Origin of the sequence: Caldimonas taiwanensis NBRC 104434 (assembly GCF_001592165.1) — a bacterium.
In the GTDB taxonomy this organism is placed as follows: Bacteria; Pseudomonadota; Gammaproteobacteria; order Burkholderiales; family Burkholderiaceae_C; genus Caldimonas; species Caldimonas manganoxidans.
In genome coordinates, this window is the sequence record NZ_BCWK01000007.1 from 56382 (window position 1) to 114052 (window position 57671).

At 67.9% G+C, this 57671-nt stretch carries 47 protein-coding genes (2 of these 47 cut by a window edge); 32 read left to right on the top strand and 15 right to left on the bottom strand.

What is annotated here, in order from left to right; genetic code table 11:
* The 9 genes from CTA01S_RS07935 to gshB all read left to right on the top strand — a co-directional run.
* Nucleotides 1-4981: the 3' portion of a cupredoxin domain-containing protein gene (locus CTA01S_RS07935; protein WP_157451327.1), read on the top strand. The gene continues 2159 nt to the left of window position 1, outside the view; 4981 of the gene's 7140 nt are visible here — the last part of the coding sequence; its start codon lies off the left edge, out of view; its stop codon occupies nt 4979-4981.
* Nucleotides 4982-4989: 8 nt separating this feature from the next.
* The gene (locus tag CTA01S_RS07940) at nt 4990-6903 is read left to right on the top strand and encodes a YncE family protein (RefSeq protein ID WP_157451328.1); all 1914 of its coding nucleotides are present in this window, start codon (nt 4990-4992) and stop codon (nt 6901-6903) included.
* A gap of 13 nt (nt 6904-6916) precedes the next feature.
* Entirely contained in the window at nt 6917-7507 is a 591-nt protein-coding gene (locus tag CTA01S_RS07945; RefSeq protein ID WP_062194233.1) for an SCO family protein, read from the top strand.
* A gap of 2 nt (nt 7508-7509) precedes the next feature.
* Nucleotides 7510-8127, top strand: a complete 618-nt coding sequence (locus CTA01S_RS07950) for an SCO family protein (protein ID WP_062194238.1) — start codon at nt 7510-7512, stop codon at nt 8125-8127.
* Entirely contained in the window at nt 8124-9545 is a 1422-nt protein-coding gene (locus CTA01S_RS07955; protein WP_062194241.1) for a serine/threonine-protein kinase, read from the top strand. The genes CTA01S_RS07950 and CTA01S_RS07955 overlap by 4 nt, the downstream gene beginning before the upstream one ends.
* A gap of 88 nt (nt 9546-9633) precedes the next feature.
* Entirely contained in the window at nt 9634-10929 is a 1296-nt protein-coding gene (gene gshA / locus CTA01S_RS07960; protein ID WP_019561837.1) for a glutamate--cysteine ligase, read from the top strand.
* A gap of 106 nt (nt 10930-11035) precedes the next feature.
* Nucleotides 11036-12919, top strand: coding sequence for a potassium transporter Kup (locus CTA01S_RS07965; protein WP_019561836.1), 1884 nt, complete (start codon nt 11036-11038; stop codon nt 12917-12919).
* A gap of 67 nt (nt 12920-12986) precedes the next feature.
* Nucleotides 12987-14171: a benzoate/H(+) symporter BenE family transporter gene (locus CTA01S_RS07970; RefSeq protein WP_062194243.1), complete on the top strand. Its 1185-nt coding sequence runs from the start codon at nt 12987-12989 to the stop codon at nt 14169-14171.
* A gap of 8 nt (nt 14172-14179) precedes the next feature.
* The gene (gene gshB / locus CTA01S_RS07975) at nt 14180-15139 is read left to right on the top strand and encodes a glutathione synthase (protein ID WP_062194246.1); all 960 of its coding nucleotides are present in this window, start codon (nt 14180-14182) and stop codon (nt 15137-15139) included.
* Nucleotides 15140-15152: 13 nt separating this feature from the next.
* Here gshB and CTA01S_RS07980 read toward each other — a convergent pair whose 3' ends face one another.
* Complete coding sequence (locus CTA01S_RS07980) at nt 15153-16277, bottom strand: S1C family serine protease (RefSeq protein ID WP_062194251.1); 1125 nt, start codon at nt 16275-16277, stop codon at nt 15153-15155.
* A gap of 68 nt (nt 16278-16345) precedes the next feature.
* On the opposite strand from CTA01S_RS07980, the gene CTA01S_RS07985 reads away from it, so the two are divergent.
* Complete coding sequence (locus CTA01S_RS07985) at nt 16346-18223, top strand: ABC-F family ATP-binding cassette domain-containing protein (protein WP_062194255.1); 1878 nt, start codon at nt 16346-16348, stop codon at nt 18221-18223.
* Between the two features lie 13 nt (nt 18224-18236).
* Here the strand turns inward: CTA01S_RS07985 and CTA01S_RS07990 are convergent, their stop codons facing one another.
* A complete protein-coding gene (locus CTA01S_RS07990; protein ID WP_062194496.1) occupies nt 18237-19001 on the bottom strand; it encodes a helix-turn-helix domain-containing protein in 765 nt (254 codons plus the stop codon).
* Nucleotides 19002-19164: 163 nt separating this feature from the next.
* The gene (locus CTA01S_RS07995; RefSeq protein WP_062194259.1) at nt 19165-20589 is read right to left on the bottom strand and encodes an aminotransferase-like domain-containing protein; all 1425 of its coding nucleotides are present in this window, start codon (nt 20587-20589) and stop codon (nt 19165-19167) included.
* A gap of 107 nt (nt 20590-20696) precedes the next feature.
* On the opposite strand from CTA01S_RS07995, the gene CTA01S_RS08000 reads away from it, so the two are divergent.
* From CTA01S_RS08000 to CTA01S_RS08080, 17 genes are all read left to right on the top strand, one after another.
* A complete protein-coding gene (locus CTA01S_RS08000; protein WP_062194262.1) occupies nt 20697-21311 on the top strand; it encodes a LysE family translocator in 615 nt (204 codons plus the stop codon).
* A 142-nt stretch (nt 21312-21453) separates the two neighbouring features.
* A complete protein-coding gene (locus CTA01S_RS08005; RefSeq protein ID WP_062194265.1) occupies nt 21454-22659 on the top strand; it encodes an aminotransferase-like domain-containing protein in 1206 nt (401 codons plus the stop codon).
* A gap of 10 nt (nt 22660-22669) precedes the next feature.
* The gene (locus CTA01S_RS08010; protein WP_019562022.1) at nt 22670-23506 is read left to right on the top strand and encodes a PhzF family phenazine biosynthesis protein; all 837 of its coding nucleotides are present in this window, start codon (nt 22670-22672) and stop codon (nt 23504-23506) included.
* Between the two features lie 143 nt (nt 23507-23649).
* Entirely contained in the window at nt 23650-24786 is a 1137-nt protein-coding gene (locus CTA01S_RS08015; RefSeq protein ID WP_062194270.1) for an acyltransferase family protein, read from the top strand.
* 80 nt (nt 24787-24866) lie between these two features.
* Nucleotides 24867-25376, top strand: coding sequence for a GNAT family N-acetyltransferase (locus CTA01S_RS08020; RefSeq protein ID WP_062194500.1), 510 nt, complete (start codon nt 24867-24869; stop codon nt 25374-25376).
* Between the two features lie 29 nt (nt 25377-25405).
* Complete coding sequence (locus tag CTA01S_RS08025; protein WP_019562019.1) at nt 25406-26212, top strand: HpcH/HpaI aldolase family protein; 807 nt, start codon at nt 25406-25408, stop codon at nt 26210-26212.
* A 68-nt stretch (nt 26213-26280) separates the two neighbouring features.
* On the top strand, nt 26281-27150 hold the full coding sequence (locus CTA01S_RS08030) for an aldose 1-epimerase (protein WP_062194275.1): 870 nt from the start codon (nt 26281-26283) through the stop codon (nt 27148-27150).
* Nucleotides 27147-28058 carry an SMP-30/gluconolactonase/LRE family protein gene (locus CTA01S_RS08035; protein WP_019562017.1) on the top strand — a complete coding sequence of 304 codons (912 nt, stop codon included), beginning with the start codon at nt 27147-27149 and terminating at the stop codon, nt 28056-28058. Before CTA01S_RS08030 ends, CTA01S_RS08035 begins: the two co-directional genes overlap by 4 nt.
* A 153-nt stretch (nt 28059-28211) precedes the next feature.
* The gene (locus CTA01S_RS08040) at nt 28212-28772 is read left to right on the top strand and encodes an ATP synthase subunit I (protein ID WP_062194279.1); all 561 of its coding nucleotides are present in this window, start codon (nt 28212-28214) and stop codon (nt 28770-28772) included.
* A 12-nt stretch (nt 28773-28784) separates the two neighbouring features.
* On the top strand, nt 28785-29648 hold the full coding sequence (gene atpB, locus CTA01S_RS08045; protein WP_062194282.1) for a F0F1 ATP synthase subunit A: 864 nt from the start codon (nt 28785-28787) through the stop codon (nt 29646-29648).
* Between the two features lie 86 nt (nt 29649-29734).
* On the top strand, nt 29735-29980 hold the full coding sequence (atpE, locus tag CTA01S_RS08050) for a F0F1 ATP synthase subunit C (protein WP_019562014.1): 246 nt from the start codon (nt 29735-29737) through the stop codon (nt 29978-29980).
* Between the two features lie 72 nt (nt 29981-30052).
* Nucleotides 30053-30523, top strand: coding sequence for a F0F1 ATP synthase subunit B (locus tag CTA01S_RS08055; RefSeq protein WP_062194285.1), 471 nt, complete (start codon nt 30053-30055; stop codon nt 30521-30523).
* A 2-nt stretch (nt 30524-30525) separates the two neighbouring features.
* The gene (locus tag CTA01S_RS08060) at nt 30526-31059 is read left to right on the top strand and encodes a F0F1 ATP synthase subunit delta (protein ID WP_062194503.1); all 534 of its coding nucleotides are present in this window, start codon (nt 30526-30528) and stop codon (nt 31057-31059) included.
* Between the two features lie 87 nt (nt 31060-31146).
* Nucleotides 31147-32700: a F0F1 ATP synthase subunit alpha gene (gene atpA, locus CTA01S_RS08065; RefSeq protein WP_062194288.1), complete on the top strand. Its 1554-nt coding sequence runs from the start codon at nt 31147-31149 to the stop codon at nt 32698-32700.
* Nucleotides 32701-32722: 22 nt separating this feature from the next.
* Nucleotides 32723-33592 carry a F0F1 ATP synthase subunit gamma gene (atpG, locus tag CTA01S_RS08070; protein ID WP_062194291.1) on the top strand — a complete coding sequence of 290 codons (870 nt, stop codon included), beginning with the start codon at nt 32723-32725 and terminating at the stop codon, nt 33590-33592.
* A gap of 49 nt (nt 33593-33641) precedes the next feature.
* Entirely contained in the window at nt 33642-35042 is a 1401-nt protein-coding gene (gene atpD, locus CTA01S_RS08075; RefSeq protein ID WP_019562009.1) for a F0F1 ATP synthase subunit beta, read from the top strand.
* A gap of 132 nt (nt 35043-35174) precedes the next feature.
* Nucleotides 35175-35591, top strand: coding sequence for a F0F1 ATP synthase subunit epsilon (locus CTA01S_RS08080; protein ID WP_019562008.1), 417 nt, complete (start codon nt 35175-35177; stop codon nt 35589-35591).
* A gap of 54 nt (nt 35592-35645) precedes the next feature.
* On the opposite strand, the gene CTA01S_RS08085 is transcribed toward CTA01S_RS08080, so the two are convergent.
* The 3 genes from CTA01S_RS08085 to CTA01S_RS08095 are packed head-to-tail and all read right to left on the bottom strand — an operon-like array spanning nt 35646 to nt 37678.
* Nucleotides 35646-36158: a TPM domain-containing protein gene (locus CTA01S_RS08085; protein ID WP_051090257.1), complete on the bottom strand. Its 513-nt coding sequence runs from the start codon at nt 36156-36158 to the stop codon at nt 35646-35648.
* 1 nt (nt 36159) lies between these two features.
* On the bottom strand, nt 36160-37056 hold the full coding sequence (locus CTA01S_RS08090) for a TPM domain-containing protein (RefSeq protein ID WP_062194296.1): 897 nt from the start codon (nt 37054-37056) through the stop codon (nt 36160-36162).
* A 7-nt stretch (nt 37057-37063) separates the two neighbouring features.
* Complete coding sequence (locus tag CTA01S_RS08095) at nt 37064-37678, bottom strand: LemA family protein (protein ID WP_062194299.1); 615 nt, start codon at nt 37676-37678, stop codon at nt 37064-37066.
* A gap of 90 nt (nt 37679-37768) precedes the next feature.
* Between CTA01S_RS08095 and hemE the strand changes: the two genes are divergently transcribed.
* From hemE to CTA01S_RS08120, 5 genes are all read left to right on the top strand, one after another.
* Nucleotides 37769-38863 (top strand): uroporphyrinogen decarboxylase, encoded by a 1095-nt coding sequence (hemE, locus tag CTA01S_RS08100; protein WP_062194303.1) that lies wholly within the window; start codon nt 37769-37771, stop codon nt 38861-38863.
* A 347-nt stretch (nt 38864-39210) separates the two neighbouring features.
* Entirely contained in the window at nt 39211-41244 is a 2034-nt protein-coding gene (locus CTA01S_RS08105; protein ID WP_062194306.1) for a primosomal protein N', read from the top strand.
* Nucleotides 41245-41415: 171 nt separating this feature from the next.
* Complete coding sequence (locus CTA01S_RS08110) at nt 41416-42828, top strand: efflux RND transporter periplasmic adaptor subunit (RefSeq protein WP_033371628.1); 1413 nt, start codon at nt 41416-41418, stop codon at nt 42826-42828.
* Nucleotides 42825-44831, top strand: a complete 2007-nt coding sequence (locus CTA01S_RS08115) for a MacB family efflux pump subunit (RefSeq protein ID WP_062194309.1) — start codon at nt 42825-42827, stop codon at nt 44829-44831. The genes CTA01S_RS08110 and CTA01S_RS08115 overlap by 4 nt, the downstream gene beginning before the upstream one ends.
* A gap of 1 nt (nt 44832) precedes the next feature.
* The gene (locus tag CTA01S_RS08120; protein WP_062194312.1) at nt 44833-46248 is read left to right on the top strand and encodes an efflux transporter outer membrane subunit; all 1416 of its coding nucleotides are present in this window, start codon (nt 44833-44835) and stop codon (nt 46246-46248) included.
* Nucleotides 46249-46257: 9 nt separating this feature from the next.
* Here the strand turns inward: CTA01S_RS08120 and CTA01S_RS08125 are convergent, their stop codons facing one another.
* The 9 genes from CTA01S_RS08125 to leuA all read right to left on the bottom strand — a co-directional run.
* Nucleotides 46258-48873 (bottom strand): PAS domain-containing protein, encoded by a 2616-nt coding sequence (locus CTA01S_RS08125; RefSeq protein ID WP_062194314.1) that lies wholly within the window; start codon nt 48871-48873, stop codon nt 46258-46260.
* Between the two features lie 74 nt (nt 48874-48947).
* Nucleotides 48948-50096, bottom strand: a complete 1149-nt coding sequence (locus CTA01S_RS08130; protein ID WP_062194317.1) for a 2Fe-2S iron-sulfur cluster-binding protein — start codon at nt 50094-50096, stop codon at nt 48948-48950.
* Nucleotides 50097-50106: 10 nt separating this feature from the next.
* Nucleotides 50107-50898, bottom strand: coding sequence for a PepSY domain-containing protein (locus CTA01S_RS08135; protein WP_062194320.1), 792 nt, complete (start codon nt 50896-50898; stop codon nt 50107-50109).
* 20 nt (nt 50899-50918) lie between these two features.
* Nucleotides 50919-53072, bottom strand: coding sequence for a TonB-dependent receptor plug domain-containing protein (locus tag CTA01S_RS08140; RefSeq protein ID WP_062194323.1), 2154 nt, complete (start codon nt 53070-53072; stop codon nt 50919-50921).
* The gene (locus CTA01S_RS16720) at nt 53069-54328 is read right to left on the bottom strand and encodes a hypothetical protein (protein ID WP_198150820.1); all 1260 of its coding nucleotides are present in this window, start codon (nt 54326-54328) and stop codon (nt 53069-53071) included. Before CTA01S_RS16720 ends, CTA01S_RS08140 begins: the two co-directional genes overlap by 4 nt.
* Nucleotides 54329-54597: 269 nt before the next feature.
* Nucleotides 54598-55569 carry a PDR/VanB family oxidoreductase gene (locus tag CTA01S_RS08150; RefSeq protein WP_062194328.1) on the bottom strand — a complete coding sequence of 324 codons (972 nt, stop codon included), beginning with the start codon at nt 55567-55569 and terminating at the stop codon, nt 54598-54600.
* A gap of 7 nt (nt 55570-55576) precedes the next feature.
* Nucleotides 55577-56623, bottom strand: a complete 1047-nt coding sequence (locus CTA01S_RS08155; RefSeq protein ID WP_062194329.1) for an aromatic ring-hydroxylating dioxygenase subunit alpha — start codon at nt 56621-56623, stop codon at nt 55577-55579.
* 96 nt (nt 56624-56719) lie between these two features.
* The gene (locus CTA01S_RS08160; RefSeq protein WP_019561788.1) at nt 56720-57181 is read right to left on the bottom strand and encodes a MarR family winged helix-turn-helix transcriptional regulator; all 462 of its coding nucleotides are present in this window, start codon (nt 57179-57181) and stop codon (nt 56720-56722) included.
* A 136-nt stretch (nt 57182-57317) separates the two neighbouring features.
* Nucleotides 57318-57671, bottom strand: the 3' end of a protein-coding gene (gene leuA, locus CTA01S_RS08165) for a 2-isopropylmalate synthase (protein ID WP_062194330.1). It continues 1353 nt past the right edge of the window; 354 of the gene's 1707 nt are visible here — the last part of the coding sequence; its start codon lies off the right edge, out of view — the gene reads right to left on this strand; its stop codon occupies nt 57318-57320.

The window sequence follows — 57671 nt, forward strand, 5'->3', positions numbered from 1 at the left end:
GGACATGGATCGATCGGTGGGCGGCTTCGACGGCGGCTTGCCGCGGCATGCGGTGGAGGGCTATTCCGCCGGCAGCCAGGCCGAATTCGCCTTCACCCGCCTGACGGCCGAAAAGCACGAGAAGAAGATCAAGCCGGTGTTTTTCCCGGAGCAGGGCACCGATGTGGAACGAGTGGCCATGAAGTTCCATGCCCAGCCTGGTCATGCCAGCCACGCGGTGCTGCCCGACGGCACGGTGACCGGATCGGTCTTCGAAACCAATGGCGCACCGCCGACGCCGGGGGCGCCGTTCTTCGACCCTTGCATCGACGACAGGCGGCGACGTTTGACGGCCGCGGAGCCGCCCTTGTTCTTCGGCGCCGACGGCCTGCGCCACTTGGGCAGCAGCCCCTTCAATGCCGAGACGCCGCGCATCTTCAAAGGCGCCAACATCCAGTTGGATGTGACCTTCAACAAGCTGGGCGACCATTATCCCCAGCAGCGCATCCTGACCTTGTGGCAGGACGTGGATGCCACCTTGGCCACGGCGTTGCGCAGCTTGCCAGGGGCGGCCCAAGTCGAGCGGGTGCGTCCTCCGGAGCCGTTGGTGCTGCGCATGAACACTTTTGACTGCGCGCGTTATTTGCACACCAACCTGGTGCCCAAAGAGTTCGAGATGGACGACTACCAGGTCAAAACTCCCACGGATGTCATCGGCCAGCACATCCATTTGCCCAAGTGGGACCTGGTGGCCGCCGACGGTGGCGCCAATGGCTGGAATTACGAAGACGGTACCTTCTCTCCCGGCATGGTGCGCTCGCGCATCCATGCGATCAACGCCTGGAACCGGGCCGCCGGGGCACAGGCCGTGCCCAATCCGTATGCACCCGGGCAGATCGCCCATGACCCCGGGGCCCCGCTGGTGGGCCCGCACGATCCGCTGAAGCCGCGTGCGCATTACTTTTTTGGGCGCAAGGGGCCGTTCCAATGGGGCCATTGCGAAGCGCTGTGGGATGAAAAGGGCTACGAGGCGTTTCACAACCGCGATACCGACGGTTTGGCCTTGCCCGGCGTGTGCGACTGGCTGGGGGCACGAACGACCATTCAACGATGGTTCTCGGACCCGATCGTCAACAAAGAGCACCGCCACCGCGGCCTGGGCATCACGTTCACGCACGACCATTTGGGCCCGTCCACCCATCAACAAGTGGGCTTGTATGCCACGATGCTGACCGAGCCGCCGGGCTCGACTTGGTGGCACAACGAAACCGGCGAGCTGCTCTACAGCCGCGACCAGCCCGGCACCGACTGCCGTGGCGAGTTCAGCCCTGGCGCGCCCACGGTCGGGCGCTGCGACGGGGGGCCGACCTCTTGGCAGGCGGTCATCCAGCCGGCCGACGCCCAAGCCCACGAGCCGCATCGAGAGTTCTTCTTGCAATTCGGCGATTTCCAGCATGCCTACCGCAAGGGGGAGTACCGTGGGGTGGACGAGCGGGGCGTGGTGCGTGCGGCCGATGCGCAGTCGTTCCGCAAGGCGGTCACGCCCTCATGGCGTCAGCCGGCCAAGCCGCTGTGGCCCGACGTGGTGGCGCTCGAACCCCGTTGCCCGGGGCAGGATGAGCCGGTGGTGCTCAAGACGCGTGATGCCGATGGCAAGGTGCGTGAACGAGTGCTGGGGCGCACCCCGGCCCAAGTGCCCCGGCCGTGTCCAGAAATCATCTCGGCCGACGACGTGGGCACCATGGTGGTCAACTATCGCCAGGAGCCGCTGGCGGCCCGTGTGTTCGACCCGGCCACGCGCCGGCAAGCGGCGGGTCGCGCCGGGGACTTGGCCTTTGCTTTCCAAACGCGCACGGATCGCCGCTTGGCGGCGCTGAACACCGTCAACGGAGAGGCGCCCTACCCCCCCTTGACGCACGACGTGCGCCCGGGCGATCCGTTCACGCCGATTTTGCGGGCGTATTCCGGCGATTTGGTGCGCATCAAGATCCAAGCCGGATCGCATGAGCATGAACACAACACGGCCATCAATGCCTTGAAATGGCTGCAAGGCGGCAGCGGCTTTGGGCTGGCGCCGCATTCCGGGTGGCGGGGCGGGCAAAACATCGGCCTGTCCGAGCAATTCACGCTGTCGATGCGCATCACCGATCATGGTGAAGACGGGCGCGTCAATGCGACCGACCGGCTGTACACCGTCGATGGCAGCCAAGATGGCTTGTGGAATGGTGCTTGGGGCGTGATTCGGACGTTGCAACGGCGCGATCCCGCCCCGGATGCCGACCCGATGCGGCGGGATGACCAAGACCAGCTGATGCTGCTGCCGTCGGTGCACGATCCCTCGGCCATGCCCAAACCCGTGGTCCTGGCCCCCCAGGATGCCGGCATGTTGGGCAACGAGTGTCCGGCCGACGCGCCGGTGCGCTACTACCACCTGGTGGCCGGCTTGGCCCAGCGCCTCTTGCCCGCGGTTCCTGGGGTTCGACTGCCCACCTCGGCCGCTCTGGATCCGCAAGGCGGCACCCTGGTGTACAACCCCCGCCGTTTGGAGGTCACGCTCCACATCTTCCATGAGGGCGACGACCCGACCACCGCGCAGATCGAAACACCAGGATCACTGAAAGAGACGCGGCGCTTCGGGCTTGGCCCCCTGCACGATCCCACCGCCATTTTGTTGGTGCGCCACGAAGACATCGACCCGAAGACCGGCCGGCTCAATGCGCAGGCGCCGGTGGAGCCGATCGTGCTGCGCGCGGCCGCCGGTGAGTGCGTGCAGGTGCGCTTGGACAACCGCCTGCCACCGCCCAGCGAAGGGCCGATGCCCGATCTGCCCGGCTTCACCACGCTGAGCCTGCTGGTGCCTCGTGACGAAGGCGCTGGCGCATCGGCCTTCACCTCGTTCAACAACAACCATGTGCGGCCGTCTCGTCACATCGGCTTGCATCCGCAGATGGTGCATTACGTGCCGCACTGGGGGGATGGGAACGTGGTGGGCGTCAACCATGAATCCGTGGTGCCGCCCGGCCACAGTATCTTGTACAAGTGGTATGCCGGCGATTTGCAGTTCGCCTCGGCGGCTGAGGCGGCGCGGGTGTGTCCGCCGGCCCCGGACGGCGGCGCGGGCTTCGAGCTGCTGAACTTGCTGCGTGATCAGCTGCGCGACACCCCACGAGGGCTTCGTCGCTTGCGGCCCCCCAATCATTTGTTCACACCGGAAGTGCTGTTGACACGCTTGCAGCAGCGCTTGTCCCCCCAGGTGCAGGACGATCCATTGCCGGCCACGGTGGAAGAGGCTCCGCGGCGGCCTGCGACGGCAGGGCCCGCGCCGACGCTGCGGGTGGACCCGGCCGATTTGGCGGTGTTGCGCCGGGTCTTGCCGCGCGTGCATCCCGAGCTGTTGCGCCTGAAGGTGCCGCCGCCAGCGGGCCTGTCCGATGAGCAGTTCGCTGGCGTGATCCTCAAGACCTGGACGGCTCTGTTGGACTTGTCCGAGGTGCGCGCTTGTTTGGAGTCGGCGCTGCCGGGCCAAGCTCAGGAGCCGCCGCTGCCGCAGGAGGCCGTGCGCGCTTTGCAGACCTACGACCCGCGCTTGCAAGAGCTCGGGCGGTCGGACATGGCGCCGACCTATGCCCCGGCGCAGGCCTTTAGCAGCGTGCGCGCCTATGAGCGACGGCTGGCCTGTGTTCGATCGATGCGCGAGCCGGTGCGCCGCGTGGTCAACGAGGTGCTCGCCGGCGCGGGCTGGACCTCGCAGCAAGCTCTGGAGGTGGCCGATGATCTCACTGACAGCGTGGCCTACTTGGTGCCAGGCTTGGACCCCGATGCCTTGGGCAGCGAAGCCTTCGCGCGCGCGTTCGGCTGGTACCCTCGCGACGGCGACGCACGCTTGCTGAGCGAGAAGACCACCCACCTGGTGTCCACCGACGAGAAGGTGTGCCGCTTTGTCCCCATCGAGTTCGGCGGCACCAATCTCACGCCACCAGACCGCATCAAACAAGGTCAGAAAGCCGCCGTGGGCGCCTTGGTGGTCGAGCCGCGGCAGGCGCTTTGGTGGGAAACGCGGGAAGACACCGTGCCCGACCGACAGCAAACCCCGGGCTGGCGGCGCAGCCGTGCCACGGCGACGGTGTTGCATCCGATGGGGCGCTCGCAGCCCTCGGACCCTCTGCGTTGGGGCGTGTTCCGCGAGCTGGTCTTGGTCCATCAGAAGGGGCTGAATCTGCGCTACGGCCAGTATCCGGCCAACGGACATCACGGTGCGGTCGGCCCGTTGTCTGCCGAGCGCGAGACGGCCCAGCGTCCCCCGATGGATCGCTTGGCGCCGGAGGATGCGCACGATGCGGGTCAGATGGCGATCAACTACGCCACCGAGCCGCTGTGGTTCCGGCATGGGGTGGAGCCCTCTGCGCCCTTCGGCCGCGGCCCCAGCGTGAGCCACCCTGGCCCTGGGGAGGGCTTTGGTGGGTTGCGCTGGGCTTATCAGGCTTTCAGCAATGCCTGCTGCAGCACCGATGCGCAGCAGCCATCTACCAGCACGGCGCAACCCTTGGGCGACCCGTACACGCCGCTGCTGCGGGTGCGGCCCCATGAACCGATGCGTTTGCGCATGCTCATGCCCACTGGCGTGGGGCGTGGCACCACCTCGGTGCTGCATGGCCATGTGTGGCAGCGCGACCCTTACTTGGCCGAGCATGTCGTCGCCGTGCCCGGCTTTGGCGGGCTGCATCGCGCCGCTTCCGTGCCGCCCGACCATGGCACGCCCAGCCAGTGCATGGGGCGCAATGCCTTGGGCATGGCTCTGGGGGCCCAGGACAGCATCACCCCGATGGCGCATTTCGACTGGGTTTTGCCCTCGGCCGGTGGCATGGCAGGCGTGCCGGGCGACTATTTGGTGCGAGACATCGGTGGCTATGGCATCACCAGCGGCTTGTGGAGCTTGGTCCGGGTGGAAGGACAGCCCTTGCCAGCCGGACTGCGCCTGGGCTTGCCCGTGACATGTCACTGAGCCGGGCCATGACACGCGGTTGCATGGGGATGCGCTGGGGCTCGTGGCTGCGGGTGGCGGCCGTCGTGGGGCTGGTCGGCGGGGCCATGACGCTGGGACGGGCGCAAACCGAGGCGCATCGCTGGGCGCAGGATGTCGAGCGCGCGGGACTGCGCCTCGGGCTGGAGCTGCAAGCGCTCGATGGGGCGGCCTTGAGGCCGGGGGGGACGGCGCGCCTGCGCATCCGTGTGCGCAGCCAGGCCGATGGGCAGGCCTTGCCGCGCATCTTGCCCGGGGTCTGGATCGATACGGCCGAGCCTCGAGACGGCAAGGCCGAGGCCGAGCACCCGACCGAGGAGGCCGCCTGTGCACAACGCATCCGGCGCTATGTGCGTGCCAGCGGCCTCAATCCGCAGGCGGTGATCGATTTCAACGGGTATGACGTGTTGGCTCTGAACACCGATGCGAGCATCTCCGTGCTCGACCCGCGCACCGTGTTTGCCGGCAAGACCAGCTTGAAAGCGAGCCTGCCCTTGCCGGGCCCGGGGGTGGATTGGGCGGCCGACGCGCAAGACAGCCGTCTGTTCGTCAGCATACCGAACCCCCCCAGTGTGGCCGTGGCCGATTTGCTGACGCTGCAGCCCGAGCCGGGCGTGTCCTTGCCGGGGCCGCCAGGGCGGGTGCGGCTCCAACCCGATGGGCAGCGCGTCTGGGTGGGCGTGGCGCGGGCGTCAAACCAAGGCCCCGGTGGCGTGGCACTGATCGACACGCAGCCGCCGCGCACGATGCGTTGGCTGCCCCTGGGATACGGCGCGGTGGACTGGGCATTCGACCCTGCGGGCTGGGTCGCCGTGGTGCAAGCCGATGCGGCCCAGGTGGTGTTCGTCGATCCCACGGCCGATCGCATCGCGCGACGGGAGGCCTTGCCCGCACAGGCCGCGCCGGTGTCGGTGGTGTTCGACGCCGTCGGGCGTCGCTTCTGGGTGGCCGATACGCACCACGGGCTGCTGCGCAGCTATGACCACCGGGGTCAACCACTGTCGGCCGTGCCGGTCGGGGCGGGCATCGGCGCGCAAGCCATCTCGCCCGATGGGCGGTGGTTGATGGTGGCCAATCCAACCACCGACGAAGTGACCGTGCTGGACCTGTCCGCAGCGCGGCTGGCTCACCGCATCCGGGTGCCCGGGCGCCCCGTGGAGATCGCCTTCACGCCCAGCCATGCCTACGTGCGGACGCTGGAGTCTGCCAGCTTGACGCTCATCGGCTTGGCCGCTTTGGAGACACGCCCCCGCGTGCAGACGGTGCCCTTGGGCGAACACCCGGCCAGCCGTCGGCCCGAGCGGCCGCTGGCCTCGGCCCTGGCGATCATGGCCGATGGGGCCGGGGTCTTTGCGGCCAGCCCGGCCGACAACGCCATCTTCGCTTACATGGAAGGCATGAACGCGCCGTCGGGCAGCGTGTCGGCCAAAGGGCATGAATTGCTGGCGGTTCGCTTGGTGCGGCGCGGGCTGCGCGAAGTCGACACCGGCGTGTTCGAGCAACAGTTCGTCGTGCCGGCCCACCTGACCGAGATGTGGTTGGCCGTGGCCATCGAGCGGCCACGCACCCAGTACTGCGTGCGAGTGCCGTTGGGGCCAGCCCAGCGGCCGCCGCTGCGCTGGCAGTTGGTATGGCAAAGCCTGCCCGAGCGTGATGATCGCTTGGTGGTGCAGTTGCACGGCGTGCCCGAGGACCAGCTGCCGCCTCGCTTGTGGCTGCGCTTGTTTCAACCTGGACAGCCGGCGCTGACCGTGCCTGCGCAGGCCAGCGCGCCAGGGCAGTACCAGGCGGCGCTGCCGCAGCTGTGGCCGGGCCTGTGGTATGTGCACGCTTTGCCGCCGCCGCAGGCGCCGACGCGCTGGCCCTACGTGAGCTTTCAGCGGGAGGACCATGAACCGAAGTGAAGGACTCCTGTCGATGCTGTCGCCCCGCTCGCACCCGCACCCGGCGGCCCACGCACCGTGCGGCCGCATCTCGCGGCGGCTGTGGCTGCAGCAGGTGGCGGCCTTCGCCGCCTGCGGGCTGGTGGGGCAGGCCCAGGCCGTCGCGTTGCGCGATGTCGAGTTGGTGCACTTGGATGGCCGCCGGGTGCGATTGCTCAGCCAGGTGTGGCAAGACCGCACGGCCTTGCTGAACTTCGTGTTCACGGCATGCACGAGTTTTTGTGGCGTGCAGTCGGCGCAGCTGGCGGCCTTGCAAGAGCGCTTGCGGGCTCACATGGGCTCGGCCTTGGTGTTCATCTCCATCACGCTGGACCCCTTGACCGACAGTCCTGAACGCCTGAAAACCTTCGCCCAGCCTTTCGGTCCGGGGCCCCATTGGTGGTGGTTGACGGGCGATCCGCCCCGGGTGTTCGGGGTGTTGGAGGCCCTGGGGGCCGATCGCGGGCCGCCGGCCGATCACAGCCCCTTCATGCTGTTGGGGCGGCCCGGGCAGATGCAGCGCATCGTCGGCTTTCCGTCCCTGCAGACGCTGGAATCCACCGTGCGCCAGCGCCTTGGAGCCTGAGCATGCGAGCCGCTGCCCGTCTCGAACGCCGCGGCTGTTTGCGGACGGCGGCCGCGGCCGTGCTGGGCTGGCCTGCGCTGCTGATCGCTGGGCCCGCATCCGCTTCCCGGGATGTCGTGTCAGATCGCCAAGCGCGCAGCCGAGCCTGGTTCACCGAGACCCGGCTGATCGATCAAGACGGGCGCGCCCATGCGATGTATTCCGATTTGCTGGCGCCGCGCACGGTGCTGATCAGCACCTTGTTCGTCGGCTGCTCGTCGGCCTGTCCCCTGATCGTGCAGCGCCTGGACCACACCCGGCAGGCTTTGGGTGAGCGTTTCGGCGCGGACATCTGGTTCTTGTCGATCACGGTCGATCCACTCCATGACGATCCGCCGGCGCTCAAGCGCTTTGCGCAGCGCTTTGGCGTGGATCGGCCGGGATGGAGATTTCTGACCGGCGAGCCGACCGACGTGTCCACCGTGTTGCAGCGCTTGGGACTGTGGAGCGCCCAGCCCGATGACCATGCCACCACGCTGATCGCGGGCAAGGCCCGCGCCGCGCGCTGGGCCAAGCTGCGGCCCGATCTCAGCCCGCAGGCCCTGGCGCTGCACCTGACTCGTCTGCTCGAAGCCTCATGAATGGCGCACTCTCCGGCTGGGCGGCTGGGCTGCTGGCGCTGGGGTGCGTCACGGCGGCGGCACAAAGCCCGCAGATGGGGCGCGATTTGTACGAACGTGGCGTGCACCATGGCCCGACGGGCACGGTGGAACTGGTGGCGCGCCAAGCGACGGTGGGATCGGTCGTGCTGCGAGGGGCCGCGGTGGCCTGCGCGAATTGCCACGGCGTGCATGGTCAGCCTGTCGGCGAGGCGCAAGGGGCGGCCGCGTCCCTGCGGTGGCCGCAGTGGTCGTCGACGCAGCCGTCGGTGCTGGCCGAGGCACGGGCGCGTTTCGAGCGTGCGTTGCGACATGGCCTGGGCCCCAACGGCCGGGTCTTGTCCGCGGCGATGCCGCGCTTCGAGCTGAGCGAGGAGGCGCTGCAGTCCTTGATCGGCCATGTGTCGTCCTTGGTCATGCAGCCGGTGTCCGCGCCAGTGCCCACGCTGGCGATGCTCGTGCTCGACGATGGTCAGGCGCCGGCCATCGAACGCGAGGTGCATGAACGGCTGCAGCGCTGCTTGCACGACCGCCTGGGCGCGCGCGCCGAGGTGCAGGTGCGCCGCGCGTCGGATGCGGCGCAGGCCCAGCGCCTCTGGGCTGCGTGGGCCGAAGATCGGCAAGTGGTGGCGGCCCTGGCGCCGCCGTGGCGAGGCTGGCAGCCCCCGACGGCCGGTGCGGGTGCGTTCGAGCTGCCCGTCTTGTTTCCCTTGGTGGCCGATCCTTTGGAGCCGGCACGGCCGGGCACGCAGTGGCTGTTCGGTGGCACCTGGGCGAGGGCGCTGGCGCTGGTGCTGGCTTGGCAACAGCAAGCGCCGCCGACGTCGGCGGCGCTTGCCGTGTGGGCCGCACCGCAGGCAGGCGGTGCGCCCACCGAGTCGCTGCAGCGCTTGGCCGAATGGGTGTGGCGGCTCAGTGGGCGGCCCTTGTCATGGACACGGTTGCTGCGTCCCGAGCCGCCCCCGGGGCAGGCCGCGTTGTGGTGGGCGCCGGGGCTGCCGCCCAGCCCCGGCTGGTGGCTCGTGCCTTCGGCCGGACGGCCGCAATTGACCGCCGGTGCACGCTGGTGGATGGCTCAACCCTACGCTGGGCGCGATCCGCAGCCCTTGGCCGTGCGTTGGGCAGCGGCCACCTGTCTGACGGTGGAGGCGGTGCTGTCGCAAGGCGGCGTGCAGCGGCGTGAGCAATGGCTCGAACGTCTCGAGCGGCTCGGCCGCCTGGGCGATGCGACCGGTTGGCAATGGCGCGTGCGCCGTGATGACCCGGCCGGCCTGGGGGCTGCCGAGGGCTGGACGGTGGTCGAGTTCCAGCCGGCGCGTGCGCCGAAGGTCGTGCTGCCGCGCATCGACTTGGAGAGCGCCGGCCCCGACCCCATGGCGCCGGCCGTGGGAGCACGCTGACGGCCGGAGCGAGCCGGCGCGGAATCGGCCGCCCTCGTAGAATCCCAACCTTGGCCGCTTTCCAGGACTTCCGACAGGCTTTGCACCCATGGTCCCGCATCTCATCACGGCGCTTACCGGCCCCATCAACGAGCTGGAGCAACGCATCCTGGAGTCCATGCCGGCGATCGAGCGCTGGTTCCGCCTGGAGTGGATGGAGCACACGCCGCCGTTCTACACCTCGGTGGACGTGCGCAACGCCGGCTTCAAGCTGGCGCCGGTGGACACCAATCTCTTTCCGGCCGGCTGGAACAACCTCACCGAGGAGATGCTGCCCCTGGCGGTGCAAGCGGCCATGGCGGCCATCGAGAAGATCTGCCCCGAGGCCAAGAACCTGTTGCTGCTGCCCGAAAAGCACACCCGCAACACCTTCTATCTGATGGCCGTCCAGCGGCTGATGCAGATCTTCACCCAGGCCGGCTTGAACGTGCGCCTGGGCACGCTGGACGAATCCATCCAAAAGCCCACCACGCTGAACCTGCCCGATGGCAGCACCCTCACGCTGGAGCCGCTGGTGCGCACCAAGCGTCGTTTGGGCCTGAAGGACTTCGACCCTTGCACCATTTTGCTCAACAACGACCTGTCGGCGGGGCTGCCGCCGGTGCTCGAAGGCTTGCATGAACAATACCTGTTGCCGCCGCTGCATGCGGGCTGGGCGGTGCGTCGCAAGTCCAACCACTTCAACGCCTATGAAGAGGTGGCCAAGAAGTTCGCCAAGCTGCTGGGCATGGACCCTTGGCTGATCAACCCGATGTACGCCCAGTGCGGCAAGGTCAATTTCCACGAGGGTGAGGGCCTGGACTGCCTGCAAAGCCATGCCGATGCGTTGCTGGGCAAGATCCGCCGCAAGTACAAGGAATACGGCATCCAGGAGAAACCCTTCCTGATCGTCAAGGCCGATGCCGGCACCTATGGCATGGGCATCATGACGGTGCGCGACGCCAAGGACCTCACCGAGCTGAACCGCAAGACACGCAACAAGATGAGCGTCATCAAGGACGGCCAGTCGGTCACCGAAGTGCTCATCCAGGAAGGCGTGCCCACCTACGAACGCATCAACGAGGCCGTGGCCGAACCTGTGGTCTACATGATCGACCGTTACGTGGTGGGCGGCTTCTATCGCGTGCATGCCGAGCGCGGCATCGACGAGAACCTCAACTCACCAGGGGCCAGTTTCGTGCCGCTGGCCTTTGCCGAGTCGTCCCACTTGCCGCGCCCGGGGGAGAAGCCCGGCGCCAGTGCACCCAACCGCTTCTACATGTACGGCGTCATCGCCCGGCTGGCCATGCTGGCGGCCAGCTATGAACTGGAGGCCACCGACCCCAATGCCGAGACCTATGACTGAAGCCTCTGCGACGGCCGCATCGTTGCTGCGCCGCAACATGCCTCGGTGACGCTGCGCCAGCGGCGGCGCACAATCCGCCTCCAGCCTCGTTCTGCGACGAACGCCCGTGTCGTCTCCTTCCCATTCCTCCAAGCAGGTCGGCCTGGCAGGCTTGACCTTGGGTGCCATCGGCGTGGTCTATGGTGACATTGGCACCAGCCCGTTGTATGCCCTGAAAGAAACCTTCACCCACGGGCGGCTGGAGGTCACGCCCGATAACGTGCTGGGCATCTTGTCGCTGATGTTCTGGACGATCACCGTGATCGTCTCCTTGAAGTACGTGACCTTGATCTTGCGGGCCGACAACCACGGTGAGGGCGGCCTGGTGGCCTTGTTGGCGCTGGCATCCCAGGCGGTCAAGGATCGGCCCCGGCTGCGTCGCGGTTTGCTGCTGGTGGGCATCTTCGGCACGGCCATCTTCTTCGGCGATGGCGTGATCACGCCGGCCATTTCGGTGCTGTCGGCCGTCGAGGGCCTGGAAGTGCTGGCACCGGGCTTGCACCCTTATGTCGTGCCGGTGACGCTGCTGGTGTTGACGGCCTTGTTCGCGTTGCAGCGGCATGGCACGGGGGCCGTGGGGCGTTGGTTCGGTCCTTTGACCGTGCTGTGGTTTTTGGTGCTGGCCGGGCTGGGGTTGTCGCAGCTGGTGCGCCAGCCTGAGGTGCTGTGGGCCTTGAGTCCCCACCATGCCGTGGGCTTCATGCTGCACCATGCCGATGCGGCCTTTCTGGCCTTGGGGGCCATCGTGCTGTGCGTGACCGGCGCCGAGGCGCTGTATGCCGACATGGGCCATTTCGGGCGGCGGCCGATCCGGCTGGCGTGGTTCGGCCTGGTCATGCCCGCGCTGGTCCTCAACTACTTCGGGCAAGGCGCCTTGTTGCTCAGCCAGCCCGAGCTGGTGAGCAACCCGTTCTATGGCATGGCCCCGCGCTGGGCGCTGCTGCCGCTGATCCTGCTGGCCACCTGCGCCACCGTTATCGCCTCGCAGGCGCTGATCTCGGCGGCCTTTTCGGTCACCAAGCAAGTCGTCCAGCTGGGTTTTCTGCCGCGGCTGCGCATCCTGCATACCTCGGCCCGTGCGGTCGGGCAGATTTACGTGCCGGCGGTCAACTGGGGCCTGTATCTATGCATCCTGACGGCCGTGATCGGCTTTGGCTCCAGCGGCGAGCTGGCCGCCGCGTATGGCATCGCCGTGACGATCGACATGCTCATCACCACGGTGATGACCTTCTTCGTGATTCGCTATGCCTGGCACTATCCCTGGTGGTTGTGTGTGGGGGCCACGGCCTTGTTCTTCGCGGTGGACGTCCTGTTCTTCTCGGCCACGGCGCTCAAGTTGTTCGACGGCGGCTGGTTCCCAGTGGCCATCGGGTTGGTGATGTTCACCGTGATGACCACCTGGCAGCGCGGCCGCTGCCTGCTGGCCCAGCGCTTGCGCAGTGAGGCCATCGAGCTGCCGGCCTTTCTGGAGGCCGTTTTCGCCAGCCCGCCCACCCGTGTGGAGGGCACGGCCGTCTTTCTCAGCGCCGAGACCGGGGTCACGCCCAATGCGCTGCTGCACAACCTCAAGCACAACAAGGTGTTGCACGAGACCAACCTCTTCGTGACCGTGCGCCACCACGAGGTGCCCTGGATCGGGTTCGACCGGCGCGTGGAGGTGCAGCCGCTGGGGCGCAATTGCTGGCAAGTGGTGCTGCACTTTGGCTTCAAGAACGAACCCGACGTGCCCGAGGCGCTGGCGTTGCTCAAGCCGCTGGGGGTGCAGCTCGACGACATGAACACCAGCTACTTCCTGTCGCGCGAGATCGTCGTGCCCTCGCTGGGCTCGGGCATGGCCGGCTGGCGCGACAAGCTCTTCGCCAGCCTGCATCGCAACGCCTCGGCCGCGGCCGATTTCCTGCATCTGCCGGCCAATCGCGTCGTGGAGCTGGGCGCCAAGGTGGCGCTTTGACGTTGAGCTTGCGCGCCGCACCGCCGACGCCCGGGCTTGCGCTTTTCGTGATGAGGCAGACAGAGTCATGCGTGTCTTGCAAGACGGATCGTTGTCGGCTGCGGTCGCCGGTTTCGTGGCCGTGCTGGTGGGCTTTACCAGTTCGGTGGCCCTGGTGTTCCAGGCCGCCTCGGCCTTGGGGGCGACGCCCGCGCAGACCACTTCCTGGATCTGGGCGCTGGGGCTGGGCACGGGGCTGACCAGCATCGCGCTGTCGCTGCGGTATCGCCAGCCGGTGCTGACGGCCTGGTCCACACCGGGGGCGGCCGTGCTGGCGGCCTCGGCCGGCGCCGGCGGCCTGGGCATGGCCGAAGCCACGGGCGCCTTCATCGCCTGTGGCGTGCTGATCACCCTGTCGGGCCTGAGCGGCCTGTTCGAGCGAGCGATGAACCGCATCCCCGCGGCCATGGCCTCGGCCTTGCTGGCCGGGGTGCTGGCGCGTTTCGGCATGGAGGCATTTCTTGCCCTGCAGTCCCAGTTCGGACTGGTGCTGGCCATGTTCCTGGTCTACCTGCTGGGCCGTCGCTGCTGGCCCCGCTATGCCGTGCCGGGCGTGCTGGCCGTGGGCCTGATCGGCGCGTGGATGCTGGGCGAGCTGCACGGCTCGGCCGTGCAGTGGTCGCTGGCCTGGCCGGTGTGGACCACGCCACAGTTCACGCTGGAGGGCTTCATCGGCGTGGCCTTGCCGCTGTTCGTCGTGACCATGGCCTCACAGAACCTGCCTGGGGTGGCGGCCATCCGGGCGGCGGGCTACGACACACCGGTGTCGCCGCTCATCACCTGGACCGGTCTGGCCACCTTGGTGCTGGCGCCTTTTGGCGCCTACGCCTTGAATCTGGCGGCCATCACCGCAGCCCTGTGCATGAGCCCCGAGGCCCATGCCGACCCCCAGCGGCGCTACATGGCCAGCGTGATGGCCGGGGTGTTTTATCTGGGGGTGGCCTGTGTGGCCGGCGCGGTCGTCGGTCTGCTGGCCGCGGTGCCGCGGGAGCTGGTGTGGGCCTTGGCCGGCCTGGCCCTGCTGGGCACCATCGGTGCCGGACTGGCCACCGCCGTCAAAGACGAATCCCATCGTGAGGCCGCGCTGGTCACCTTCTTGGTCACCCTGTCGGGCGTGACGCTGTGGGGCGTGGGGTCGGCCTTTTGGGGCGTGGTGGCCGGCACGTTGGCGCTGATGGTGCAACACTACCGGACTGGCGTCCCCCGATCCTGACACCCGTGATGAACCTGCTTTTCGTTGCCGATCCGCTCGACCAGTTCAAGACCTACAAGGACAGCACCTATGCCATGATGCGCGAGGCGGCCGCGCGCGGGCACCGGCTGGCGGCCTGCGAGCCGCGCCACCTGTCCTGGCGCAGTGGTGGCCGTGTGATGGCGCAGGTGCGCTGGCTGCGCCTGACGGGCCAAGTGGGCGATGCCGGTGCGCCCTGGTACGCGGCCGAGGCGGCCGCACCGGCTGCGCTGGCCGACTTCGACGCGGTGCTGATGCGCAAGGACCCGCCCTTCGACAGCGAATACTTCTACGCCACCCATCTGCTGGAGCAAGCCCAGCGCGAGGGCGCGCGCGTCTTCAACAGCCCACGGGCATTGCGCGATCACCCGGAGAAGCTGGCGGTGATGGAGTTTCCGCAGTTCGTCGCGCCCACCCTGGTGACGCGGGATGCGCAGGACATCCACCGCTTTCATGCCGAGCATGGCCAGATCATCCTCAAGCCGCTGGATGGCATGGGGGGCATGGGCATCTTCCGCGTCGGGCCCGATGCGTTGAACCTGGGCAGCATCATCGAGACCTTGAACGCCCATGGCCAGCGCACGGTGATGGTCCAGCGCTTCATTCCTGAGATCGTCGCTGGCGACAAACGGGTGTTGATCATCGACGGCGAACCGGTCCCCTATGTGCTGGCACGCATTCCCCAGGGCCGTGAGGTGCGCGGCAACCTGGCCGCCGGTGGCAAGGGGGTGGCCCAGCCGCTGAACGACCGCGACCGCCAAACCGCCCGTGACATCGGCCGCGTGCTCAGCGCCCGCGGTCTGTTGCTCGTCGGCCTGGACATCATCGGCGAGCACGTCACCGAGATCAACGTGACCAGCCCCACCTGTTTCCAGGAGATCGAACAACAAACCGGCTACCCGGTGGCACGGGTGTTCATTGATGCCCTGGAGCGAGCCTGTACCGCCTGAGCGGCGCCAAGCCCTAGGACCCCAGGCCCAAGCGCACCTGCACCTCGCGTTCCTGACCCGCGCGCCACAGCTTGAGCGTGACGGTATCGCCGACTTGGTGCTGCTCCAGCGCTTCGAGCAGACGGTCTAGCGTGGGGGTTGCTTGCCCCCCCAGGGCGAGGATCACATCGCCGGCCACCAGGCTGCCGTCACCGGCCCGGGCAAACGGCCGCAGCCCGGCTTGCGCGGCCGGGCTGTCGGCAGCCACATCGACCACCACCACGCCGGCAGGCAGACCCAAGGCCTGCCCGAAGCGATCCGGAGCGGCCGAGATGCCCAGCGAGGGCCGGATGAAGCGCCCATCGCGGATCAGCCGCGGCACCACGCGGTTGACCTCGTCCACCGGAATGGCAAAACCGATGCCCGCGCTCGCCCCCGAGGGGCTATAGATCGCCGTATTGACACCGATGAGTCGGCCGGCCGAGTCCAACAGCGGCCCGCCGGAGTTGCCCGGGTTGATGGCCGCATCGGTCTGGATCACCCCGCGAATGGGCCGGCGCGTCACCGATTCGATCTCGCGGTTGAGCGCGCTGACGATGCCGGTGGTCAGCGTCTGGTCCAGCCCGAAGGGATTGCCGATCGCGTAGACCTTCTGTCCCACTTGCAAACTGGCGCTCTCGCCCAACGCGATGGGCTTGAGCTTTTCGCGCGGCGCATCGATGCGCAGCACGGCCAAGTCCCGGTCGGGGAACGCGCCCACCAAAGCCGCCGGGTAGCTGCTTTGATCGGCCAGGGTCACGCGGGCGGCATTGCCGCCTTGGATCACGTGGAAGTTGGTCACCACGTGACCACGCTCGTCCCACACGAAGCCCGTTCCCGTGCCGCTGGGCACTTGCATGGCGTCCAGCGAGAACAGGCTGGTGGCGGTTTGCAAGGTGGTGATGTGCACCACCGAAGGCGAGACCGCCTGGAAGACTTCGATGTTGTTGCGTTCGTCGGCGGCCAGATCACCGCGGGCCGTGACGGCGCGCGGCTCGGCCGGCGCGACCGCTGCCGAGGCATGAGGGCGCTGGTTCCACCACCAGGCCGCCGCGGCGGCCAGCAGCACGATCAACACGACGAATGCGGCATTGCCGCGCACGGAACGATGGAAGGGCATGGGTTCGATTCCTGTGGGCATCAAGGCGGATTCTGCAGGCGTGGCACGCAGGATAATCCATCCGCATCATGGCCTTGATCACTCTTACCAACGCCCACCTGGCCTATGGTCACGTGGCCTTGCTCGACGGCGCCAGCCTGTCGATCGAATCTGCCGAGCGCATCGGCCTGATCGGCCGCAACGGCACCGGCAAGTCCTCGCTGCTGAGGATCTTGGCCGGGCTGGACAAGCCCGACGATGGCTTGCTGCAAGTGCAGCAGGGGTTGCGCATGGCCTATGTGGCGCAAGAGCCGGTGTTCGCCCCGGGGCTTCGTGTCTTCGATGCGGTCAGCGAAGGGCTGGCCGAGGTGCGCGCGTTGCGCCAGCGCTACGAGGCGCATGCGCCCGGTGAGGACCTGGACGCCTTGCAAACCCGCATCGAGGCCCTGGACGGCTGGACCTGGGAGCAGCGCGTCGAAGAGACGCTGCACCGTCTGCGCTTGTCGCCGCAGGCCGTTGTCGATCGCCTGTCGGGGGGCAATCGCAAGCGCGTGGCGCTGGCGCAGGCCCTGGTGGCCCAGCCCGACGTGCTGTTGCTGGACGAGCCCACCAACCACCTCGACCTCGAGGCCATCGCCTGGCTGGAAGACCTGCTGCGTGGCTTCCGCGGTGCCGTGGTGTTGATCACCCACGATCGGGCGTTTCTCGATGCGGTGGCCACGCGCATCGTCGAGCTCGACCGCGGCGTGCTGCGCAGCTACCCCGGCCACTTCACGGCGTACGAGCAACTCAAGGCCCAACAGCTGGCCGATGAAGCCTTGGCCCATGCGCGCGCGGACAAGCTGCTGGCCCAGGAGGAAGCCTGGATTCGCAAAGGCGTGGAAGCCCGTCGCACCCGCAGTGCGGCCCGCATCGCACGGCTGGAGCGATTGCGCCAGCAGCGGGCGCAGCGCCGCGAGGCCGTCGGTCGCGTGCGCCTGGACGTGGACGCCGGCCAGCGCAGCGGCAAGCTGGTGGCGCAGTTGCAGCATGTCGGCAAGGCCTATGACGGGCGGCCCATCGTGCGCGACTTTACGGCCACCATTTTGCGTGGCGACAAGATCGGCCTGATCGGCCCCAATGGCGCGGGCAAGACCACGCTGCTGAAGCTCATCCTGGGCGAGCTGGCGCCCGATGCCGGCACGGTGCGCCTGGGCACCCGGCTGCAGGTGGCCTATTTCGACCAGATGCGCGAGGCCCTGGACCTCGAACGCAGCCTGGCCGACACCATCAGCCCGGGCAGCGAATGGATCCAGATTGGTTCCACACGCAAGCATGTGATGAGCTATCTCGGGGACTTCCTGTTCCCGCCCGAGCGGGCCAACTCGCCGGTGAAGTCGCTCTCCGGCGGCGAGCGCAACCGGCTGTTGCTGGCCCGCCTGTTCGCGCGGCCGGCCAACGTGCTGGTGCTGGACGAACCCACCAACGACCTCGACATCGACACGCTGGAGCTGCTGGAAGAGCTGCTGCAGGACTACGAGGGCACCGTGTTCCTGGTCAGCCACGACCGGCGCTTCCTCGACCATGTGGTGACCAGCACCATCGCCTGGGAGGGCGACGAGTCCCCGGGCCAGTGGCGCGAGTACGAGGGCGGCTACGAAGACTGGGTGCAACAGCGTGCACGCCGTCGGGCCCTGCAGGCCCCGCCGCCGGCGCCCGCCCCGAAGCCCGCGCCCGCCCCGCCCCCCGCGCAGGCGGGCAGGCCCGCGCGCAAGCTCTCGTACAAAGAGCAGCGTGAACTCGATGAACTGCCCGCGCGCATCGAGGCGCTGGAAGCCGAGCAGAAAGAACTGGGCGAGCTCTTGGCCAGTCCGAACCTCTACACCGAAGCCCCGCAGCGGGTGGCGCAGGTGCAGGCACGCTACGAGCAGATCGAGGCCTTGCTGATGGAGGCGCTCGAGCGCTGGGAGGCGCTGAGCGCGCGCTGACGGGCAGCGCGCGCTATCCGTCGCGCCGCCGCAGTCCCAGCCCGGCCAGCCAGGAATCGCTCGGGCGCGGCAAGGTGCGGCTGACGATCAGCCCGGACTGGAGGTACAACGCATTGAGCAGGCGCGCCACGGCTTCCGGGCGCAGACCACTGAAGTCGACGATGTCGCGCACCGACAGCGGCTGATCGCGCATGCGACGGATCACCGCGCGGTGCACCCCGTCCACCGGCAGGCTGCGCAGATCCAGCCCGGGAGTGGTGCGATAGCACGCGCTGCCGGCGATTTCGGGCAGCAGCTCGGCGCGGCTGCCATGCAGCGCCAGCATCCACAGCAGCGGCCCGATCGGATGGTAATGATCGTAGGCGCCGATGAGTCGCGGCTCGTCGTGCCCTGGGGGCCGAAGGATCGCTGGCTCCACACGCATCACCCGCAGCAAGGCCAAGCGCTGCATCAGATACACCTGGGGGTCGGCCGGACAGTGGTACAGCCGGTGATGCGGGAACACGGTCACCGGCACCACCACCCCGCCGGCCTGCAGATGCACGACCACCTGCTGGGCATGGCGCAGACAGGCCGCCAACACTTCCAGCACCTCGGTGCCGTTGGCGCGATGCTCGAAACGTTCCAAATCGGCCAGCAGCGAGGGGCTGAGCGAAGCCAACCGCGACCGGTCGGTTCCGGCCAGCGGCGGCAGTTTGTCCAGCTCGTCGAGATAGCGCTGAAAAGCGCTGGCGCGCATCAGCTCCGGCTCGCCAAGCGGTAGGGTCGATTCGTCCATCAGCAGCAAGGCCGCCCGGTGCGATGCCGGGCAGCTGGAGTCCTGGGGGCTTGCCGCGCCGTCGCAGCAGCACGTACAGCCGCCCCTCAATGTACTTCAAGGTCCGTGGCGTTTTCCATCCTCTCGAAGGGGGATCGGCAGGTCCATGCCTGTCCTGCCGAGGTCACACACTGTCGCGGATGCGTATGAAGTCTTCCCAGACCTTGGCGTCCTGGGTGGTCGCGAAGTTGATGCGCATCAGGGTGCTGGGTCGGCGCACGGCGTGAAACAATGAGCCCGGCGCCAGCAGATACCCCTCGTCCAACATGCGCTGGGCCAAGCGGTCCGTGTCCACGCCGGTGTCCACCCAGCCGAACAGTCCTTGGGGCTCGGCCGCGAAGCGGCAGCCGGCGGCCTGCGCCAACTGCACGCTGCGCGATCGGGCCGCATCCAGGCGCTCGCGCACGCGCTCGGCATGGCGGCGGATCTGGCCTTGTTCCAGACAGAGCGCCAGGGCCTGCTCCAGGATCGACGGGGTGGTCAACGTGGTCAGCAGCTTGGTGTCGATCAGTCGCTCCACCAGCGCCGGCGGCGCCACCAGGTAGCCGACCCGCCAGTTCGGGGCGAGGATTTTCGCAAAGCCGCTCACGTACAGCGTGCGCTGCAGTCCGTCCAGGGCCGTCAGACGGGTGGCATGCACCGGGGCCAGGTCGCCGTAGGTGTCATCTTCCACCACGTGGAAACCGAACTGTTCGGCCAGACCCAGCAGGCGGTGCGCGCTGTGGGCGGACAGGTTGGCGCTGGTGGGGTTGTGCAGCACGCTGACGGTGATGAAGAGCTTGGGCGCATGTTCACGGCCATAGGCTTCCATCACGCTCAGATCGGGGCCTTCGGGGCGGCGTGGCACGGGCAAGATGCGCATGCCCATCTGCGAGAGCCGGCCGAACTCCACGGCCCAGCCCGGCTCGTCCACCATCACCGCATCGCCTGGCCGCAGCAAGGTGCGGCAGACGATGTCCAGCGCATGGGTGGCGCCCACGGTGGTGATGATCTGGCTCGCATCGGCGCGGATGTCCAGGTCGGCCAGCTTGTGCGACAGCGCTCGGCGCAGCAGCGCATCCCCGGCAGGCTCCCCGTATTGCAGCGACAACGCCTGCAAGCTGGCCGAGGCCGTGACCCGGCGCAGCGCGGCGCCCAAGATCGGCGTCTCCAACCAAGACGGCGGCAGCACGCCCAGGCCCGGGTCGTTGCGCGCGGGGCCGTTGCGGTGCGGCATGCGCTGCAGCATGCCGCGGATCAGGGTGGCCGCATCGATAGGGGCGCTGCTGCGGATCGCGCCGGCGGTCGCGGCATCCGGCACAGGGCGCACCGGCTCGGGCCGCGGTTCTCGGACGAAGTAGCCCCGATGACGCCGGGCCTCGACCAGCCCTTGGGCCTGGAGCTGGTCGTAGGCCGCCACCACCGTGTAGGGGCTCACCGCGTGCCGGCGCGCGCATTCACGCACCGAGGGCAGCCGGCTGCCCGGCGGCAACAGCCGGCTGCGGATGCGCTCGGCAAAGTGGCTGGCGAGCTGTTCGGTGAGGGTCTGGTCGGACGAACGGCTGAGCATCGGGCAGTGCGCAGGAGACTGTGCTGGCCTCCCAACCAATACAGTGCGCGTGACGCACTGGCAAACTGTATTGGTGGTGTATTGGCGATCAGCATAGACTGGCCGCCATGTCGATGCAAGAGTTCTTCGCCCTGTTGGTGCTGGCCACGGCCATGAGCTTCACGCCCGGGCCCAACACCACCTTGTCCACGGCATTGGCCGCCAACCGTGGCTTGCGCGGCGCGTTGCGGTTCTGCCTGGCCGTGCCGACGGGCTGGACCTTGCTGATGCTGGTCTGTGGCCTGGGCCTGGGCGCGGTGGTGATGGCCGCGCCGGCGCTGCGCGGGGCCATCACGGCCGTGGGCGTGGGGTACATGCTTTGGCTGGCCTGGCAGATCGCACGCGTGCGCCAACTGGGCGAGGCCGACCGCTCGCGCCTGGACGTGAGCTTTCTGCAGGGGGTGGCGCTGCAGTTCGTCAACATCAAGGCCTGGATGCTGGCCCTGGCGCTCACGGCCGGCTGGGTGACGAGCAGCGGCGGCGCCCCCGCCCCCAACCCGGGCGAGCGTCTGGCGATCGTGCTGGCGGTGATGGTGGTCTATGCCTTCGTCAGCAACCTCACCTACGCCCTGGTGGGCGCGAGCCTGCGCGGCTGGCTGGCGCAGGGGCCGCGTCTGTCGTGGTTCAACCGCGCGATGGCCGCCGTGCTGGTGGTCACCGCGTTGTGGATGCTGCGGCTGTGATGCGCGAAACCCGGGGGCTGTGGCTGGGCTGCTTCGCGTGGGACCGCGGCCTGGCCCTGGTGGCCACCATGTTCCTGGGCAAGCGTGCGCGGGTCGATGCGCACACGCCGAATGCCTGCACTTCGTCTCCAAGGAGTTCCGCATGATCTGGCAGCTGGCGCGGCGCGCCGACCGCATGAACCCGTCCGTGATCCGCGAGATCCTCAAGGTCACCGAGCGGCCGGGCATTCTTTCGCTGGCCGGTGGCCTGCCTTCGCCGGACACCTTCCCGGTGGAGGCCATGCGCGCGGCGGCCGACAAGGTGCTGCGGGAAGCCCCGCGCGAAGCCCTGCAGTACGCCGCCAGCGAAGGCTATGCCCCCTTGCGCGAATGGGTGGCCGAGCACCTCGGCCGCCAGGGCATGACGGTCTCGCCGGGCCAGGTCTTGATCACCACCGGCTCGCAGCAAGGGCTGGACTTGTGCGGTCGTGTGTTGCTCGATGCCGGCAGCCGCGTGCTGGTCGAAGCGCCCACCTACCTGGGCGCGTTGCAGGCTTTTGCGCCCAACGAGCCGCAGATCGATGAAGTCGCCAGCGACGACGACGGCCCGCGGCCCGAGGCCCTGGCCGAGGCCACCGTGCGGGGGGGCGACCGTGCGCGCTTCCTCTACGTGCTGCCCAACTTCCAGAACCCCACCGGCCGCTGCATGAGCGAGGCCCGTCGCGCCGCCCTGGTGGACGCCGCCCAGGCCGTCGGCCTGCCGCTGCTGGAAGACAACCCCTATGGCGATCTGTGGTTCGACGCCCCGCCGGCGCCGCCGCTGGCCTCGCGCTGGACCGAGGGCACGATCTACCTGGGCAGCTTCTCGAAGGTGCTCGCCCCGGGGCTGCGCCTGGGCTATGTGGTGGCGCCGGCGGCGCTGTACCCCAAGCTGCTGCAGGCCAAGCAGGCGGCCGACCTGCACACCCCGGTGTTCAACCAGCGCCTGGTGCACGAGGTGATCCGCGAAGGCTTCCTCCACACCCATGTGCCCACCATCCGCGCGCGCTATGCCGCGCAGCGCGATGCGATGGAGGCGGCACTGCGCCGCCACCTGCCGCCGGGCTGCCGCTGGAACACGCCGCGCGGCGGCATGTTCTTTTGGGTCGCGCTGCCCAGCCCTATCGACGCCATGGCCCTGCTGCCGCGGGCGGTGGAAGCCGGCGTGGCCTTCGTGCCTGGCGCGGCCTTCTATGCGCGCATGCCGCAGGCCCACACGGTGCGCCTGTCCTTCGTCACACTGGCGCCCGAGCAGATCGAGCGCGCGGTGGCCCTGCTGGGCGGCGTGCTGAAGGAGGTGCTGGCGCGCACCCCGGTCCTCACCCCTTGAACCGAAGTTCATGAGCATCCATCCCTACCGCACGGTCGATGTCTTCACCGCCGAGCCCCTGCGCGGCAACCCGCTGGCCGTCGTCTTCGACGCCGAGGGCCTGAGCGATGCCCAGATGCAGGCCATCGCGCGCTGGATCAATCTGTCGGAGACGACCTTCCTGCTGCCGCCCACCGATGCGCAGGCCGACTACCGCGTGCGCATCTTCACGCCCGGCGGCGAGCTGCCCTTTGCGGGGCACCCCACGCTGGGCACCTGCCATGCCTGGCTCGAGGCCGGCGGGCAGCCGCAGCGCCAGGGCGAAGTCGTGCAGCAATGTGGCGTGGGTCTGGTGCGCATCCGCCGCGAGGCCGCACGGCTGGCCTTTGCGGCCCCGCCGATGCGTGCCAGCGAGGTCAGCCCTGCCATGCAGCGCCAGGTCCTGGCCGCCCTGGGCTTGCAGCCGGACCAAGTGCAGGCGGTCCAGATGCTCGACAACGGCCCGCGGTGGCTGAGTCTGCTGCTGGACAGCGCCCAGACCGTGCTGTCGCTGCAGCCCGACCACCGCGCCCTGGCGGGGCTGGCCAAAGTCGGGGTCATTGGCGCACACGCCCCCGGCGGTGACGCCCAGTTCGAGGTGCGTGGCTTCGTCAGCCACGCCGGCGTGCCCGAAGACCCGGTCACCGGCAGTCTCAACGCGGCGCTGGCGCAATGGCTCATCGCCCACGGCCGAGCCCCACGCCGCTACGTGGCTGCGCAGGGCACGTGCCTGGGGCGTGCCGGTCGTGTTTTCATCGAAGCCGACGAGGCTGGCGTCTGGGTGGGCGGCGACACCGTCAGCTGCATTGCAGGCGAGCTGCGGGTGTGAGTCTTGCCTTCGGGGGGCTGGGCTGCATTGCAAGCATCGTGCGGCGGTGCTGGCGGCGCGCCGCGGTCTACCCCGTGATCGAGGGGCCGGCGGGATCGCCCCTGCGCGCTAAGCTGGGGCACCTCAGCAGACACGTCTAGGTTGTGGACTTTGCACGCCAAACCGAGGGGACACCACACGGGATCGCCGATGCGACACGCCCGCGCTCGGCCCTGATCGACGTGGGCAAGGGCTTGGGAATCTTGCTGGTGGTCTTGGGCCACAACCCCTGGTTTGGCGACCATCTGCCGTGGCTGGACCAACTCATCGGCACCTTTCGCATGCCGTTGTTCTTTTTTCTAGCCGGTGTGACCTTTCCTGCAGGCCGTGGCGTGGTCCAGACGGCTTGGCGGCGGGCCGACGCCTTGCTCAAGCCCTATGCGGTGGTGGTGATCGCATACGCACTGGTTCGCGCCGAGCGACCGGACGTCACGCTCGAGTCCACCGTGCTGTCGCTGGTCTATGCCACCGGCTTCACCTTGGAGTGGGTGCCGCTGTGGTTCCTGCCCCATCTGTGGCTGCTCAGCGTGGCAGCGGCGGCTTACTTGCGATGGGTGAGTCCCTGGCTGCGGTCGGTGGCCTGGCGGGTGGCCTGCTTGGCGGCGATGGCCGCAGCCGGTGCAGCGGTGATCCACCGCTTCCACAACCCGGTGGACGATCTGGCCTGCATGCACCATCGCCACTTCAGCGCCGAACTGTGGGCCTGCGGTTTGCCGTTCAGCGCCGATGTGTTGTTGTTATCGGCCTTTTTCTTTCTCGTCGGTCACCATCTCCAGTCGGCGGTGTGGCGCTTCAAGCCCACGCCGTGGCGGCTGGCGGCCGCCGCCGGGCTGTTCGTCACGCTGTGGTTGGGCTTTCACCAGACCCTCAACTTCAATTTCCGCAGTTATGGGCACGGACTGATCGTTCCCTTGCAGGCGCTGGCGGCGATTTACCTGATGCTGGCGCTGTGCCAGAGGCTGGCACATTGGAGCCCCTCGCGCCGGCTGCTGACCCATGTCGGCCGTGGCAGCCTGTTCGTGCTGATGTTTCATGCGCCGGTGCAGTCCAAGGTGTTGGACTGGCTGTTGCGCTGGCCGCTGCCGGGGGCGCTGTCCATGGGGCTGGCCTTCCTCGGCGCCGTGGGTACCCCCATGGTCCTGTGGGCATGGGTCCGCCGCCAGCCCTTGCTGGCGCGGCTGCTCTTGCCCGTGCCGGCGGTGCGCGCTTCGATCCCTTGGAAAACCCGTATGCAGCCTTGACCGCGATGGCGCATGCCGCGCCTTGGGCGGGGGCGGGTCCTGAGGGTAGACTGACGCGCCATGCCCTGTCTGCGCTGACGATGACATCGCCCGAGATCCAGCTCCTCACGCCAGACACCCCCGAATGGCTCGAGGCCACCCGAGGCATTTTCCGGGAGTACGCCGACTCCATCGGCATCGATCTGGCCTTCCAAGGCTTCGACGAAGAATTGGCAGCCTTGCCGGGCGACTATGCCGAGCCTGGGGGGAAATTGTTGCTGGCCCTGCTCGATGGTGAGCTGGCCGGCTGCGGTGCCTTCCGTCCGGCGCCCGAGACCGATTACCCCAACGCCTGCGAGATGAAGCGGCTGTATGTGCGCCGCGCGTTCCGCCGCTTCGGCCTGGGGCGGGTGCTGGCGCAGACCTTGATGGATGATGCCCGCCGCGCCGGCTACTCGGTCATGCTGCTGGACACCCTGGACGACATGGAGGCCGCGCGCGGCCTGTATGCCACGCTGGGCTTCGAGGAGATTCCTCCCTACTATTACAACCCCATCCCCGGGGCCCATTATCTGAAGGTCGATCTGGACGATCGACTCAGCCGGTACTGAGGGGCCGGCCGCGCCAGGAGGAGGCTTGCATGAACCCCTTTCGCCATTTGCTCCAGGCTGCCGGCGCGCACCCGCCGGTGGGCACCTGGATCGTTTCGTCCAATGCCTTGGCGGCCGAGGCCCTGGGCCACGCCGGTTTCGATTGGGCCGTGCTCGATCTGGAGCACAGCACCACCGACCTGGGCGATCTGGTTCATTTGCTGCAGGCCGTGGGCAACACCCGCATGGTGAGCGTGGTGCGCGTGCCTTGGAACGAGCCGGTGATCGTCAAGCGTGTGCTCGACGCCGGTGCCACCACGGTGATGTTCCCTTTCGTGCAAAGCGCCGATGAGGCCCGCCGCGCGGTGGCCTCCACCCGCTACCCGCCCGAGGGCGTGCGCGGCGTGATGGGCCTCAGCCGCGCCACCCGCTATGGCACGGCCGCGCAGGCCCTGCGCCATGCGAACCAGACCGTGGGCGTCATCGTCCAGCTGGAAACCCGCGAAGCCCTGGAGGCACTCGAATCCATCGCCCAGGTGCCCGGGGTCGATGCGATCTTCCTGGGGCCGGCCGATTTGTCTGCCAGCCTGGGCCACCTCGGCGAGCCCGCCCACCCGGAGGTCATGGCCTGCCTGGCCCGCGCGGTCGATCGCTGCAAGGCCCTGGGGCGGCCGGTGGGCACCATGGGGGCGACGCCCGACCTGGTGGCGCAATACCGCGCGATGGGCTTCGACTTCGTCGGCGTCGGCAGCGATCTGGGCTTGATGATGCGCGGCGCACAGGCGGCGCTGTCGGCCCTGCGCACCCAGGACATCCCCATCGTGCACTCGGTGACCGCCGGCACCCTGGCGCGCTGAGATCGGTGCTGCGGTTACAGCGAGGTACGCGCTTAGGATGTCGCGCCTGCCTCAACTCGAGCTCGAACATGACCCAGACCGATCCCCTTGGCGTGGAGCTGCGCCTGGATGCATGGCGCCTGGCCTTGCGCCCGGACCTCGGGGGGTGCGTGGCTGGCCTGTGGTGGAACGGGCATCCGGTGCTGCGCAGCACCGAGCCGATGGCCTTGACCGAGGCCCGCCGCGCCGCCTCCTATCCCCTGGTGCCGTATTCCAATCGCATCGCCGACGGGCATCTGCCCTGGCAAGGGCACGTCCATCGTGTGCGGCTCAACGTGGCCGATAGCCCCCATCCCATGCATGGCGTGGGCTTCCAACGGGCCTGGACGGTGGTGCATCGCACGGCCGAAGCGGTGGAGCTGAGGCTGTGCCACACCCCCGATGCGGACTGGCCCTTCGCCTTCGAAGCCTGCCAGCGCATCGAGCTGTCGCCCCGCAGCCTGCGCTTCGAGCTCTCGGCCACCCATCGGGGGCCGGGCACCGCGCCCATGGGGCTGGGCTGGCACCCCTATTTCCTCAAGCGACCCGGCAGCCGTCTGCAAGCGGCGGTGGTCGGTTGCTGGGAGATGGACGAGCGCAAACTGCCCACGCAGCTTCGGCCTTGCGACGCCTTGGATGCGCCCATCGAGGCGCTGGACCTGGACCACTGCCACACCGGGTGGAGCGGCGAAGCCTTCTTGCACGACCAGAGCTTCGACCTGCGGCTGCGCGCCAGCACCGAGTATCTCGTGGTCTTCACCCCGCCGACGCGGCCCGACTATGCGGTCGAGCCCGTCAGCCATGCCAACGATGCCTTCCACCGCGACGACCCGCTGGCCCATGGCCTGGTGGCCTTGGCCGAGGGCCAGACCCGCTCGGCGTGGATGCAGATCGACTTGCTGGAGGCCCGCCTCTCATGAGCACCCATCCCGACACGTTGCGACCTGCGACCGAGGCCATGGCCCTGCTGGGGGAATCGCCCCTGTGGCATCCGGTCGAGCAATGCCTGTACTTCTGTGACATTCCGGGGCATCGCCTGCATCGCCTGCAGCCCGACACCGGGCGGCTGGACAGCTGGACCTTCGACACCGATGTGTCGGCGTGCGTGCCGGCCCGTCGCGGCGGGCTGGTGCTAACGCTGCGCAGCGGCATCGTCCACTTCGATCCGGCCAGCGGCCACCGCACCCTGCTGGCGCCCCCGCCCTATGACCCGGCCTGCGAGCGTTTCAACGACGCCAAGAGCGATCCGGCCGGGCGGCTGTGGGTGGGCACGATCTACGAGCCGCGCAGCCCGGCACGGGCCGCGCTGTACTGCCTGGACGACACCGGAACCCTCCGCCGACGGGCCGATGGCATCACGGTGTCCAACGGCCTGGCGTGGAGCCCGGACGGCCGCACGATGTACTGGTCCGACACCAAGGCGCACACCATCTATGCCTTCGACTACGACCCCACCGATGGCAGCTTGGGGCCGCGGCGCGTGTTCGCCCGCTTCGAGCCGCGCGGCGAAGGCCAGCCGCTGGAGTGTTATGGCGGCCGACCCGACGGCGCGGCAATGGATGCCGAAGGCTGCTACTGGGTGGCGATGTTCGAAGGCGCACGCGTGTTGCGACTGTCCCCGCAGGGCGAGGTGCTGCACGAGCTGCGCCTGCCGGTGCGTTGCCCGACGATGCCCTGCTTTGGCGGGGCCGATCTGCGCACGCTGTACATCACCACGGCGCGCGACAAGCGCCCGGCCGAAGAACTGGCGGCCCAGCCTTGGGCCGGTTGCGTGTTGCAGGTGAGGGTGGAGGTGCCGGGCTTGGCCGCCGCGGCCTGCCAGCTTTGAGCCGGCCAGCTCGGCCTCGCACACAGGGTCAGCCCATCCGTGGCACGCCGGGGTCGGCCGCGTGGAGGCACACCATGGCACCCCGGGGGTGGAAAGGACGTGGGGGTTTCCACGTATAATCCCGAGGCTTTGCCGCAACCAACTGTAACTGCCGTGCCCGCCACGACCGACCGGAACGATCCCGGCCAGGCGCAAGCGCCGCGGGCCCGCGACCCCCAAGGTCATGGGTGTGACCGCTGGCAGCAGGAAGATGCGGACGAAGCAGCGCAGTTCAAGCCCCTGACATCCGAACAAGCGCGGGCTTGGCGCGCAAAGTACCCGCCGCTCTCGCCCTGGCGGGTGGTCGCGGCCCAGGCCGTGGCTGGGCTGGTGGTGGCCGCGCTGGCGTGGCTGCTCACCGGCAGGGCAGAGGCGGTCGTCTCGGCGCTCGTCGGCGCGGCGGCCGTGGTGGTGCCGGGGGCCTTGTTGGTCCGCGGGATGACCGGCGCTCCCAGCGCGAACCCTGGCGCTTTGATGCTGAGGTTCATGGTCTGGGAGGTGGTGAAGATCGTCGTGGCCGTGGCCATCTTGGTGGCGGCTGCAAGATTCGTGCCCAACCTGAGCTGGCTGGCCATGCTGGCGGCGATGGTGGTGTGCTTGAAAGTGAACGGGGTGGCCCTGCTGTGGCGGGGTCGGGTGAAACAGACACAAACCGTCGCCGCGGGCGACCGTTGACGAGAACGAACGATGGCAGCCGAAGGACAAGCGCTCACTGCGGGCGATTACATCACTCACCATCTGGTCCATCTGCAGAACAAGAAGCAGACCGGGATCATCGACTTCTCCGTCATCAACTACGACTCGCTGTTCTGGTCCATTTCGCTGGGCCTGGTGGCCGTGCTGTTCATGGCCTACGTGGCGCGCCGCGTGCACTCTGGGGTGCCGGGGCGCCTGCAGGGCTTGGTCGAGATGCTCGTGGAGCTGGTGGACAACCAGGCCAAGGGCATCGTCCACAACGAAACCTCGCGTCGCGCCGTCTCGGCCGCTGCGCTGACGGCCTTCGTCTGGATCTTCCTGATGAACGCGATGGACTTGGTGCCGGTGGACGCCATTCCCCAGGTGTGGCACTGGGCCGGTCCGGCCCTGGGGCTGCCGGATTACATGCGTGTGGTGGCCACGGCGGACTTGTCCATCACTCTGGGCATGTCCACGTTCGTGCTGGCCATGTGCCTGTACTACGGCATCAAGGTCAAGGGGCTGGGCGGCTTCGTCAAAGACCTCTTTTCGGCCCCGTTCCACGGGCACGGCTTCGGCGCCGTGTTGCTGGCGCCGTTCAACTTCCTGCTCAACCTGATCGAGTACGCAGCCAAAACGATTTCTCACGGCATGCGACTGTTCGGCAACATGTACGCCGGTGAGCTGGTGTTCATGCTGATCGCCCTGATGGGGGCGAGCGCCGCGCTGTCGCTGGGCGGCTCGCTGATGTTCGTCGGTCACGTGATCGCCGGGGCGATCTGGGCCATCTTCCACATCCTGATCATCACCCTGCAGGCCTTCATCTTCATGATGCTGACGCTGATCTACGTCGGTCAGGCCCACGAAAGTCATTGAATTTCAACCGCCGGCAGGTGGCCAGCCCGCCGGCTTTTTTTCGGTTTTTTCTTCCGTCCGTCAACAACCTTCCAATAGGAGCAATCATGGAAAACATTCTGGGTCTTGTCGCGCTGGCTTGCGGTCTGATCGTTGGCCTGGGCGCCATCGGCGCTTCCATCGGCATCGCGCTGATGGGTGGCAAGTTCCTCGAGTCCTCGGCCCGTCAGCCCGAGCTGATGAACGAGCTGCAAACCAAGATGTTCATTCTGGCCGGTCTGATCGACGCGGCCTTCCTGATCGGCGTGGCCATTGCGCTGCTGTTCGCTTTCGCCAATCCGTTCGCCGTCTGATCGGTTTTTTCTTTCTCTCGTACAGCGGATTGCGATCCGTCCTCGATTTCAGAGAAACGAAAGGCCTGATCCATGAACATCAACGCGACACTCGTTGCGCAGTTCGTGGTCTTTGGCATCCTGATGTGGTTCACGATGAAATACGTGTGGCCACCCATCACGAAGGCCCTGGACGAACGCGCGCAGAAAATCGCCGAAGGCCTGGCCGCAGCCGACAAGGCCAAGGCCGAGCTGGCTCGAGCCCATCAAGAGGTCCAGCAACAGCTGGCTGCCTCGCGCGATGAAACCTCCAAGCTGCTGGCCGATGCCGAGCGGCGTGCCCAGGCCATCATCGAAGAAGCCAAGAAAAAGGCCAGCGAGGAAGGCCAGAAGATCGTTGCCGCGGCCCGCGCCGAAGCCGAGCAGCAGGTCGTCCAGGCCCGCGAGGCCCTGCGCGAGCAGGTGGCCATGTTGGCCGTCAAAGGTGCCGAGCAAATCCTGCGTCGCGAGGTCAATGCCGCGGTGCATGCCGACTTGCTCAACCGCCTGAAAACCGAGCTGTGACCATGGCTGAGCTTGCAACCATCGCACGTCCTTATGCCGAGGCCCTGTACCGGGTGGCCGCGCATGCCGACGCCGAGGCCATCGCCGAGCAGGTCGATGCGCTGGCGCGTGTGGCCGCCGAGCCGCAGGTGCGTCTGTTCGCAGCCAACCCCAAGGTGACGGCCGAGCAGGTCTACGACCTGTTCGCCTCGGTGCTCAAGACCCCGCTGATCCCGCAGGTGAGCAACTTCCTGCGCACGGTGATCGACAACGACCGGCTGGCGGCGCTGCCCGAGATCGCGGCTCAGTTCCGCGCGCTCAAGAACGCGGCCGCGGGTTCGGCCGAGGCGCACATCCTCAGCGCCTTCCCCCTGAGCCAAGAGCAGCTCCAAGAGCTGCTGCCCACGCTCGAAAAGCGCTTCGGCTGCAAGCTGCAAGCGCGGGTGGAGGTCGATCCTTCGCTGATCGGTGGCGTGCGCGTGGTGGTGGGCGACGAGGTGCTCGACACCTCGGTCAAGGCACGACTCGAACGCATGAAGGTGGCGCTGACGGCCTGAGGCCAGACCAACGCTTGATCGCCCGGGACGGTCCCGGGCCCGAACTCGGTTCAGGCCCCGGGCCGACAACCAGACTGGGAGTACGCAATGCAACTGAATCCCGCAGAAATTTCCGAACTCATCAAGAGCCGCATCGAGGGTCTCGGCGTCTCGGCCGACATCCGCAACCAAGGCACCGTGGTATCGGTGACGGACGGCATCTGCCGTATCCACGGCCTGTCCGACGCGATGCAAGGCGAGATGCTGGAGTTCCCGGCCGACAAAAACGGTCAGCCCACCTACGGCCTGGCACTCAACCTGGAGCGCGACTCCGTCGGCGCGGTGATCTTGGGCGACTACGAGCATGTCTCCGAGGGTGACACCGTCAAGTGCACCGGCCGCATCCTCGAAGTGCCCGTGGGCCCCGAACTGATTGGCCGCGTGGTCGACGCCCTGGGCCGTCCGATCGACGGCAAAGGCCCGATCAATGCCAAGCTGACCGACGTGATCGAAAAGGTCGCCCCGGGCGTGATCGCGCGCCAGTCGGTGTCGCAACCGCTGCAAACCGGCCTGAAGGCCATCGACGCGATGGTGCCCATCGGTCGCGGCCAGCGCGAGCTGATCATCGGCGACCGCCAGACCGGCAAGACCGCGGTGGCCATCGACACCATCATCAACCAAAAGGGCCAAGGCGTCACCTGCATCTACGTCGCCATCGGCCAGAAGGCCTCGTCGATCAAGAACGTGGTGCGCGCGCTGGAGCAGCACGGGGCGATGGACTACACCATCGTCGTGGCCGCCTCGGCATCCGAATCCGCGGCCATGCAATACATCGCAGCCTACTCCGGCTGCACGATGGGCGAGTACTTCCGCGACCGCGGCCAGGACGCGCTGATCGTCTATGACGACCTGTCCAAGCAGGCCGTGGCCTATCGTCAAGTGTCGCTGCTGCTGCGCCGTCCGCCGGGCCGCGAAGCCTTCCCGGGCGACATTTTCTACCTGCACTCGCGCCTGCTGGAGCGTGCCGCTCGGGTGAATGCCGACTATGTCGAGTCCTTCACCAAGGGCGAAGTCAAGGGCAAGACCGGCTCGTTGACCGCGCTGCCCATCATCGAGACCCAGGCCGGCGACGTGTCCGCCTTCGTGCCGACCAACGTCATCTCGATCACCGACGGCCAGATCTTCCTGGAAACCAACCTGTTCAACGCCGGCATCCGCCCCGCCATCAACGCGGGCATCTCGGTGTCGCGTGTGGGCGGTGCGGCCCAGACCAAGCTGATCAAGAGCCTGTCCGGTGGTATCCGGACCGACTTGGCGCAGTATCGTGAACTGGCGGCGTTCGCGCAGTTCGCCTCCGATCTGGACGAGGCCACCCGCAAGCAGCTCGACCGCGGGGCGCGCGTGACCGAACTGCTCAAGCAGCCCCAGTACAGCCCCTTGCCCATCAGCCTGATGGCCGCCTCGCTGTTCGCGGTGAACAAGGGCTTCCTGGACGATGTGGACGTCAAGAAGGTCTTGGCCTTCGAGTCTGGCTTGCACCAGTACCTGAAGACCAGCCATGCGGCCCTGCTGAACAAGCTGGAAACCGACAAGGCCATGGACAAGGAGGCCGAGGCCGAACTGACCGCCGCCATCGCTGCGTTCAAGAAGTCCTTCGCCTAACCTCTCAGCAAGGAGTTCCGTCATGGCGGCAGGCAAGGAAATACGCGGCAAGATCAAATCGGTGGAAAACACCAAGAAGATCACCAAGGCCATGGAGATGGTCGCCGCCTCCAAGATGCGCAAGGCGCAGGACCGCATGCGTGCGGCCCGGCCCTATGCCGACAAGGTGCGCAACATCGCGGCCAACCTCGCCCAGGCCAATCCGGAGTACAAGCCGCCGTTCTTGCAAAAGAACAGCGGCACCGGACAGGTTGGCGTGATCGTGGTGACCACCGACAAGGGGCTGTGCGGCGGCCTGAACACCAACATCCTGCGCGCGACCACGGCCAAGCTGAAGGAACTGGAAGCCCAGGGCTTGAAGGCGCAGGCCGTGGCCATCGGCAACAAGGGCCTGAGTTTCCTGAACCGCATCGGGGCCAAGGTGGTCAGCCAGGTCACCCAGCTGGGCGACAAGCCGCATCTGGACCGGCTGATCGGCCCGGTCAAAGTGCTGCTCGACCAGTACGCCGAGGGCAAGCTCGACGCGGTCTACCTCTGCTACACCCGCTTCATCAACACGATGAAGCAAGAGCCGGTGATCGAACAGCTCCTGCCCCTGGCGGCCGACAAGCTGCAAGCCGACAAGGATGCGCACGCCTGGGATTACCTCTACGAGCCGGATGCGCCCACCGTCATCGATGAGCTGCTCACGCGCTACATCGAAGCCATCGTCTACCAGGCCGTGGCCGAGAACATGGCCTCCGAGCAATCGGCGCGCATGGTGGCGATGAAGGCGGCCACCGACAACGCGGGCAATCTGATCAACGAGCTCAAGCTCGAATACAACAAAACCCGTCAGGCGGCGATCACGAAGGAACTGGCCGAGATCGTCGGCGGTGCGGCAGCCGTCTGAGGCGGCGTGGCACCGAAGGCATAACGAATACTGATTGAAGGAACGAAAAATGGCTGAAGGCAAGATCGTTCAGTGCATCGGCGCCGTGGTGGACGTGGAGTTCCCGCGCGACCAGATGCCCAAGGTGTACGACGCCCTGAAGATGGCAGGCAGCGACCTGACGCTGGAAGTGCAGCAGCAGCTCGGCGACGGCGTGGTGCGCACCATCGCGTTGGGCTCCTCCGACGGCCTGCGCCGCGGCATGGTCGTGACCAACACCGGCGGGCCGATCACCGTGCCCGTGGGCAAGGCCACGCTGGGCCGCATCATGGACGTGCTGGGTCGCCCGATCGACGAGCGCGGTCCGGTCAGCCAGGAGCTGACGGCGTCCATTCACCGCAAGGCCCCGGCGTATGACGAGTTGTCGCCCTCGACCGAGCTGCTGGAAACCGGCATCAAGGTGATCGACTTGATCTGCCCGTTCGCCAAGGGCGGCAAGGTGGGTCTGTTCGGCGGTGCCGGTGTGGGCAAGACCGTCAACATGATGGAGCTCATCAACAACATCGCCAAGGCGCACTCGGGTCTGTCCGTGTTCGCCGGGGTGGGTGAGCGCACCCGTGAGGGCAACGACTTCTATCACGAGATGATGGAGTCGGGCGTGGTGGTCAGCGAGGACCTCTCCAAGTCCAAGGTGGCCATGGTGTATGGCCAGATGAACGAGCCGCCGGGCAACCGTCTGCGCGTGGCCCTGACCGGCCTGACGATTGCCGAGTCCTTCCGGGACGAAGGCCGCGACGTGCTGTTCTTCGTGGACAACATCTACCGCTACACCCTGGCCGGTACCGAAGTGTCCGCGCTGCTGGGCCGCATGCCCTCGGCCGTGGGTTATCAGCCCACGCTGGCCGAAGAAATGGGCAAGCTGCAAGAGCGCATCACCTCCACCAAGGTCGGCTCGATCACCTCGATCCAGGCCGTGTACGTGCCCGCGGACGACCTGACCGACCCGTCGCCGGCCACCACCTTCGCTCACCTGGATGCCACCGTGGTGCTCTCGCGCGACATCGCGGCGCTGGGGATCTACCCCGCCGTGGACCCGCTGGATTCCACCAGCCGCCAGGTCGACCCCAATGTCGTGGGCGAGGAGCACTACAACACCACGCGTGCCGTGCAGGCCGTGCTGCAGCGCTACAAGGAACTGCGCGACATCATCGCGATCCTGGGCATGGACGAGCTGTCGCCCGAAGACAAACTGGCCGTGGCCCGCGCGCGCAAGATCCAGCGCTTCCTGTCGCAGCCCTTCCACGTGGCCGAGGTGTTCACGGGGCAGCCCGGCAAGTACGTGCCGCTGTCGGAGACCATCCGCGGCTTCAAGATGATCGTCAATGGCGAATGCGACCACCTGCCCGAGCAGGCCTTCTACATGGTCGGCACCATCGACGAGGCCTTCGAGAAAGCCAAGAAGCTGCAATGATCGCCCTGCGCGGCGCGTGGGGCGCGCCGTGGCCGTACCTGCCGGGGCTGGCCCCGCGGGCGGCCTCGCACCGCCCCACCGCCCACGGACGGCTTGTTTCAAGCAGCTTCTAGACGTGAAAGGACCCTGAGCATGGCCACCATTCAAGTGGATGTCGTCTCGGCCGAGGAGTCGATCTTCTCGGGGGAGGCGAAGTTCGTCGCCCTGCCGGGCGAGGCCGGTGAGCTGGGCATTCTGCCCAAGCACACCCCGTTGATCACGCGCATCAAGCCCGGGGCGGTGCGCATCGAGCGGGCGGACAACGGTGAGGAAGAATTCGTGTTCGTCGCCGGCGGCATCCTGGAGGTGCAGCCCGATCACGTGACCGTGCTGGCCGACACGGCCATCCGCGGCAAGGATCTCGACGAGGCCAAGGCCCTGGAGGCCAAGCGCCTGGCCGAGGAGGCGATGAAGAACGCCAAGAGCGACATCGATTTCGCCAAGGCTCAGAGCGAGTTCGCGGCCATGGCCGCCCAGATTGCCGCGCTGCGCAAATACCGCAAGAAGTGAAGCGGCGCTGCGCCCGCCGTGCAATGACGCCCGCCTCGTGCGGGCGTCGTGCTTTCAGCGCCGCAAATCGACCACCGTGTCGGGCAGCTCGTTCTGGCCGGGCCGCTCGGGCGAGGCCGGAAAATGGCGCTCCAGCAAGGCGCCGACCTCGTCGATCGCGCGGGCCAGACCGTCTTCGAAGCGTCCTTGCGCAAAGGCTTGCGCCATGTGGTCGATGAGCGGCTGCCATTGGTCGGGGGGGATATGGCGAGCCAGCCCCCGGTCGGCGACGATTTCGATGTCCTGCTCGACCAGCAGCACGTAGATCAGCACGCCGTTGTTGTGCTCGGTGTCCCATACCCGCAGCTTGCCGAACAGGCTGAGCGCGCGCTCGCGCACGTCGGCATTGCGCCACAGGTAGGACAGCGGCAGGCTGGCTTCGACGCACACGCGGATTTGTCCGCTGTGGCGCTGCTCGCTGGCGGCCACACGTTGCTGCAGGCGCTGTAGCGCGGCCTCATCGAGCACGCGCCGGGCGGTGCGTTCATCCCACCAGCGGTGTTTCAAAAAGCGCAGCAGACGAACCATGTCACCACCGCCCCGACGCACCACCGCCGCCGAAACTGCCGCCGCCACCGGAGCTGAAGCCCCCGCCGCCACCGAAGCCGCCGCCGAAGCCGCCGGGGCCGCCGCCCCAGATGATCGGCCCGCCGCTGCGACGCGAGCCGCCGGTGCCCATGGCCAGCGTCAGCACCAGGGCGACGGCGCCGATCAGCAGTCCCAGCAGCAGCGAGGCGGTTACGATCGCGCCGACGGTCCCGATCAGCCCCCCGGTGGCCAAGGAGCCCCAGCGCCGGCCCAGCACCCCGGAGAGCACACCGCCGACGATGGGCGCGCCCACCAGCACGAAGGCCAGCCAGTCGCCCAGTCCGGGCGGGGCCGGGCCGCGGCCGGCGTCACGCGCAGGCGCGGGCAGGCCTTCACCCCGGATCAAGTCCATCAAGCGCTCGACGCCGGCTTCCAGCCCGCCGGCAAAGTCGCCTTGGCGGAAGGCCGGGGTGATGTACTCGTCGATGATGCGATAGGCGGCCAGGTCCGGAATGGCGCCTTCCAGTGCGCGGGCCACTTCGATGCGCACGCGCCGGTCGTTCTTGGCCACGACCAGCAACACGCCGTCGCCCACCGCACGGCGGCCGATCTTCCAGGTGTCGGCCACGCGCCAGGCGTAGGCGGCGATGTCTTCGGGGGCGGTGGTGGGCACCATCAGCACGACGATTTGGCTGCCGTGGCGGTGTTCGAAGGCCGCGAGCTTGGCTTCCAGGGCCTCACGTTGCTCGGGGCGCAGCGTGCCGGTGTGATCGATGACACGCGCGGTCAGGGCGGGCACCGGTTGCAGGGGGGCCGGCTGGGCGCCAGCCGCGGCCCAGCCAGCCAGCAGGGCCAGGCCCAGCACGAGGGCGAAGAACCCGCGCGACAAGGCGGTCATCTGGACCTCAGCGGGAGGCCGCGCCACCGAAATCCACCGTCGGCGGACGCGCGATCTCGGCTTCGTTGGTGACCGTGAAGTTGGGCTTGGTCTGGTAGCCGAAGAGCATGGCCGTCAGGTTGGTGGGAAAGCTGCGCGCCAACACGTTGTAGTCCTGCACGGCTTTGATGTAAGCATTGCGGGCCACGGTGATGCGGTTTTCGGTGCCTTCGAGCTGCACGCGCAGGTCCTGGAACGCTTGGTTGGCGCGCAGGTTGGGGTAGTTCTCGCTGATGGCCATCAGGCGCGACAGCGCGCTGGACAACTCGCCCTGGGCCTGCTGGAAGCGGTTGAAGGCCTCGGGGTCGTTGAGTGTTTCGGGCGTGACTTGAATGGCCGTGGCGCGCGAGCGGGCCTCGATCACGCGGGTGAGGGTCTCTTGCTCGAAATTGGCTTCGCCTTTGACCGTGTTGACGATGTTGGGAATGAGGTCGGCGCGGCGTTGGTATTGGTTGAGCACTTCGGACCACGAGGCCTTGACCTGCTCGTCCAGGCGTTGGAAATCGTTGTAGCCGCAGCCGCCGAGCACCAAGCCCAGCAGCACGACGGCCGAAAGCCCCAGGCGACGAAGGATGTGCTTCATGATGGATCGTTCCCCCCAAGGGATTGGCGTGGTCGGTGATCTTGCCATGTCGCGCAAGGTGGGGGCGGCGCCGACTTTTACAATGCCCCGATGAGCGCCGTTTTGCACAACGACCAATTCTTGCGCGCCTTGCTGCGTCAGCCCACCGAGCACACGCCCGTGTGGCTGATGCGTCAGGCAGGCCGTTACCTGCCCGAGTACCGGGCCACGCGCGAGCGCGCGGGCAGTTTCATGGGGCTGGCCACGTCGCCGGCCTTGGCCACCGAGGTGACGCTGCAGCCGCTGGACCGCTATGACCTCGATGCCGCGATCTTGTTTTCGGACATCCTGACCGTGCCCGATGCCATGGGGCTGGGCTTGAGCTTTGCCCAGGGCGAAGGGCCGCGCTTTGCGCATCCGGTGCGTGACGAGGCGGCCGTGGCCAAGCTGGCGGTGCCGGACATGGCGCGGCTGCAATACGTGTTCGATGCGGTGCGAGAGATTCGCCGCGCCTTGGCCGGCCGCGTGCCGCTGATCGGCTTTTCGGGCAGCCCCTGGACGCTGGCCTGCTACATGGTCGAGGGCGCGGGCTCGGACGATTATCGGCAGGTCAAGAGCCTGATGTACCGCCGCCCCGATCTGATGCATCGCATCCTGGCGGTCAATGCGGATGCGGTGGCGGCTTACTTGAATGCCCAGATCGAAGCCGGCGCCCAGGCCGTGATGATTTTCGACTCCTGGGGCGGGGTGTTGGCCGACGGGGCGTTCCAAACCTTCAGCCTGGCCTACACGCGGCGCGTGCTGGAGCAGCTCGTGCGCGAGCGCGACGGCCAGGTGGTGCCGCGCATCGTCTTCACCAAGGGGGGCGGGCTGTGGCTGGAGGAGATCGCCGACCTGCCGGCCGAGGCCGTGGGGCTGGACTGGACGGTCAACCTCGCGCAGGCGCGGCGTCGCGTGGGCGACCGGGTGGCCTTGCAAGGCAATCTGGATCCGAGCGTGCTGTTCGCCGAGCCGGCCCAGATCGAGGCCGAGGTGATCCGCACGCTGGACAGCTTCGGCCCGCCGCAGACGCCCGATGGCCGCTGGGGAGGGCATGTGTTCAACCTGGGCCATGGCATCAGCCCGCACACCCCGCCCGAGCATGTGCAGGTGCTGGTGGACACGGTCCATCGCCACTCGCGCCAACTGCGGGCCTTGGCGAGATAGGCTTTGCGCACATCGCAAGGGTCAACCCGGACAGACCCGCAAATTTGTCACTGAGGGCTTGACTTATCCCCATGTTGGCGGCAGCCGCTCAGCGAGGGCCTCGATGTTGCGGCGAAGCATGGCCATGCCAGGGCTGCGATGTAAGTCTTTGATTCGTAAGGATTTTTTGGCGGTGCTCACGGCTGCATCAAGCCAAGGCAGTCCCGATGGCACAAGCACTTAGCGCGCGTTTTCGCAGCTTGCTCACAAAGTTATCCACAGATTCTGTGGATGGTTGAAAAATAGGTTTGAACTCAAGGGCTTAGACGCGTTTTGCAGAAAGTTACGCAAGAGTTGGCGCCCCATCCATGTCCGAAGAACTGAGGCTGGCCGTCGTCGTGGACGCGCCGCAGTACAGCGCACTGCGGGGGGCTTTGAGCTATCGCAGCGACAAGGCCTGGCCGCCGGGCACCTTGGTGCAGGTGCCGCTGGGGCGCCGCACGGTCTGTGGGGTGGTGTGGCCGCGGTCGGAGCAGGTGCCGTGCGAGCCTGGGGTGGAGCTGCGGCCGGTGGTCGCAGCGCTGCACAGCTTGCCGCCGCTGCCGGCGGCCTGGTGCGAGCTGGTGACTTTTGCGGCCGGGTATTACCAGCGCAGCCTGGGCGAGGTGGCGCTGGCGGCGCTGCCGCCGGAGCTGCGGCGGCTGGACGATCGGCAGCTGGCGCTGCGGCTGCAGCGGCTGGAGCGCTTGCGTGGCCCGGGCGGGCCGGCTCCGACGCCCCCCGAGCTGACGGCCGAGCAGGCCGCCGCACTACAAGGCTGGCGCCAGGCGGGCGCGCGGACGGCCTTGTTGTTCGGCAGCACGGGCAGTGGCAAGACCGAGGTCTATCTGCGCGCGGTGGCCGATGCGCTGGCGGCCGGGCGTCAGGCCTTGGTGCTGGTGCCCGAGATCAACCTCACGCCGCAGCTGGAGCAGCGCTTTGCCGAGCGCTTTCCCGAGCGGCTGATCGTCTCTTTGCACAGCGCGCTGACGCCGGCGCAGCGGTTGCGACATTGGCTGGCGGCGCACCTGGGGCGGGCCGACATCGTGTTGGGCACCCGCATGGCGATCTTCACGCCGCTGCCCAGACTGGGCTTGATCGTGGTGGACGAGGAGCACGACCCCTCGTACAAGAGCCAGGAAGGGGCTCGCTACTCGGCGCGGGACTTGGCGGTCTATCGGGGTCGTCTGGAGGGCTGCCCGGTGTTGCTGGCGTCGGCCACGCCGTCGCTGGAGAGCTGGCACCAGGCGCAGCGCGGCCGCTATGTGCGGTTGAGCATGCCCAGCCGCATCGGCGGCGGTGCCTTGCCGGCGGTGCGCTTCATCGATTTGAACCATGTGCCTCGCGCGGCCGCGGCCCACGAGGCTTTGAGCCCGCCGCTGCTGCAGGCGCTGCGCGAACGGCTGGCGCGCGGCGAGCAAAGTGTGGTGCTGCTCAATCGCCGGGGCTACGCGCCGGTGCTGCATTGTCTGGACTGCGGGTGGAAAAGCGGCTGCCCGCATTGCAGTGCCTGGCAGGTGTTCCATCGCGCCGACCGCAGCCTGCGCTGCCATCACTGCGGCTTCACGCAGCCGGTGCCCCGCGCCTGCCCGGACTGTGGCAATCCGGACATTCGCCCGGTGGGCCGTGGCACCGAGCGGCTGGAGGAGCAACTGGCCGCGGCGTTGCCCGAGGCGCGGCTGGCGCGCATCGATGCAGACACGACCCGCGGGAAGGGGGCGCTGCAGGCCCGGCTGGCCAGCGTGCATGCGGGCGAGGTGGACATCCTGGTGGGCACGCAGATGGTGGCCAAGGGGCATGACTTTCGCAGGGTGACGCTGGTGGCGGTGGTCAATCCGGATGCGGCCTTGTTCTCCAGCGATTTCCGCGCCAGCGAGCGCTTGTTTGCGCTGCTGATGCAGGCGGCCGGGCGGGCCGGGCGGGATGCCGCGCAGGCCGGGCGGGCCGAACTGCTGGTGCAAACCTGGCATCCGGCCCATCCGCTGTACCAGGCCCTGCGCAGCCACGACTACGAGGCCTTTGCGGCCAGCTTGCTGGCCGAGCGCGCGATGGCCGGGTTGCCGCCGCATGCGCATCTGGCCTTGCTGCGGGCCGAGGCGCGCACCCAGGAGGCGGCCCAGGCATGGCTGGCGGCGGCCGCGGAGCTGGCCGCGCCGCCCCAGGGGCTGACGATCTATCCGCCCGTGCCGATGAGTCTGCCGCGGGTGGCCGATGTGGAGCGGGCGCAGATGCTGTTGGAGTCGGCCTCCAGGCCGCTGCTGCAGCAGTTCTTGGCGCAATGGTGCCCCCGCCTGCACGGGCTGCGCGGCCAGCACAAGGGGGTGCTGCGCTGGGCGGTGGATGTGGATCCGCTGACGATTTGAGCCAGCGCTTCGCCGGCCGCGCCGCATGGCCCCAGGCTTTACAAAACTTCCCAGAGCAGGCGGCCAGGCTTCACGCAAGGCTGCCACACTGGAGGGGTTGCATGCCGCCGCCGGGAACGGCCGGGGCCCTTGGACCAACCTTTTGCTTTGTTTTCGATCATGCCCGTTGCCATGACTGCGTTGGCGGCCCGGGGCCGCCGTGCCCGCCGCTGGGCCATCGCTGCGGCGATGCTGGTGGCTGCGCTGGCGCTGGCCGCGTGGGGCTGGCAGCGCTTGGGCCGCGCGCCGGACCCGCGCGAGCTGTACCAAATCGCCAAGGTGCAGCAAGGCGATATCGAGGACTTGGTGACGGCCACCGGCACGCTGCAGCCGCGCGACTATGTGGATGTGGGCGCACAGGTGTCGGGCCAGTTGCAGCATCTCCATGTCGAGGTGGGCAGCATCGTGGCCAAGGGGGATTTGTTGGCCGAGATCGATGCCACCGTCTATGCAGCCAATGTGGATGCCCGCCGTGCGTTGCTGCGCAATCAACGCGCGACCATGGTCGAGCGCGAGGCCCAGCTGCGGCTGGCGCAACTCCAGTATGAGCGCCAGAAAAACCTGATGGCCGCCGACGCCACCACCCAAGACGCCTTGCAGCAGGCCGAAACCAGCCTGGCGGCCGCGCGCGCGCAGATCGAGGCCTTGAAAGCCCAGATCGATCAAACCGAATCCACGTTGCGCGCCGACGAGGCCAATCTGCGGTTCTCGAAGATTTATGCACCGATGGACGGCACGGTGGTGTCGATCTCCGCGCGCCGCGGCCAGACGCTCAACACGAACCAGTCGGCGCCCATTCTGATGCGCATTGCCGATTTGTCGACGATGACGGTGCAGACCCAGGTGTCCGAGGCCGATGTGGGCAAGTTGCGCATCGGCATGCCGGCCTACTTCACCATCCTGGGCGGGCAAGGGCGGCGCTGGCATGGCCAGCTGCGCAAGATCGAACCCACGCCGACCGTGACGAACAACGTGGTGCTCTACAACGCGCTGTTCGACGTGCCCAACCCCAATCAGACGCTGATGACGCAGATGACCGCGCAGGTCTTTTTCGTCGCGGCGGCTGCCCGTGACGCGCTGTGGGTGCCGGCAGCCGCCGTGACGAGCCCATCGCGTGCCGGCGCGGGCGAGGCGGCGCCGGCCGCCGCAGGCACGTCCAGGGCCGTGGCAATGACCGCTGCCGCCGATGGGCTGCCCAGCCGCGCGGCCCTGGCGGCCATGACGCCGGAAGAACGTCGCCAGGCGCTGGAGCGGCTCAGCCCCGAGCAGCGCCAGGCGTTGCGCGAGCGTCATCGGGCCATGGCCGCGGAGGAGGGCGCGCCGCGCTGGGGGCTGGTGCGGGTGATCGATGCGCAGGGGCGCATCGAAGAGCGCCGCGTCGAGCTGGGGGTGAGCAACCGGGTGCAAGTGCAGGTGCTGTCTGGGCTGCGCGTGGGCGAGGAGGTGATCGTCGGCGAGCGCCAGGCGCGCACGCGCGGCAGCGATCGGGAGCGTGCCGGTGGGCCGCCCCCCGGCCCATGGGGTCTGGGAGGGCCACGGCGATGAAGCGAGAGTCCGAGGGCGCGTTGGGGTCCGCGGCGGGTGCGGCCGGGGCCGTGCCATTGATCGCGCTGTCGGGGGTCACGCGCATCTACAACGCGGGCGAGGCAGCCGTGCAGGTCTTGCATGGCATCGATCTGGAGATCCATGAGGGCGAGTTCGTCGCGATCATGGGCGCCTCGGGCTCGGGCAAGTCCACGCTGATGAACATCCTCGGTTGTCTGGACCGCCCCAGCGCCGGCAGCTATCGCTTCGAGGGCCGCGAGGTCGGCACGCTCGATCGCGACGAGCTGGCCCGCCTGCGCCGCGAGGCCTTCGGCTTCGTGTTTCAGAGCTACCACCTCATTGCCGGCGCCACGGCCTTGGAGAATGTCGAGGTGCCGGCCATTTATGCGGGCTTGCCGCCGGCGCGCCGTCATGCCCGGGCGCGCGCGCTGTTGAGCGATTTGGGCTTGGCCGAGCGGGTGCACCATCGGCCCCACCAGCTCTCCGGCGGGCAGCAGCAGCGCGTGTCGATCGCACGTGCGCTGATGAACGGCGGGCGCGTGTTGTTGGCCGACGAGCCGACCGGCGCGCTGGACAGCCGCACCGGCGAGGAAGTCATGCGGCTGCTCACCCAGTTGTGGCTGCGGGGGCACACCGTGATCCTGATCACGCACGAGCGCGAGGTGGCCGAGCATGCCCAGCGCATCATCGAGATCAAGGATGGCCGCATCGTGGCCGACCGCACGCGCCCGCGCCGGCCCGAGGCCCTGTTGCCGGGAGGCGATGATGACATCCAGCCGCCGTCGCCCCCCGGAGGGGACAGCCCCTGGGCGGCGGAGGTCGTCGAGGCGGCCAAGATGGCCTGGCGCTCGCTGCGCAGCAATGTCTTGCGCTCGGTGCTGACGTTGCTGGGCATCGTCATCGGTGTGGCTTCGGTGATCGCGATGATGGCCATCGGGGATGGTGCCAAGCAGCAGGTGCTCGAGCGCGTCAGCGCCATGGGCTCGAACCTGCTGCTGGTGCGCCCCGGCGCGCCCAACCAGCGCGGCAGTGGGAGCATCACCACACTGGTGAACGAGGACGTGCAGGCCATCAATGCCGAAGTGCCCAATGTGCTGGCGGCCATCCCGGAGCAAAACACGTCGGTGACCGTGCGCTATGGGCATCAGGACTTGCAGACCTATGCCAACGGCACCTCGCACTTGTTTCCGCTGGCGCGCCAGTGGCCGGTGGCGCGCGGCATCTTTTTCTCGGCGGAGGATGCCCGCAACTACGCGGCCGTGGCCGTGCTGGGCCAAACCGTGGCGCGGGCGCTTTTCCCCGACGGAGAGGATCCGCTGGGCCAGTATGTGCTGGTCAACAACCTGGTGTTCCAAGTCATCGGCGTGATGGCCGAGCGCGGGGCCTCGCCGATGGGCTCGGATCAAGACGATGTGATCTTCATTCCTTTCGAGACCAGCAGCCTGCGTGTGTCGGGCCAGCGCCATTTGCGCAACGTGACCGTGGCGGTGCAGGACGTCAGCCGCATCGATCAGACCCAGCAAGACGTGGAGATGCTGCTGTTGGAGCGCCACGGCCTGGTGGACTACCAGGTTCGCAACATGGCCTCGGTGATCGAGACGGCCGAACAAACGGCCAACACCATGACCATCCTCTTGGGCTCGATTGCGGCGATCTCGCTGCTGGTGGGCGGCATCGGGGTGATGAACATCATGCTGGTGTCGGTGACCGAGCGCACGCGGGAGATTGGCATCCGCATGGCCACCGGCGCGCGCGAGCGCAACATCATGCAGCAGTTCCTCATCGAAGCCCTGGTGGTCACGGCCTTGGGCGGGGCGGTGGGCGTCGGCCTGGGCTTGACCGTGGCGGCCGTGCTGGCGGCCTTCGAGGTGCCGGTGCAGGTGACCGCGCTGCCGGTGCTGCTGGCCTTTGGATGCGCGTTTGCCACCGGGCTGGTCTTTGGTTTCCTGCCGGCGCGCAAGGCCGCGCGTCTGGATCCCGTGGTGGCCTTGGCGGCCCAATGACATGCGTGATCGACCGTTTCCCACCCGTTCGACCTGGGCCGTCCGGCCCCTCGTGCTGAGCCTGGCGCTGAGCCTGACCGCGTGCGCCGTCGCACCGCCGGCGGCCCGCCCCGACCTGGCGCTGCCGCAGGCTTGGCGCGCGAGCGCCCCGTCGGCCGCAGACCTGCGGGCCGATGCGGTGCAGTGGTGGGGGACGTTTGGCGCACCGGCGCTGCCAGCCTTGATCGATCAGGCCCTGCAAGCCAATCTGGACGTGGCCCAAGCCGCCGAACGGGTGGTGCAGGCCGAGTTGCAGCTGCGCAGTGCAGGCGCTGCGCGCTGGCCCACGGTCACGGCGGGCCTGCGCAGCTCGGCCACGCGCAGTGACGGCGGGGATGCGCCGTCCAGCCGCAGCGAGTCCAGCAGCGCCAGCTTGTCGGTGAGCTATGAAGTGGATCTCTGGGGCCGTCTGGCCGCCGGCCGCCGCAGCGCCCAAGCCAGCTGGCAGGCCAGCCGCTTCGACCTCGACGGCGCCCGCTTGAGCCTGGCCGCCCGCGTGGCCCAAGCCTGGTTCCAGGTGCTGGCCTTGCGGCTGCGCCTGGACATCGCCAGGGACAACCTGGCCGTGGCCGAGCGGCTGCTGGGCATCGTCGAGGTGCGCTACCGCAACGGCGCGGCCTCGGCGCTGGACCTCAGCCGCCAGCGCAGCACGGTGCTGAGCCAGCGCGCCGCGGTGCTGCCGCTGCAAGAGCAGCTGCGCCAAACCGAAGATGCCTTGGCCTTGTTGCTGGCGCGTGCCCCGCAGGACTTTGCCGTGCCGGCGGCCGATTTCGAGGCCTTGCAAGTGCCCGAAGTGGCTGCCGGCTTGCCCTCGGAGTTGCTCACGCGCCGGCCCGACCTGGCGGCTGCCGAGGCTCGTTTGGCGGCGGCCGATGCCGACGTGGCCGCCGCCCGGGCGGCGTTGCTGCCCTCGTTCGAGCTGTCGGGCTCGGCCGGCTGGGCGTCGGCGGCGTTGGTGTCGTTCAGCCAGCCGGTGGCCTCGGCCTCGCTGGCGGCATCGTTGGCGCAGACGCTGTTCGACGGCGGACGGCGCCAAGTGCAGCTCGAACTGGCCGAATCCACACGCCGCCAGCTCGTGCAGGCGTACCAGGCCGCCGTGCTGACGGCCTTGCAAGAGGTGGAGCTGGCCTTGACGCAGGCGGCCCGGCTGGCGCAACAAGAGCGCATCCAGCGCACCCTGGTGGACGAGGCACAGCGGGCGCTGCAGCTGGCCGAACGCCGCTATCGCGAAGGGGTGGATGACTTGGCCACTTTGCTGGACGCCCAACGCACCTTGTTTGCGGCCCAGGACACCGTGGCGCAAACCCGGCTGGCCCGGCTGGTGGCCGCGGTCGATCTGTACAAGGCCCTGGGCGGCGGCTGGCGGCGCGCAGACTGAACGCTCCGCTCAGGCGGCTGCGGCGGCGGCCGCGTAGCGGCCCCGCCCTTCTTGCTTGGCGCGGTAGAGCTGCGCATCGGCCTGCGCGACCAGCGCGCGGCCGCCGTCGGGCCCCGGCACCCCCCAAGCGATGCCCACGCTGGCGCCAATGTGCAGCCGCAGCTGGCCCACGGTGAAGGGCTGGTGGGCGGCTTCCAAGACCTTGTCGGCCACGGCTTGGGCCTGTTCGATGCGGTCGATGCCGGGCAAGAGCACCGCGAACTCGTCGCCGCCCAGACGGGCCACCGTGTCGCTGGGGCGCACCAGGCGCGCCAGCCGCGCGGCAAACAGCCGCAGCAGTTCGTCGCCCACCGGATGGCCGTGCTCGTCGTTGACCGGCTTGAAGCGGTCCAAGTCCAGGTACAGCACCGCCAGGCGCGTGCCCTGGGCGGCATGGCGCGCCAGGGCGGCTTCGAAGCCCGCACGGTTGAGCACGCCGGTCAAGGGATCGGTGTGCGCCAGGTTCAGCAGGCGCAAAGTCTCCTGCCGCTGCTCGCTGATGTCTTGCGCCATGCCGACGAAGCCGTCGATGCGGCCGTCGTCCAGCCGCAGCGGGATGAAATGGATGGACAGATGCCGGTGAGTGCGGCGCTCGGGAAAGTCTTTTTCGAAGCTGACGGTCTCGCCGGCCAGCACGCGCTCCACCCAGGGTTGACTGCGGGCGTATTCCTGTGGGCCCAGCACTTCGGCCAGGGGGCGTCCGACGATGTGCTCGGCCGGTCGGCCCAGCCAACGTTCGTAAGCCCGGTTGACGTAGCGGTAGCGGCCGTCGCCGCCGACCACGCCGACGATCACCGGCAGATGCTCGGCCACCGAGCGCAGCGTGGCGGCTTGGCGCTGCACTTCCTGCCGGGCGGCCGCCTCGGCGGTGATGTCGCGCAGCACGCCAGAGAAGTGCGTGATGCGGCCTTGCGGATCGCGGTGGGCCAGCACCAAGTGACTGACGCGCACCTCGGCGCCCGCGGCGTCGTAAAAGCTGGTCTCGCCCAGCCAGAGTCCGTCCCGACGCACGGCGGGCAAGACCTCTCGGGCGATCAGCTCGTTGGTCTGCTGGGTGTTGAACTGGGCATAGTGCAGGCCGTCCAAGGGCTGGTCCAGGCGCAAGCCCAGCTTGCGGCGGGCGGCGGGGTTCAGATAAGTGATCTGCCCTTGCGGATTGGTTTGCAGCACGTAGTCGGCGGTGTGATCGAAAATCGAGGTCAGCGTGCGCAAGGCGTCTTGGGCCTGCACCTGCTCGGTGATGTCTTCCACCGTGCCCACCATGCCCGCAGGCTGGCCATCCTCGAACAGCGGCGCGCAATGCACGGACAACATCAGCGGCCGGCCATCGGGCCCTTGCAGGGTGCGCACCATGTGCCATGCCTGGGCCGCCTGGACGATGCGCTGCCAAGCCGTCCAGGCCGCTTCGCGCTGCGATTCGGGCAACAGGCTCAGCCAGCCGCGGGCCATGTCTTGCGCCTGCAGCCGATGGATGCGCAGATAGGCCTCATTGGCGTAGACGATGTCGCCTTGCGTGTTGGCGCGGAACAAGCCCAGCGGGGCGGCTTGCATCAGCACGTGCAGTTCCTGCTGGCGCATGCGCAGCTCGTCGAGCAAGGCTTTGAAATCGCGCGCCAGGTCGCCGCGTTCGTCGCGGCTGCGGGTGTCCAGACGGACTTGGGCCTGCGGGTCGCGCCGCAGTTTGTGGATGGCCCGGTGCAAGGTGGTCAGGGGCTGCAGCAGCCAGCGCAGCAGCAGCCAGCTCAGGGCAGCGGCCCCCAGCGCGTACAGTCCCAGTTCTTTCAACAGGGTGCGCTGTGCTTCGCGCACCGGCGCGGCCACTTCCCAGCCGGGCAGCACCACGCGCAGCTCCCAGTCGGCCAGCGCAATGAGCTTGCGGGTGATCACGGCGCCGTCTGACCTCGAGGCCGAGGCGTCGGCCGGCTGCAGGATGCGCGCCGGATCGGGGTGGATGACGTACACCGGCGGCGCGCCGCGGGTGACGATCTCGAAATGCCCGGTGCGTCCCACCGGCGCTTGGGCCATCAGGCCCAGCAGGTTGGAGCGCAGCAGACGCAAGCCGCCCACCAGCAAGGCTTGCAGACGCTGCTGGCGGTCTTTCACTGGCACCACCAGCAGCACCGCCGGGCCGGCCCCGGTGCGGGCTTGCACCGGTTCGGACACCAAGCTGCGCTGCTCGGCCAGCGCGCGGCGGAAATACTCCCGGTCGGCCACGTTGATCCGGTGGCCGGGCGGCAGGGGCGGCTCGTTGGTGATCAAGTCGCCCTGCAAATCGACGATGGCCAGCCCGTCGAACAAGGATTTCAGCGGCGAAGGCCGCGAGACAAACCGCTGACGCGCCTCTGCATCGGTCAGCACCGCTTCGTCCAGCTGCGCGGCGGCTGATTCCAGCACCGTCAGATAGGTGTGCAATTTGTCGCCCAAGTGGTCGGCCATCGATTCGGCCAGGGCGTCTTGCTGCTCGGCCAACACCGCACGGAAGTCCTCGGCCAGCCGGCGATCCTGCTGCCAACCCACGAGCGCGGCCAAGGCCACCACGGCGGTGGTGGCGATCAAGGCCACTTTCAGTTTGAGCGACAGTTTCACGGCTGGCATTGTGCCGCCGGGTGGTTCTTGGTGAAGCCAAGGTGTGGGGGGCAATCCCGGTCCAGATCCCTTTTTCAAGGACCGCGGGCCGCACCAGCCAGGCGCAGGGCCGTGCAGGGCACGACGCAGCACGACAGCACCCAGCCTTCGGGCTGCCGTGCTTCGGGGCTGAGCACCTGCCGTACCGAACCTTCGAGCACGCGCACCAGGCATCGAGCGCAGCTGCCATTGCGGCAGTCGTGGTCTATGGCGATACCCTGTTCCAGCAAGGCGGCCAGCAGGCTGGGTTGACCGTCGAAGCGCAAGGGGACGGGGCGATCGGCCCAATGCAGCAGGTAGGTGGCTGTGTCTGAGTTGGGTGGCGCGGTGAAAGCTTCGAAGTGGATGTCTGCATCAGACACCCCGGCCTGCCGCAACTGAGTGCGCAAGCTGTCCATCATGGTCGAAGAGGCGCACATCCATACGCCGGCGGGGCGGCCGCTTTGGCTCAACGCCAGCAGCCGTGTACCGGTCAGACGTCCCTTGAGGCCGCGCCAGGCTTCGTCGTGACCTGTGAAGATGGGAATGAAGCGCAGACGCTCGTGCCGAGCGGCCCAGGCTTCGAGCTGGGAACGATAGTCCATCCATTCGCTCATGTTCCTCACCGACCAGACCAGCGTCAATGGCACGGGGCAGCCGCGGCTTAGCCATTCCTGCGTCAAGGCCCGCATCGGAGTGATGCCGATGCCACCGGCCACGAGCACTTGTTCACCCTGCAATGTCTTCGGCCAGGTGAAATGCCCGGCCGGCGGCAGAACCCACATGACGGTACCGGAATGGGCATGGTCATGCAGCCATGTCGAGACTTGCCCGAGAGGCTCGCGCTTGATGGCCAGCTCATGCAGCCAAGCCAGGTGGCGCCAGCTCCAGTGCGGCAGGGCTGCCAGCGAATAGCGGCGGCTTTGCGGGCCACTGGGCAAAGCGACTTGCAGCGTGAGGTATTGGCCGCCACGAATGTTGCCGCGCCACCAACGCCAGCGGCCTCGACAGGCATGCAGCCACAATTGGATGCAGGCCCCGTGGTCCTTGCGCGCCACCACGCGCCAAGGCTGTGGTGTGGTGGAGTGGCGTTGTCGATCGAGCCGACGGCCTTGCAAGGCCAACACCAGGCCATGTCCGAAAATGAAAGCTGCCCACAGCAGGGCGGCGGCTGAGACGCCCAGCAGGCCGTAGGCGATCCACATCGGAAATGACTCAGCCAACCTGGGGCTGTTCCGCAGGGCGCTGGCTGGCCTCCAGTTGCGTCACCTTGCGGCGCTGGCTGCGCCACCACATCACCAGGCCCGTGACGGTGAGCAGCACCATGGCCAGACCGACGATGTCGATCCAGATCCATTCATACTGTTTGCCGAAGAAGGCCTTGCCGGTGTGCAGGTCCATCACCAGCTTGGACAGGGTGATCGTGCGCTGCCCGTTCTCGGCCTGCATCGCCATCGTCGCAGCGAGTTGTTCGGTGGCCTTGACGGCGGGCTGCCATGTGAGCCAGCTGCGGCCTTCGTCGAGGCTGATCTGGGCATCGGCTTCTTTGGGCACGGCCAGCAAGCCTTGCGCTGTGGCCGCCAACGACCAGTAGTCGCCTTCATGGAGAAGCTGCGCCGAGATCTCGCCGGGCTCGACGCGCCACAGGCCGTTCTTGGCGGCCACCAGCACGGCCGCACCCGCGCCTTGCAGGGCGCGCACGTCATAGGGGCCGACGATCTGCGTGGGCACGCCATCGTTGCCCACACGGTACAGGCCTGTCTTGCTGCCCAGCCATAGGGTGCCGCCGGCTTCGCCCCACAGCGAACGCACCTCGGTGTCGTTGCGATGCAGCATAGCCGGTTGCGACATCGGCGACCAGGCCGCCGGGATGTGCAACGACTTGAGGTTCAGGGCCTTGTCGTGGGCAATGAACACTGCCGTGAGGCCCACGATGAGGATGGGCAGGGACAGGGCGATGCTCAGCCAGATGTGCCAGCCGCGGAACGATCCGAAACGTGTCTTCATGGCAGGTCCTTTCGTGGGGGTCAGAGGCGGGCCTCGAGGGTCACGAGCAGGCTGCGGCCGCCGGCCTCCTGCTCGCGGGTACGTGCTGTGAGCTGGCCGGCGCCGTTGTAAGTTTGTTTGAGCTTGGTCTTGCGGGCATCCAGCAGGTTGGTGCCCGAGACGCGCAGCGACCATGTGCGGTCGATGTCCCAGTAGGCAAAGACATCGAGCAGGTGCAGCGGCGACTCGGTGTCGGTGTTCTTCTTGAAGATCTTGCCCTGGTAGTTGTAGCGCCAGCCAAACAGCGTCCTCCACGCAGGCACGCGCCAGTCCATGCCGGTGTTGACCACGTAATGCGGTTGGTCGGACAGCGGTTCGGAGCTGCCGGCCTTGTGTGAGAAGAAGCGCGTGTAGTTGACCATCAGCGCCACATGCCTCAGGCCCAGAGCGCGCAAGTCGAAACGGCCATCGAGCTCGATGGTGCGCACGATGCTCGTGCCGTCCACGTTGTAGTAACGGTTGTAGAAGAATCCGTCGTCTTCCAGCCGCGTTTCCTTGGCGATCATGTTGCGGATGCGACGTTCACCCACGTTGAGGGCGGCAAAGCCGTTGCCGCCCTGGAAGTCGGTTTCGAGGCCGAGGTCCAGGCCGCGCGAGCGTTCGGGCTTCAGGTCGGGGTTGCCCACCACGTAGGGGCTGCTGAGCGAGCCATCGCCCGAAGTGATCACCGAGCTGAGCTGATCGAACTTGGGCGGCTTCAGGGTCTGTGCTGCACCTAAACGCAGCCGCCAGTGGGGCCGAAAGCTCCAGCGCCAGGCCACGCTGGGGTTCAGTGCAAAGCTTTGGCCGTCGCGGCGCACGCCGTCCTGGTCGACCGAGGCGGCCTCGCGGCGCTCGGCGCGGAACCCTCCGGCCACCACATGGCCCGGCGCAAAGGCCCAGTCGTCGCGGAGAAAGAGCACTTGGCGGGTTTCGTCGATGTCCCAGGAATCACTGACCTGGGACGCCCCGTTCTTCAGCTTGTCGTCCACTCGGGCATCGCGCTGCCACTCTAGGCCCAGGGCGAGGGTGTGGTCTTCCCAGCCGGCGTAGCGGGTGCTCATGTGCAGCTTGCGGCTGCGGGCGCGCACTCGGGCGTCCTCGGTCTCGGTGCCGGTGCGTGTGCCGCCGCCGTCGAAGTTGTCCTTGAACTTGACCTTGTCTTCCTCGGCCGCCTGCCACACCCATCCCAGCTGGGTGCTGAGCGAGTCGCTCACGCGCCGCTGCCACTGGCCGGAAAGCCGCTTCGTGGTGAGGTCCTTGTCCTCTTCCTCATTGGCGCTGCTGTCGCGCACGAAGCCCGTCCCCGCAGCCGGGTCGCTGAAGCTGTATTTGTCGACGGTCTTGTGCTTGGCGCCGTCATTGAGGTTGTAGAAGGCCGAGAGCGTGAAGGTGTCGCTTTCATCGGGCCGATAGACCAGCCGAGGGCCGAGCGTGAATTCGTGCACGCGGTTGTTCTCGATCTCGTATTCCTCGCTCAGACCGGTGCGAGTGCCCGTGGTTGCGTCAAAGGTCTCGACGATCTTGGGCTTGGTCTTGAGTTCGTGGCGGCGATTGAGGTTGAGTGGCAGCACCACGGCCAGGCCGTTCTCCCAGCTGCGTGCGGCATTGATCTGCACGGTGCCCTGAGGCTCCTGGTCCTGGCGGCCGAAGGTGTGGCCCGCGCCGACCTTGATGTTGACCTCGGAGCCTTCCACGCGGCGCAGGACCACGTTGATGGTGCCGGCGATGCCGTCGGACGGCAGGTCGGGCAGGGGGCTGCGATGGATCTCGATGCGGTCGACCATGCTCATGGGCAACTGGTCGACCTGCACCTGGCGTTCCTTGGTGCTGCTCAGCCAGGGCTCGCCGTCCACCAGGATCTGCGTGTAGCCCTTGTCCATGCCGCGCAGGCGGATGTCCTTGATGTTGCCGGCCGGGCCAGAAAAGCTCATGCCAGGCAGACGACGCAGGAAGTCGCCCAGCGTGAGATCGTTGGTCTTGTCGATCTCATCGCGGCCCACCACCACCACCGGGTTGGGAGCGGCGATGCGGGCTTGGGTTTCCGCGCGGGTGCCAATGACGACGATCTCTTCGAGGCTCTGAGCCTGAACCGATCCCAGCGTGGCGAGGAAAGCAGCGGCGATCGGCGTGCGCAAGTCGGGGCAGGTTCTCATTGCGACACCAGCACGGCGAAATGAGGCTGACCGCCGACGCGGCCGGACTCGATACCGATGTAGCGTGTTTGCCCAGCGTGGCTCACGCGCCAGAACTTGCGCTCCAGCAGTTTGTCGGCGGTCTTGCCAATGAGGTTGCTCACGGCACCCAAGGGCGTACCGGCCTCGTCCCAGGCCTGGCCGGTGGCATCGACGATCAGTCTCGACGAGGTCGGGGTGCAGGCCACGACACGCTCGAACTGCAGACCGTACAGGGCTGAGGGATCGCCCTTCTTCACTTCGTCGAGGCTGTCCTTCTGCACGGTGGTCGCAGGCAGCATCACGAAATCGTCGCCGTGCGCAGCACCGCAGACCATCAGCACGGCCGCATGCACGGCCTGGTAGCAGGCTTCGCCCGCAGGCAAGGTTGGGCTGCAGTCCGGCCCGTTGCCAGGGCGGTAGCGGTCGATGAAGGACAGGGGGCGGGTGAGATCGAAATTGAAGACCTTGCCCACCTTGTCTGCTTTGAGGACCACTGTTTTGACCCATTGGCCTTGAGCGTCGATGTGCACGTCCACGTCGTGTTCGTGAAACTTCACCTCGGGCTCTCCCTTGTCGTTGGTGCGGTTCTCGGTGAGCAGCTTGTAGTCGGTCACGGGCCAGCAGAAGCCGGTGGCGTCGGCGCAGGGGCCCGGCATCGCCAGCACGGCCACGTCGGCACGGGCTTGTGCCAGGCTCACGGCATTGGCCGCCAGCCGTTCATGCAACTGCTTCAGTGCCGCGTCGTGCGGATCGCTGGCGGTGGCCGTGAACGCACCCGTGACGAAAGGGAAGTCGGTCAGGGCCGTGGTGTCCATGCCCAGGGCCTGCAGGTAGGTCAGCAAGGGAGCCTGAGCGGTGGTCAAGGCCGAGGGGCTGAGGCGCTGGGCTGCTGGCCCGGCAGCGAAGGACTCGAAGAACGCCACCGGATCGCCTTCGATCACACGGGCGAGCAGGAGGTCTGTCAGTGGGGTGACATTGACCCGCCCGAAGCTGGCGAGGGCGGAGTGCAGGGTGTCGGCCTGCGGCTGGCCGTCCACCGCGCCGCCCTGCACTCGCAGCACGCAGGGTGCGCGTTGGCCGCTGACAGCGACACGGAAGGCGCCCTGGGCATCGGTGGTGGCAGTCAGCACAGGGCCCGAGACGCAGCGCACCTCGACCTTGGCGCCGGCCACGGGCGAGCCCACGGCCGCCACGCCATATACGGCCGCCGCGCGTGCGGGGTCGCTGCTGTTCAATTCAAGGGTGTCATTGCCGCCGCCGCAGGCGGCCAACAGACATAACGAAGCCAGTGTCGCAAGCCAGGCTCCGACACGAGGGACAAAGGGCCACACGATGGACCAACTCCGACAGGGGCGTCGTCGGGGCGAATACCAGTCTGCCGCGATCGACGAGTTCAAGAATCGCTGGCTGACGCGTGGCTAGGCTGCAGAGGCCCTCGTGGCTTGCGTTGGCTGAAAACAAGCTGGATATTAAATGAGAATGAGTCGCAAAATCAATGCTGCGCTCACAGATCCAGCACCAGCCGCGCCGACTTGGCACGCGAGACGCAGGGCGTGAACTGGTCGCCGCAGGCGCGTTCTTCGGGGGTGAGGTAAGCGTCGCGGTGGTCGATCTCGCCTTCGAGCACGCGGGTCAGGCACGTGCCGCACACCCCTTGCTCGCACGAGACCATCACGTCCACACCGCAGGCGGCCAAGGCCTGCACGACCGTCTGCCCGGCGGCCACCGGCACCACGCGGCCGCTGCTGGCCAGCACCACTTCGAAAGGGCGGTCGCCTTCGGTGGACACCGGCTCGGCCGAGAAGAACTCGTAATGCAGCCGTGATTCGGGCCAGCCGCGCCCCCGCGCTGCGCCCAGCACCGCGTCCATGAAGCCCTGCGGGCCGCAGACATAGAGATGGGTGTGCTCGTCGGCCCCTGCCAGCACGGCCTCGAGCTGGAACTGCTGTTCGGGCGGACCATCGTCATGATGGAACTGCACCTGCGCGGCAAAGGCCGAGGCCGCGATGCGCGACGCGAAGGCCGTGCGCGCGCGAGAGCGGGTGCAGTAGTGCATCGTGAAGGCCGCGCCCGTGGCGGCCAGCCGCTCGGCCATGCACAACAGCGGCGTGATGCCGATGCCACCGGCCAGCAGCAGGTGGTGTCGGGCCTCGTGCGCCAGCGCGAAGTGGTTTCGTGGGGGGCTGATGATGAGCTCATCGCCTTCGTGCACCCGCTCGTGCATCGCGCGCGAGCCGCCGCGGCTGGCCGGATCCTTCAAGACCGCGATCAGATAGCGGTGGGTCTCGGCCGCATCGTTGCACAGCGAGTACTGGCGCACCAGGCCATCGGGCAGGTGCACGTCGATGTGCGAGCCGGCCGAAAACGCCGGCAGCAGCCGGCCGTCGGCGGCCACCAGCTCGAAGCTGCAAATGTCTTCGGCCTCGATGACTTTGCGTGCCACTCGCACGCGCAGCGATGCAGGCGCGGTGCTCATAGGGACCTCAGGCCGCTGCGGCCACCGGTTCTGCGCGCTCGGCGGCGATCAGCCGCTCGAGGATGCGCCGGGCTTGCACTCCGCCCGCATCGGTGTTGAGGTTCAGCAGCTTGCGCCCCGGGTGGCGTGACAGATTGGCCTGCTGGCCCTCGAGCATGGCCAGGTCCTCGGAGAAGATCTTGCCTTGGCCTTCGCGGATCTTGGCCGTCAGTGCGGCATCCTGCGGCTGGAAGTGCCGCGCCATGCCCCAGAAGTACCACATCGTGGTCTCGGTCTCGGGGGTGAGGAAGTCCACCACGATGGCGTAGACCTTGTCTTTGGGGTCGGCATGGACGCCGCCGCGGCCGGCCAGGGCCACGCCGACTTCGATCATCACATGGCTGGGCGGGGTGAAGTGGCATATTTGCCAGCGATCGACCGGCTGGTCGTCGGGCAGACCATGGCCGCGTAGAGCCATCTGCCAGAACGGCGGGGCGATGATGCCTTGCATGAAGCGGCTGGTGATGACGTGCTCGCCCTCCACCTTGGTCTGCGGCGTGGCTTCGTCGATCTCCTTCTGGCCGATGCTGTTGGCGTGCACGTAGGTTTCGTGCGTCAGATCCATCAGGTTGTCGATCATCAGCCGGTAGTCGCAACGGATGTGGTACAGACCGCCGCCATAGGCCCATTCGGGATCGTTCGCCCAGGGCAGCTCGGGAATGAGGGTCGCATCGGCCCGAGCGGCCTCGCCCGGCCACACCCAGATGAAGCCATGGCGTTCCACCGCCGGGTAGGCCCGGATGGCCGGGAAGCCGCGCACGCGCTGGTTCGGCATCGACAGCGTCTTGCCGTCGCAGCCCATCACCAGGCCGTGGTAGCCGCACATCAGCCGACCCTCGCAGACCCGGCCTTGCGACAGCGGCGCGCCGCGATGGGGGCAAAAATCTTCCAGGGCGGCCACGCCTTCGGCGGCGCGGTAGATCACCATCGGCTCGCCCGCGATGGTGCGGCCCAGGGGCTTGTCGGCGATCTCGTCGGGCGTGGCGGCGACGTACCAAGTGTTCTTCAGAAACATGGGGCGACCTCTCGCGGGGGATGAAGCCTGTCATTCAGTATGCTGAATGTGAGCCAATGGTACTCCTTGGGATGCCCAGGAGGGAGAGGGTTTGACCTAGGTTCGCGGTGCTGGATCGTCGGCGTCGAGGTGCACGAATTTGCGCAGCAGGCGCATGAATTCGGCCTGCTCGGCGGGGGCCAAGCGGCTCATCAGCGTGTGCTGCATGCGGTGCATCTTGGGGGTGAGGTCGGCCAACAGGGCTTGCCCGGCCGGGGTGAGCAGCAAGCGCCGCTGGCGGCGCGGCAGCAGCTCGCGCACGATCCAGCCCTTGGCTTCCAGTCGGGCGGCGATGTCGGCGGTGGTGGAGGTGTCCAGGGCCACCATTTGCGCTGCGGTGACCTGGTCGATGCCGGGATGCTCGTGCAGCACGCGCAGCACGGCGTACTGCACGGGCGTGATGTCGCGGCCCAAGGCCTCGTGGAATTGGGCCACGGCGATCTGGTGCGCCCGGCGGATCAGGTGGCCGGGCTGGTCGTAGAGCTGGATGGACAGGGGGTCGTCAGGCTGCATCGGCATGGCGCGAATTCGCGCATGCGCCGGCAGGCTGGCCCGCGCAAGCCTGCGCGCATGCAGCGCGCAGTGTAGAGCCTCGCGCCGCGGCGGCTGGCACGCAGCGCGCCAATGCCTTGAATCTTTCAGCCTGCGGACTGGCTCAGGCGTGAAGCAGTTCTTGAGCGACGGCCCCGCGCCAAGCCCGGCTCAGCATCTCTAGCGGCAGGGGCATGCGATTGAGCGCACTGATGAGCGCGCGCAGGCTGGCCGTGACGATGTGGGTGTCTTGCCCCACGCCGAAGCGGGTGCCGGCGACATCCGGATGGGCCAGCTCCACGAAGGCGATCGCGCGGGCATCCGACCCCGAGCCGATGGCGCGTTCTTCGTAGCTGTCCAGCCGCAACGGCAGGCCCAGGGCGTGCACGGCCGCATCCAAGGGGCCGTTGCCCCAGCCTTCCAGGCGCAGGCGTTGGCCTTGGAATTCCACCTCGAGCTGCAGGCCCACACGCGCCCC

What these genes read in the sequence shown, in the direction of transcription:
- CTA01S_RS07940 (WP_157451328.1), top strand. Translation starts at nt 4,990, where the DNA reads ATGACACGCGGTTGCATGGGGATGCGCTGGGGCTCGTGGCTGCGGGTG.
- CTA01S_RS07945 (WP_062194233.1), top strand. Translation starts at nt 6,917, where the DNA reads ATGCTGTCGCCCCGCTCGCACCCGCACCCGGCGGCCCACGCACCGTGC.
- CTA01S_RS07950 (WP_062194238.1), top strand. Translation starts at nt 7,510, where the DNA reads ATGCGAGCCGCTGCCCGTCTCGAACGCCGCGGCTGTTTGCGGACGGCG.
- CTA01S_RS07955 (WP_062194241.1), top strand. Translation starts at nt 8,124, where the DNA reads ATGAATGGCGCACTCTCCGGCTGGGCGGCTGGGCTGCTGGCGCTGGGG.
- gshA (WP_019561837.1), top strand. Translation starts at nt 9,634, where the DNA reads ATGGTCCCGCATCTCATCACGGCGCTTACCGGCCCCATCAACGAGCTG.
- CTA01S_RS07970 (WP_062194243.1), top strand. Translation starts at nt 12,987, where the DNA reads ATGCGTGTCTTGCAAGACGGATCGTTGTCGGCTGCGGTCGCCGGTTTC.
- gshB (WP_062194246.1), top strand. Translation starts at nt 14,180, where the DNA reads ATGAACCTGCTTTTCGTTGCCGATCCGCTCGACCAGTTCAAGACCTAC.
- CTA01S_RS07980 (WP_062194251.1), bottom strand. Translation starts at nt 16,277, where the DNA reads ATGCCCTTCCATCGTTCCGTGCGCGGCAATGCCGCATTCGTCGTGTTG.
- CTA01S_RS07985 (WP_062194255.1), top strand. Translation starts at nt 16,346, where the DNA reads ATGGCCTTGATCACTCTTACCAACGCCCACCTGGCCTATGGTCACGTG.
- CTA01S_RS07990 (WP_062194496.1), bottom strand. Translation starts at nt 19,001, where the DNA reads ATGGACGAATCGACCCTACCGCTTGGCGAGCCGGAGCTGATGCGCGCC.
- CTA01S_RS07995 (WP_062194259.1), bottom strand. Translation starts at nt 20,589, where the DNA reads ATGCTCAGCCGTTCGTCCGACCAGACCCTCACCGAACAGCTCGCCAGC.
- CTA01S_RS08000 (WP_062194262.1), top strand. Translation starts at nt 20,697, where the DNA reads ATGTCGATGCAAGAGTTCTTCGCCCTGTTGGTGCTGGCCACGGCCATG.
- CTA01S_RS08005 (WP_062194265.1), top strand. Translation starts at nt 21,454, where the DNA reads ATGATCTGGCAGCTGGCGCGGCGCGCCGACCGCATGAACCCGTCCGTG.
- CTA01S_RS08010 (WP_019562022.1), top strand. Translation starts at nt 22,670, where the DNA reads ATGAGCATCCATCCCTACCGCACGGTCGATGTCTTCACCGCCGAGCCC.
- CTA01S_RS08020 (WP_062194500.1), top strand. Translation starts at nt 24,867, where the DNA reads ATGACATCGCCCGAGATCCAGCTCCTCACGCCAGACACCCCCGAATGG.
- CTA01S_RS08025 (WP_019562019.1), top strand. Translation starts at nt 25,406, where the DNA reads ATGAACCCCTTTCGCCATTTGCTCCAGGCTGCCGGCGCGCACCCGCCG.
- CTA01S_RS08030 (WP_062194275.1), top strand. Translation starts at nt 26,281, where the DNA reads ATGACCCAGACCGATCCCCTTGGCGTGGAGCTGCGCCTGGATGCATGG.
- CTA01S_RS08035 (WP_019562017.1), top strand. Translation starts at nt 27,147, where the DNA reads ATGAGCACCCATCCCGACACGTTGCGACCTGCGACCGAGGCCATGGCC.
- atpB (WP_062194282.1), top strand. Translation starts at nt 28,785, where the DNA reads ATGGCAGCCGAAGGACAAGCGCTCACTGCGGGCGATTACATCACTCAC.
- atpE (WP_019562014.1), top strand. Translation starts at nt 29,735, where the DNA reads ATGGAAAACATTCTGGGTCTTGTCGCGCTGGCTTGCGGTCTGATCGTT.
- CTA01S_RS08055 (WP_062194285.1), top strand. Translation starts at nt 30,053, where the DNA reads ATGAACATCAACGCGACACTCGTTGCGCAGTTCGTGGTCTTTGGCATC.
- CTA01S_RS08060 (WP_062194503.1), top strand. Translation starts at nt 30,526, where the DNA reads ATGGCTGAGCTTGCAACCATCGCACGTCCTTATGCCGAGGCCCTGTAC.
- atpA (WP_062194288.1), top strand. Translation starts at nt 31,147, where the DNA reads ATGCAACTGAATCCCGCAGAAATTTCCGAACTCATCAAGAGCCGCATC.
- atpG (WP_062194291.1), top strand. Translation starts at nt 32,723, where the DNA reads ATGGCGGCAGGCAAGGAAATACGCGGCAAGATCAAATCGGTGGAAAAC.
- atpD (WP_019562009.1), top strand. Translation starts at nt 33,642, where the DNA reads ATGGCTGAAGGCAAGATCGTTCAGTGCATCGGCGCCGTGGTGGACGTG.
- CTA01S_RS08080 (WP_019562008.1), top strand. Translation starts at nt 35,175, where the DNA reads ATGGCCACCATTCAAGTGGATGTCGTCTCGGCCGAGGAGTCGATCTTC.
- CTA01S_RS08085 (WP_051090257.1), bottom strand. Translation starts at nt 36,158, where the DNA reads ATGGTTCGTCTGCTGCGCTTTTTGAAACACCGCTGGTGGGATGAACGC.
- CTA01S_RS08090 (WP_062194296.1), bottom strand. Translation starts at nt 37,056, where the DNA reads ATGACCGCCTTGTCGCGCGGGTTCTTCGCCCTCGTGCTGGGCCTGGCC.
- CTA01S_RS08095 (WP_062194299.1), bottom strand. Translation starts at nt 37,678, where the DNA reads ATGAAGCACATCCTTCGTCGCCTGGGGCTTTCGGCCGTCGTGCTGCTG.
- hemE (WP_062194303.1), top strand. Translation starts at nt 37,769, where the DNA reads ATGAGCGCCGTTTTGCACAACGACCAATTCTTGCGCGCCTTGCTGCGT.
- CTA01S_RS08105 (WP_062194306.1), top strand. Translation starts at nt 39,211, where the DNA reads ATGTCCGAAGAACTGAGGCTGGCCGTCGTCGTGGACGCGCCGCAGTAC.
- CTA01S_RS08110 (WP_033371628.1), top strand. Translation starts at nt 41,416, where the DNA reads ATGACTGCGTTGGCGGCCCGGGGCCGCCGTGCCCGCCGCTGGGCCATC.
- CTA01S_RS08115 (WP_062194309.1), top strand. Translation starts at nt 42,825, where the DNA reads ATGAAGCGAGAGTCCGAGGGCGCGTTGGGGTCCGCGGCGGGTGCGGCC.
- CTA01S_RS08120 (WP_062194312.1), top strand. Translation starts at nt 44,833, where the DNA reads ATGCGTGATCGACCGTTTCCCACCCGTTCGACCTGGGCCGTCCGGCCC.
- CTA01S_RS08130 (WP_062194317.1), bottom strand. Translation starts at nt 50,096, where the DNA reads ATGTGGATCGCCTACGGCCTGCTGGGCGTCTCAGCCGCCGCCCTGCTG.
- CTA01S_RS08135 (WP_062194320.1), bottom strand. Translation starts at nt 50,898, where the DNA reads ATGAAGACACGTTTCGGATCGTTCCGCGGCTGGCACATCTGGCTGAGC.
- CTA01S_RS08140 (WP_062194323.1), bottom strand. Translation starts at nt 53,072, where the DNA reads ATGAGAACCTGCCCCGACTTGCGCACGCCGATCGCCGCTGCTTTCCTC.
- CTA01S_RS08150 (WP_062194328.1), bottom strand. Translation starts at nt 55,569, where the DNA reads ATGAGCACCGCGCCTGCATCGCTGCGCGTGCGAGTGGCACGCAAAGTC.
- CTA01S_RS08155 (WP_062194329.1), bottom strand. Translation starts at nt 56,623, where the DNA reads ATGTTTCTGAAGAACACTTGGTACGTCGCCGCCACGCCCGACGAGATC.
- CTA01S_RS08160 (WP_019561788.1), bottom strand. Translation starts at nt 57,181, where the DNA reads ATGCCGATGCAGCCTGACGACCCCCTGTCCATCCAGCTCTACGACCAG.